Annotated in this window: 48 protein-coding genes (2 of these 48 running past the window's edge); 13 read left to right on the top strand and 35 right to left on the bottom strand. The window is 73.7% G+C overall.

All coding sequences use genetic code 11. The features are described 5' to 3' along the window. A protein-coding gene (locus tag IE241_RS00695) for an MFS transporter (protein ID WP_190019576.1) crosses the window boundary here: on the top strand, positions 1–1,238 show its 3' portion. 178 nt of this gene lie to the left of the window's left edge; 1,238 of the gene's 1,416 nt are visible here — the last part of the coding sequence; its start codon lies off the left edge, out of view; the stop codon is at positions 1,236–1,238. Positions 1,239–1,880: 642 nt separating this feature from the next. Here the strand turns inward: IE241_RS00695 and IE241_RS00690 are convergent. The 3 genes from IE241_RS00690 to IE241_RS00680 all read right to left on the bottom strand — a co-directional run bounded on the left by IE241_RS00690 (position 1,881) and on the right by IE241_RS00680 (position 6,237). Next, the gene (locus IE241_RS00690) at positions 1,881–3,485 is read right to left on the bottom strand and encodes an FAD-dependent oxidoreductase (RefSeq protein WP_190019575.1); all 1,605 of its coding nucleotides are present in this window, start codon (positions 3,483–3,485) and stop codon (positions 1,881–1,883) included. After that, a complete protein-coding gene (locus tag IE241_RS00685) occupies positions 3,482–5,128 on the bottom strand; it encodes a class I adenylate-forming enzyme family protein (RefSeq protein ID WP_190020376.1) in 1,647 nt (548 codons plus the stop codon). The genes IE241_RS00690 and IE241_RS00685 overlap by 4 nt, the downstream gene beginning before the upstream one ends. Before the next feature lie 68 nt (positions 5,129–5,196). Continuing rightward, positions 5,197–6,237, bottom strand: coding sequence for an arylamine N-acetyltransferase family protein (locus IE241_RS00680; RefSeq protein ID WP_190019574.1), 1,041 nt, complete (start codon positions 6,235–6,237; stop codon positions 5,197–5,199). A gap of 398 nt (positions 6,238–6,635) precedes the next feature. Between IE241_RS00680 and IE241_RS00675 the strand changes: the two genes are divergently transcribed. Continuing rightward, on the top strand, positions 6,636–7,289 hold the full coding sequence (locus tag IE241_RS00675; protein ID WP_190019573.1) for an NADPH-dependent FMN reductase: 654 nt from the start codon (positions 6,636–6,638) through the stop codon (positions 7,287–7,289). Here the strand turns inward: IE241_RS00675 and IE241_RS00670 are convergent. Genes IE241_RS00670 through IE241_RS00650 form a run of 5 tightly spaced genes read right to left on the bottom strand, consistent with a single transcriptional unit; the run spans position 7,238 to position 12,817 of the window. Further along, positions 7,238–8,437, bottom strand: a complete 1,200-nt coding sequence (locus IE241_RS00670; protein WP_190019572.1) for a transaldolase family protein — start codon at positions 8,435–8,437, stop codon at positions 7,238–7,240. The genes IE241_RS00675 and IE241_RS00670 overlap by 52 nt on opposite strands. A gap of 44 nt (positions 8,438–8,481) precedes the next feature. Further along, on the bottom strand, positions 8,482–8,997 hold the full coding sequence (locus tag IE241_RS00665) for a transketolase-like TK C-terminal-containing protein (RefSeq protein WP_190019571.1): 516 nt from the start codon (positions 8,995–8,997) through the stop codon (positions 8,482–8,484). Further along, positions 8,994–10,898, bottom strand: coding sequence for an anthranilate synthase family protein (locus tag IE241_RS00660; RefSeq protein ID WP_190020375.1), 1,905 nt, complete (start codon positions 10,896–10,898; stop codon positions 8,994–8,996). The genes IE241_RS00665 and IE241_RS00660 overlap by 4 nt, the downstream gene beginning before the upstream one ends. A gap of 59 nt (positions 10,899–10,957) precedes the next feature. Continuing rightward, a complete protein-coding gene (locus IE241_RS00655; RefSeq protein WP_190019570.1) occupies positions 10,958–11,638 on the bottom strand; it encodes an isochorismatase family protein in 681 nt (226 codons plus the stop codon). Between the two features lie 6 nt (positions 11,639–11,644). Next, complete coding sequence (locus IE241_RS00650) at positions 11,645–12,817, bottom strand: 3-deoxy-7-phosphoheptulonate synthase (protein WP_190019569.1); 1,173 nt, start codon at positions 12,815–12,817, stop codon at positions 11,645–11,647. A gap of 383 nt (positions 12,818–13,200) precedes the next feature. On the opposite strand from IE241_RS00650, the gene IE241_RS00645 reads away from it, so the two are divergent. Then, positions 13,201–14,346 carry a transaldolase family protein gene (locus IE241_RS00645; protein WP_190019568.1) on the top strand — a complete coding sequence of 382 codons (1,146 nt, stop codon included), beginning with the start codon at positions 13,201–13,203 and terminating at the stop codon, positions 14,344–14,346. Positions 14,347–14,387: 41 nt separating this feature from the next. Here the strand turns inward: IE241_RS00645 and pabB are convergent, their stop codons facing one another. After that, positions 14,388–16,514, bottom strand: coding sequence for an aminodeoxychorismate synthase component I (gene pabB / locus IE241_RS00640; RefSeq protein ID WP_190019567.1), 2,127 nt, complete (start codon positions 16,512–16,514; stop codon positions 14,388–14,390). Between the two features lie 18 nt (positions 16,515–16,532). Next, positions 16,533–17,309: a methyltransferase domain-containing protein gene (locus IE241_RS00635; protein WP_190019566.1), complete on the bottom strand. Its 777-nt coding sequence runs from the start codon at positions 17,307–17,309 to the stop codon at positions 16,533–16,535. Positions 17,310–17,588: 279 nt separating this feature from the next. Here IE241_RS00635 and IE241_RS00630 point away from each other — a divergent pair, with 279 nt between their 5' ends. Then, complete coding sequence (locus tag IE241_RS00630; protein WP_308433599.1) at positions 17,589–19,625, top strand: helix-turn-helix domain-containing protein; 2,037 nt, start codon at positions 17,589–17,591, stop codon at positions 19,623–19,625. Here the strand turns inward: IE241_RS00630 and IE241_RS00625 are convergent. Beyond that, on the bottom strand, positions 19,613–20,842 hold the full coding sequence (locus IE241_RS00625; RefSeq protein ID WP_229898652.1) for an IS701 family transposase: 1,230 nt from the start codon (positions 20,840–20,842) through the stop codon (positions 19,613–19,615). The genes IE241_RS00630 and IE241_RS00625 overlap by 13 nt on opposite strands. Before the next feature lie 401 nt (positions 20,843–21,243). On the opposite strand from IE241_RS00625, the gene IE241_RS00620 reads away from it, so the two are divergent. Both IE241_RS00620 and IE241_RS00615 read left to right on the top strand, forming a co-directional pair. Next, positions 21,244–21,912 carry a potassium channel family protein gene (locus IE241_RS00620; RefSeq protein ID WP_190019565.1) on the top strand — a complete coding sequence of 223 codons (669 nt, stop codon included), beginning with the start codon at positions 21,244–21,246 and terminating at the stop codon, positions 21,910–21,912. Beyond that, entirely contained in the window at positions 21,909–22,580 is a 672-nt protein-coding gene (locus IE241_RS00615; RefSeq protein ID WP_190019564.1) for a potassium channel family protein, read from the top strand. The genes IE241_RS00620 and IE241_RS00615 overlap by 4 nt, the downstream gene beginning before the upstream one ends. Positions 22,581–22,657: 77 nt before the next feature. Here IE241_RS00615 and IE241_RS00610 read toward each other — a convergent pair whose 3' ends face one another. From IE241_RS00610 to IE241_RS00595, 4 genes are all read right to left on the bottom strand, one after another. Next, positions 22,658–23,389, bottom strand: a complete 732-nt coding sequence (locus IE241_RS00610; protein WP_190019563.1) for a DUF3159 domain-containing protein — start codon at positions 23,387–23,389, stop codon at positions 22,658–22,660. A 3-nt stretch (positions 23,390–23,392) separates the two neighbouring features. Then, a complete protein-coding gene (locus IE241_RS00605) occupies positions 23,393–23,791 on the bottom strand; it encodes an OB-fold nucleic acid binding domain-containing protein (protein ID WP_079110128.1) in 399 nt (132 codons plus the stop codon). A 59-nt stretch (positions 23,792–23,850) separates the two neighbouring features. After that, positions 23,851–24,540: a response regulator gene (locus IE241_RS00600; RefSeq protein ID WP_190019562.1), complete on the bottom strand. Its 690-nt coding sequence runs from the start codon at positions 24,538–24,540 to the stop codon at positions 23,851–23,853. An 85-nt stretch (positions 24,541–24,625) separates the two neighbouring features. Continuing rightward, positions 24,626–27,178, bottom strand: a complete 2,553-nt coding sequence (locus IE241_RS00595) for a DUF4118 domain-containing protein (RefSeq protein ID WP_190019561.1) — start codon at positions 27,176–27,178, stop codon at positions 24,626–24,628. Between the two features lie 228 nt (positions 27,179–27,406). On the opposite strand from IE241_RS00595, the gene IE241_RS00590 reads away from it, so the two are divergent. Next, positions 27,407–27,943, top strand: a complete 537-nt coding sequence (locus IE241_RS00590; RefSeq protein ID WP_190019560.1) for a GNAT family N-acetyltransferase — start codon at positions 27,407–27,409, stop codon at positions 27,941–27,943. Positions 27,944–28,018: 75 nt separating this feature from the next. Here the strand turns inward: IE241_RS00590 and IE241_RS00585 are convergent, their stop codons facing one another. The 8 genes from IE241_RS00585 to IE241_RS00550 form a co-directional block, all read right to left on the bottom strand. Further along, positions 28,019–29,881, bottom strand: coding sequence for an NAD-binding protein (locus IE241_RS00585; protein WP_190020372.1), 1,863 nt, complete (start codon positions 29,879–29,881; stop codon positions 28,019–28,021). Between the two features lie 180 nt (positions 29,882–30,061). After that, positions 30,062–30,709, bottom strand: coding sequence for a potassium-transporting ATPase subunit KdpC (gene kdpC / locus IE241_RS00580; RefSeq protein ID WP_190019559.1), 648 nt, complete (start codon positions 30,707–30,709; stop codon positions 30,062–30,064). A gap of 7 nt (positions 30,710–30,716) precedes the next feature. Then, the gene (gene kdpB, locus IE241_RS00575; protein WP_190019558.1) at positions 30,717–32,819 is read right to left on the bottom strand and encodes a potassium-transporting ATPase subunit KdpB; all 2,103 of its coding nucleotides are present in this window, start codon (positions 32,817–32,819) and stop codon (positions 30,717–30,719) included. Continuing rightward, positions 32,816–34,507 carry a potassium-transporting ATPase subunit KdpA gene (gene kdpA / locus IE241_RS00570; RefSeq protein WP_190019557.1) on the bottom strand — a complete coding sequence of 564 codons (1,692 nt, stop codon included), beginning with the start codon at positions 34,505–34,507 and terminating at the stop codon, positions 32,816–32,818. The genes kdpB and kdpA overlap by 4 nt, the downstream gene beginning before the upstream one ends. An 8-nt stretch (positions 34,508–34,515) precedes the next feature. Continuing rightward, the gene (gene kdpF, locus IE241_RS00565) at positions 34,516–34,605 is read right to left on the bottom strand and encodes a K(+)-transporting ATPase subunit F (protein ID WP_043188605.1); all 90 of its coding nucleotides are present in this window, start codon (positions 34,603–34,605) and stop codon (positions 34,516–34,518) included. Between the two features lie 327 nt (positions 34,606–34,932). Then, positions 34,933–35,715: a DUF3710 domain-containing protein gene (locus IE241_RS00560; protein WP_190019556.1), complete on the bottom strand. Its 783-nt coding sequence runs from the start codon at positions 35,713–35,715 to the stop codon at positions 34,933–34,935. A gap of 1 nt (position 35,716) precedes the next feature. Further along, positions 35,717–36,217, bottom strand: a complete 501-nt coding sequence (gene dut / locus IE241_RS00555; RefSeq protein ID WP_190019555.1) for a dUTP diphosphatase — start codon at positions 36,215–36,217, stop codon at positions 35,717–35,719. Next, a complete protein-coding gene (locus IE241_RS00550) occupies positions 36,214–36,798 on the bottom strand; it encodes a PaaI family thioesterase (RefSeq protein WP_190019554.1) in 585 nt (194 codons plus the stop codon). The genes dut and IE241_RS00550 overlap by 4 nt, the downstream gene beginning before the upstream one ends. 59 nt (positions 36,799–36,857) lie before the next feature. On the opposite strand from IE241_RS00550, the gene IE241_RS00545 reads away from it, so the two are divergent. After that, positions 36,858–37,304, top strand: coding sequence for a DUF3093 domain-containing protein (locus IE241_RS00545; protein WP_190019553.1), 447 nt, complete (start codon positions 36,858–36,860; stop codon positions 37,302–37,304). Between the two features lie 71 nt (positions 37,305–37,375). On the opposite strand, the gene IE241_RS00540 is transcribed toward IE241_RS00545, so the two are convergent. The 4 genes from IE241_RS00540 to IE241_RS00525 all read right to left on the bottom strand — a co-directional run bounded on the left by IE241_RS00540 (position 37,376) and on the right by IE241_RS00525 (position 40,821). Next, entirely contained in the window at positions 37,376–38,191 is an 816-nt protein-coding gene (locus IE241_RS00540; protein ID WP_190019552.1) for a hypothetical protein, read from the bottom strand. Positions 38,192–38,205: 14 nt separating this feature from the next. Beyond that, a complete protein-coding gene (locus IE241_RS00535; protein WP_030366107.1) occupies positions 38,206–38,502 on the bottom strand; it encodes a DUF4193 domain-containing protein in 297 nt (98 codons plus the stop codon). A gap of 398 nt (positions 38,503–38,900) precedes the next feature. Then, complete coding sequence (locus tag IE241_RS00530) at positions 38,901–40,160, bottom strand: sensor histidine kinase (RefSeq protein WP_190019551.1); 1,260 nt, start codon at positions 40,158–40,160, stop codon at positions 38,901–38,903. A 7-nt stretch (positions 40,161–40,167) separates the two neighbouring features. Continuing rightward, positions 40,168–40,821: a response regulator transcription factor gene (locus IE241_RS00525; protein ID WP_030368611.1), complete on the bottom strand. Its 654-nt coding sequence runs from the start codon at positions 40,819–40,821 to the stop codon at positions 40,168–40,170. A 361-nt stretch (positions 40,822–41,182) separates the two neighbouring features. On the opposite strand from IE241_RS00525, the gene IE241_RS00520 reads away from it, so the two are divergent. Then, positions 41,183–41,350, top strand: a complete 168-nt coding sequence (locus IE241_RS00520) for a hypothetical protein (protein ID WP_190019550.1) — start codon at positions 41,183–41,185, stop codon at positions 41,348–41,350. Positions 41,351–41,493: 143 nt separating this feature from the next. On the opposite strand, the gene IE241_RS00515 is transcribed toward IE241_RS00520, so the two are convergent. Both IE241_RS00515 and IE241_RS00510 read right to left on the bottom strand, forming a co-directional pair. Further along, positions 41,494–42,294, bottom strand: a complete 801-nt coding sequence (locus IE241_RS00515) for an inositol monophosphatase family protein (protein ID WP_190019549.1) — start codon at positions 42,292–42,294, stop codon at positions 41,494–41,496. 14 nt (positions 42,295–42,308) lie between these two features. Then, positions 42,309–43,436 carry a ferrochelatase gene (locus IE241_RS00510; RefSeq protein WP_190019548.1) on the bottom strand — a complete coding sequence of 376 codons (1,128 nt, stop codon included), beginning with the start codon at positions 43,434–43,436 and terminating at the stop codon, positions 42,309–42,311. Positions 43,437–43,580: 144 nt separating this feature from the next. Here IE241_RS00510 and IE241_RS00505 point away from each other — a divergent pair, with 144 nt between their 5' ends. Together IE241_RS00505 and IE241_RS00500 are read left to right on the top strand one after the other, a co-directional pair. Further along, positions 43,581–44,861, top strand: a complete 1,281-nt coding sequence (locus IE241_RS00505) for an MFS transporter (protein WP_190019547.1) — start codon at positions 43,581–43,583, stop codon at positions 44,859–44,861. Continuing rightward, positions 44,812–46,167 (top strand): D-arabinono-1,4-lactone oxidase, encoded by a 1,356-nt coding sequence (locus IE241_RS00500; protein WP_190019546.1) that lies wholly within the window; start codon positions 44,812–44,814, stop codon positions 46,165–46,167. The genes IE241_RS00505 and IE241_RS00500 overlap by 50 nt, the downstream gene beginning before the upstream one ends. A 183-nt stretch (positions 46,168–46,350) precedes the next feature. Here the strand turns inward: IE241_RS00500 and IE241_RS00495 are convergent, their stop codons facing one another. After that, entirely contained in the window at positions 46,351–47,457 is a 1,107-nt protein-coding gene (locus IE241_RS00495) for a hypothetical protein (RefSeq protein WP_190019545.1), read from the bottom strand. Between the two features lie 348 nt (positions 47,458–47,805). Here IE241_RS00495 and sepH point away from each other — a divergent pair, with 348 nt between their 5' ends. Further along, a complete protein-coding gene (sepH, locus tag IE241_RS00490; protein WP_190019544.1) occupies positions 47,806–48,891 on the top strand; it encodes a septation protein SepH in 1,086 nt (361 codons plus the stop codon). Positions 48,892–49,142: 251 nt separating this feature from the next. Here the strand turns inward: sepH and IE241_RS00485 are convergent, their stop codons facing one another. After that, complete coding sequence (locus tag IE241_RS00485; protein ID WP_190019543.1) at positions 49,143–49,979, bottom strand: sulfurtransferase; 837 nt, start codon at positions 49,977–49,979, stop codon at positions 49,143–49,145. 293 nt (positions 49,980–50,272) lie between these two features. Here IE241_RS00485 and IE241_RS00480 point away from each other — a divergent pair, with 293 nt between their 5' ends. Next, positions 50,273–51,130, top strand: coding sequence for a VOC family protein (locus IE241_RS00480; protein WP_190019542.1), 858 nt, complete (start codon positions 50,273–50,275; stop codon positions 51,128–51,130). Here the strand turns inward: IE241_RS00480 and IE241_RS00475 are convergent. The 4 genes from IE241_RS00475 to IE241_RS00460 form a co-directional block, all read right to left on the bottom strand. Beyond that, complete coding sequence (locus tag IE241_RS00475) at positions 51,105–51,782, bottom strand: thymidine kinase (RefSeq protein ID WP_190019541.1); 678 nt, start codon at positions 51,780–51,782, stop codon at positions 51,105–51,107. The genes IE241_RS00480 and IE241_RS00475 overlap by 26 nt on opposite strands. Before the next feature lie 112 nt (positions 51,783–51,894). Continuing rightward, the gene (locus IE241_RS00470; protein WP_190019540.1) at positions 51,895–53,103 is read right to left on the bottom strand and encodes an alkaline phosphatase family protein; all 1,209 of its coding nucleotides are present in this window, start codon (positions 53,101–53,103) and stop codon (positions 51,895–51,897) included. After that, a complete protein-coding gene (locus IE241_RS00465; protein ID WP_190019539.1) occupies positions 53,103–53,717 on the bottom strand; it encodes a DUF5998 family protein in 615 nt (204 codons plus the stop codon). The genes IE241_RS00470 and IE241_RS00465 overlap by 1 nt, the downstream gene beginning before the upstream one ends. Positions 53,718–54,204: 487 nt before the next feature. After that, positions 54,205–57,003 carry the 3' portion of a bifunctional acetate--CoA ligase family protein/GNAT family N-acetyltransferase gene (locus tag IE241_RS00460; protein WP_190019538.1) on the bottom strand. 21 nt of this gene lie beyond the right edge of the window, so 2,799 of the gene's 2,820 nt are visible here — the last part of the coding sequence; its start codon lies off the right edge, out of view — the gene reads right to left on this strand; its stop codon occupies positions 54,205–54,207.

Below are 57,003 nucleotides of genomic sequence, written 5' to 3'. Positions count from 1 at the left end.
CCGCGGGCAGCGGGGCGGCGCCCGGGCCCGGTGAGAAGTTCCTGCTGCTCGTCACCCCCGTGGTCGCCGGGGCGGCGCTGCGCCCGGCCGCCGCGCGTGCCCTCGCCCGGCTGGGCGGCCGGGACCACACTGCCGTCACCACGGCCGCCCTGGCCCTGCCCGGGCTCGCCGCCGTGTACGCCCTGCAGCGGCCCGGCGCGCCGCTGTGGCTGCTGCTGGCCGCCGCCGCGACCGCCGGTGCGGGCGACGCCGCCGCGGCCTCCCCGGCCGGGGCCGCCGCCTCCTTCCCCCGGCACGGCCGGGCGCGGGCCCTCGCCCTCGCCACCGTCGGAGGGGACCTCGGGCTCGCCTCCGCCCAGCTCGTCGGATTGCTGGCCGCCACGACCGCGGGCGGCTCCTCCCCCGCCCGGATCGCGGCCGTCCACATTCCGCTGACTCTGCTGGCGGCGCTGGTGGTCGCGCTGCGGATGGACAACTTGCCGGGTGAGGTTGGGGTTGAGGTTACGGAGGCGGAAGCGCGGAGCTGGGCGGGGGCGGGTACAGGGGCGGGGACGGATCCGCACCTGGCGTGGCTGTCGCTGCTGTCCCTCGCCACCGCCGGCTCGTTCACCGGCTACGGGCTCGCCTTCGGGCTGGTGCTGCGGCACGGGTTCGGCGCCTCCGCGCTCGTGGCCCTCGCGTGCGCGCTGCCGGCGACGCTGCTCGGTGCGGCCGCCCGGCCCTGCGGCGGGTGGCTGGCCGGGCGGTGGGGCGGGGCGCGGGTCACGCTGGGGAGCCTGACGGGCATGGCGGTGGGCACGGCCGTGCTCGCCGCGGCGTCGTCGCGGGGGGTCGTGGGGGTGTTCGCCGCCGCGTTCACGGTGCTGATCGTGCTCGGCGGCATCGGTGCCGGGGCCGTCGCCACGGTCGCCCCGGCGGTGTTCGCCGCGCGGGCGGGCGAGGCGATCCTCTCCGGCCAGGACGCGAGGACCGCCTTCGCGGCCGCCCGCCGGCGCACCGTCTTCGCCTCCGGCCTCACCGGCCCGGCCGGCGCGCTCGGGGCTGCCGCGATCGGCTTGTCCCTGGGCGCCGCCTACGACGCGGGCTCGCCGGCCCCCGCCCTGTGGGGCCTCCTCGGCCTCTACGCCTTGTGCGCGGTGGTTACGTGGGCGGTGTACGCCCGCCGCGAGACGGTGCCCGAGGCCCGTCTACTACGCCACCCTGGCCGCGGCCCGGCGATCCCGGACGGGCTCGGATGAGCCACTCCGCCACGACGGCGATCCGGCGACCCCGGTGCGGGCGGCGACGGCGGTCGACCACCACGGTGCGGGTCGGCGGTGCCGGACGGACTGCGGTGGGCTCGGCACCGCCGAACACCGACACGGTGGCTGATCACCACTGCGGCGGAATGAAGAGGCCACAAGCCCCTTCAACCCCCGGCCCCCGCCCGGCGGCCAAGGACACGACCACCGCCCTCCACCCCCGGCCACAGCCGGACCACCAACGGCACCCGCGCCCAAGAAACCGCCGCGACGGCAGCCAACCACCACGGTGCAAACCGGCGGTGCCAGACGGGCCCAGGTGGGCTCGGCACCGCCGAACACCGACACGGTGGCTGATCACCACTGCGGCGGAATGAAGAGGCCACAAGCCCCTTCAACCCCCGGCCCCCGCCCGGCGGCCAAGGCACGACCAACACCCGTCCCACCCGGGGGCGGGCGCCCACGCCCAAGAAACCGCCGCGACGGCGATCAACCACCACGGTCCAGACCGGCGGTGCCGGACGGGCCCAGGAGGGCTCGGCACCGCCGGACAGCGACATCGTGGCTGATCACCGACGCGGCGCATTGAAGAGACCGCCGCCGCGGCGATCAGCCGCCGCCGGCCGGGTCGGCGGTGCCCTACAGGCCAGGTGGGGGCGGGGCGGCAGGCGCCGGCTGTGTTGTCGTGGCGCGGGACAGTTCCGCTTTCAGGTGGGGTACGTCGCGCGCATGGCCGTGCGCTGCCACGTGGCCGTCCGGGCGGATCAGGTAGAAGCCCGGGCGGGGGCAGCGGGTTGCCGGGGTCGTGGGGGCCAAGGGGAGGTGGACCACGCGGACCCGGCGGTGGGCGGCGGCCCACCGGGTCGCCTTCGCCGACCACTCCGGGGGCGTTCCCCCGCACAGGACCAGGACAAGGACCAGTGTCCACGCCGAAGGGTCCGCCTCCGGGCCGCCGATGCCGTAAGTCCGCGCGAGCCCGCGCGGGAACAAGGCCCCCGCCCGTACCCCGCCCGGCAGGCGGCACGCCGCCGGCCGGCCGGGCTCCTGCGTGGCGCGCTGCGGGCGGTACGCGAGGCGGTGGCCGGCCATGACGGGGGCGTAGAAACGCGTGACCGCCCCCGTCCGCTCCAGGAGCCGGAACGCGGTGTCGCGCGCCGCGACGCGCACCCGGCCGTCCGCCATCCAGGCCCGCGTCTGCAGGTCCGTGTCGCACACGATGCGCCGGGTGGCCTCGGCGCGCTCGGGGCCGTAGTCGGCGAGGAGGGAGGCCGGGGAGTCACCGTGGAGCACCGCGGCCAGTTTCCAGGCGAGGTTGTGCGCGTCCTGGAGGCCGTTGTTCATGCCCTGCCCGCCGGCGGGGCTGTGGATGTGCGCGGCGTCGCCGAGGAGGAAGACCCGGCCACGCCGCAGGGCGGTGGCCCGGCGGGCGTGGACACGGAAGACGGCCTGGTGGACGGGCTCGGTGATGCGCACGCCGCCCGGCCCGTACACGCCGCCCGGCCCGCGCGCGTCGAGCAGGGCCTGCACGGCGCGGACGTCGGGGGCGGGCGCCCCAGCGGGCAGGGCAGGCAGGGCGGTCAGGACGCGGAAGACGCCGCCGGGCAGGGGCACGATCACGAGCGTGCCGGACGGCGCCTGGTAGTAGTGGATCTCGCCGGGCGGCAGGGGCCCTTCGACGCGGGTGTCGAGGACGGCGAAGGACATCGGGTACGTGGTGCCTTCGAAGGCCGTCCCGAGCCGGCCGCGAACGGTGCTGCTCGCGCCGTCGGCGCCCAGGAGATAGGGCGTGCGGACGGATTCCCCGCGCCCGTCGGCGTGGCGCAGGAACGCCCGTACGGTGCCCGCCTCCAGGGAGAAGTCCTCCAGCCGCACGCCCCGTTCGACCGTGCCGCCGAGTTCGTGCAGCCGCCGGGTGAGCAGCCGCTCCGTCTCGTGCTGCGGAAGGTTGCGCGCCGCGCAGCCGGCGGGGAAGGCGAAGGCGGCGAGGGGCCGGCCACCGGTGAAGTAGCGGTAGGCGTCGATGCGTACGGACGCGGCGCGCACGTCGCCGCCGATGCCGAGGTCGTCGAGGATGTCGAGCGCGCGGGGCCACAGGGACAGCGCCCTCGGGGTGCACGCGGGGCGCGGGGCGCAGTCGACCAGGCGCACGGGCACGCCGCGGCGCAGGAGTTCGCAGGCGGCGAGGAGCCCGGTGGGACCGGCGCCGGTGACGAGCACGGCGGCGCCGGGTCCCGGGCGGGTCACGGTGTCCGCTCCGCGCTCGCGCCGCCCAGGCTCCGGGCGAGTTCGAGGCGGCGCACCTTCATGGTGGCGGTGCGCGGCAGCGCGGACAGGGGAAGCTGCACGGGCCCGGCGAGCTGCGGCCACTCGGCGGCGGCGGACGCCCAGCGGGCGGGGTCGAGGGGCACGTCGCCCCGGGTGCACACGACGGGGACGGGCTCCTTGCGGGGCCCGGGCACGAGGACGACTTCGGCGAGTTCGGGCAGCCGTTCCATCAGCCGGTCCTCGACCTCGAGGGTGGAGCCGACGGCGGGGAGGACGTCCACTTCGCGGTCGAGCAGGTGCAGGCAGCCGAACCGGGTGCGGTAGCCGACGTCGCCGGTGCGCCACCAGCCGTCGTGCAGCTGGCGCGCGAAGCGCTCGGGTTCGGCGAAGTATCCGGTGGCCCGGCCCGCTGCCCGTACCTCGATGGCGCCGGGTCGCTCGCGCGTGGGGCGCCGCCCGCCGGGGGCGGCCAGGCGCACACGGACGCCGGGCAGGGGCAGGCCCAGGCAGCGGCCGTCGGCCCGGTGGACGGTGCGCGGGGTGTACCAGCGGCCGGAGAGCGGTCCGCACTCACTCTGCCCGTAGAACTGGAAGAACCGCGGGGAGGCGCGGCGGGAGGCGAGCAGCAGCCGGCGCATGGTGGGCGGGTGGAGGGCGTCGAAGGTGGAGCTGAAGTACCGGACGGTGGCGAGGGGTTCGCGCGGGTCGTCCGCCAGCTCCTCCCACGCCATGAAGGAGTTGGGGTGGGTCTCGACGAAGCCGGGGCGGGTGCGGGCGAAGAGGTCCGCGACGTGCGCCGGGTCGGGGTCGCCCACGACGACGAGGGGCATGCCCTTGGGCAGGGCGACGGCGAGCGCCAGGTACATCCGCGAGTGGACGGGGCTGAGGTGTGCCGCGTAGGTCTCGGGCGTACGGATCAGGGCGGCGAGCGTGCGCTGCGGTGCGTACCGGCCGTAGAGGCCGGCCGCCGTGTGCACCACCAGCTTGGGGAGGCCGGTGGTGCCGGAGGTGTGGGTCATCAGCGCGGGGCGATCCGCGGGCAGCAGCACGGGATCGCGGCGCGGCGCACCGGCCAGGGCCGCGAGCGGGGTGCAGCCGGGACGGGCAGGGCCGGTGGTGAGCACCTTGGCGGCGACGTCGGACAGGTCGAGCGGCGCGAGGCACGTACGCAGCTTGTCGTCGTCGGTGAGCAGGTGCGGGCGTTGGGGGCGATGCGGGTGGTGAGGGTGGTTCGGGTGGTTCGGGTGGTTCGGGTGGTGCAGCCGACGCAGCAGGGCGCCGGCCGTGGCGCCGTCGAGCGCCGGGGAGAGCAGGACGGGGACGGCGCCGATGCGGGCGGCGGCGCAGGCCAGCAGGTAGATGTCGAAGTTCGCCGCCTTGTGGACCACGAGGTGCTCGGTGGGGCGTACGCCGGCCGCCCACAGCCGGGCCGCCAAGTCGTCCACGTGCTCGGCGAGCCCGGCGTAGGTCAGCCGGCGGCCCGTGCCGGGCAGAGCGTCGAGGTCGTGGTCGAGCGTGACCGTCACATGGCCGTGCGCGGCGGCCGCCCGTTCCGGGATCAGCCCGAGGCGGAGGCCGCCCTTCACGGAGTTGTTCTCAAGACCGTTCACGAAGCTGTTCATGGCACCGCTCACGAGGCTGTTCACGACGCCGTTCACGAGACCGTTCACACGGCCGTTCATACGGCCGTTCACGAGGTCGTCCATGAGGCGGCGTGCCCCTGCAGCAGGACGGACTCCTCGGCGGTGAGGGTGATGCCGAAGGTGCCGCGCAGGACGGGGCCGACCTCGTCGGGGGCGAGTTCGGTGCGCAGGAGGCGGCCGTCGGCGTAACGGGCGGCGAGGGTGCGGTCGGTGAGCGTGTGACGGAAGTGGTCGTCGCCGCGCTGGGCGATGAGGCGGCCGGTGAAGGGCGAGCGGGGGTGGTGGGAGGTCCAGTAGTGGGCGGCCTCGAAGTCGTCGGGGGCGTGGTGCTCCAAGCGCAGGGAGTAGACGTCGAACCAGCCGTCGGGGTGCAGGGAGCGCAGCACCCACTGCTCCGGGGTGCGGCCGTCCGCCGGTTCGAGGTCCAGGCGCCAGGTCCAGTCGCCGGTGGTCACGGTGGCGCCGGGGGCCAGGGGTACGGGTACGAGGGGGCCTTCGTCGCCGAAGCCGGCGTCGCAGAGCCAGGGGCGGCCGTCCGCCTCGACGACGAGGGTCGCGTGGGAGCGGCGGCGCACGCGGGTGCTGCCGCGGCGGACGCGGGCGAGGTGGCGGACGACGGGGAACCCGAGGCGTTCGAGCACGGCGGCGAAGAGCAGGTTCTGCTCGAAGCAGTAGCCGCCGCGCCCCGCGCCGACCAGCTTGCGCTGGAGCGCGTCGGTGTCGAGCGGCATGTCCCGGCCGAGGAGGACGTCGAGGTTCTCGAAGCTGACGGCGGCGGTGTGGGCGCGCTGGAGGGTGCGGAGCGTCGCGGCGGTCGGCGGAAGGCGGAGGCCGGCGCGACCGGTGGGACCGGTGGGATCGAGGCGATCAGTGAGACCGAGGCGCTCGGTGAGATCGGGGCGCTCGGTGAGATCGGGGCGCTCGGTGAGGCCGGTCCTGGCCAGGTAGGCGTCCAGGTCGAGGGAGGCGGTCTCCCACGCGGGCTCGCCTGCTGCGGGCGGCCGGACAGGGGTGCCCTCGGGGCGCGCCCGTCCGGCGGCGGGGTCGGCGGGCCCTGCGGGGCCCCGGACGACGGCGGTGTTCGGCATGGGCCGCCTGCTCCCTTCTCCCGTGCGGTGTGGTGCGGCGGGTGTCCCGCCTGGCGCATTGCCCTGCGGGACACCGGGCGCCGGACGTTGGATGTCGGACGTTGGCCCTCGGGCCGCGGGGCCGTTCCGGGGGTCTCCCCACGGCCCGGGTGGCTGTCATCCTGGGCGGTCCGCACGGCCGTGCCAACGCGCGGCGCCCGAGTGCGTCAGCCCGCCCGTCAGTGCGTCAGGTCCGCTCCGTGCGGGGCCGGGTGACCTGACAGACGGGCCCCGGGGCGGCGGCGGGCGTCCGTTGGCCGACCTACCCTCGGACCGTCCGGCAGGTCCGGAGGGCCGCCGTTCGCCGCGGCCCGCGCCGGCGTCGCGCCGGGGCCTCCGACGGAGAAGCGGGGACCGACATGACCAAGGTGGTACTGATCTCGGGCAGTCTGCGCGCCGCATCGGTGAACTCGGCGGCGCTCAGGGCCGTACGCCGCATCATCACGCAGACCCGTCCGGCCGCCTCGGTGGTCTCGCTGCCGATCGGCCGGCTGCCGTTCTACAACGGGGACGCGGAAGGCGCGGGGACGACCCCGGCCGTGGCCGCCGCCCGCGCGCTGGTCGCGGGCGCCGACGCCCTGGTGATCGGCACGCCCTGCTACAACGGCGCGGTGCCCGGCGTGCTGAAGAACGCCCTCGACTGGCTCTCCCGCCCGGACGGCGCGAGCCCGCTCACCGGGAGGGTGGCCGCCGTCCTGAGCGCCTCGCCGGGCGGGCGCGGAGGCATCGACGCCCAGCCGGCGCTGCTGGACCTCCTGGACAGCTGCGAGGCGATCACGGTCGAGCACCCTCCCGTGGCCATCCGTTGGGCGCACCAACGGCTCGACGGTGCGGGCGAGATGACCGACGGGGAAGCGGTACGGGCGCTGCGCGAGCTGGTCGACGCCACGTTCGAGGCGGTGGCCATCATGGCGGAACAGCGCAGGCCGACGCGCACCCCGTACGGGGCCGCGCCGCCGCCTCACCCCCTCGACGCCCCGTCGAGAGCCAGCGTCACCTCGTCCAGGAGCTGATGCCAGGCGTCGTTGAGCTCCTTGAGCGCCTCGGACTCCAGGCGCAGGGCGAGTTCACAGTGGTCGATGCCGAACCACTCCAGGTGCCCGAGCAGCCGCCCGGCGGCCGCGTACGCACCGGCACCGACACCGACACCGACACCGACACCGACACCGACACCGACACCAGCATCGCGTGCTTCACCGGACGGCACCGTGTCCAGTTCCTCCAGCAGCTCCTCCGGGACGGCCGTCACCGTGCCGCGGGTCAGCAGCGGGGCGGCGTAGCGCGTGGGCAGGAGCCCGGGGCCGGGGGCGGCCGTCGCGGTCCACAGCAGCCGCTGGGGGCGGGCCCCGCGGGCCGCCAGGGCGTGCCACCGGGGTGCGTTCAGCATCCGCTCGTGCTGTGCGTGGAGCCGCCGGGCGGCCGCGACGGCGGTGGCGCCCCGCATGGCCCTGGCCTCCAAGGTGCCCTCGCGTTCGAGCAGAGCGTCGACGGCGGTGTCGATGCGGCTGACGGGGAAGGAGGCGACCGACGCGAGCGCGGGGAGATGGCGTCCCGCGGCGTGCGCCCGTTCCAGCCCCTCCAGGTAGGCCTCGCCGACCCGGAGGTGGCGGGATGCGGACAGGACGAGGGTGGCGTTGACGTTGATGCCCTCGGCGAGGCAGGCACTCAGGGCCGTGAGGCCGGCGGGGGTGGCGGGGATGCCGAGCATGGCGTTGCGGCGGTCGACGGCGTGCCACAGGGTGCGGGCCTCGGCGAGGGTGGCCTCGCCGTCGTGGGCGAGCCGGGGGTCGAGGCTTACGGAGACGAGCCCGTCGACGCCGGCGGTCGCCTCGTGAACGGGTCGCAGGATGTCGCAGGCCCACCGGATGTCGTGGACGGCCAGGGCCTTGAGGGCCCGCTCGGCGGGGATGCCGCGTTCGGCGAGGTCGCCGAGCTGGCCCGAGTAGTAGGGCCCGCGGGTCAGGGACCGGGCGAGGAACGCCGGGTCGGAGGTGACGCCGGCGATGCGCCCCTGCCGGGCCAGGGCGGCGAGCCTCCCGCTCGCGAGCGGCTGCCGCGCGAGCCCGTCGAGCCACACGGAGACACCGGTCCCGGCCGGCCCGGGTACGGGGTGCGCCGGGGCGGCCACCGCCGTACGGGCGCCCCGGTCCCCGCCTCTCACGGCCTGCCTCTTCCCGCCCCTCGCGGCCTGCCTCTTCCCTCCCTTCACGACCTGCCTCTTCCCGTAGCGCACGACCTGCCGCTTCCCCTGGCGCGGGACAGGCTCGCCCGGGCCGCGGCCGCCACCCGCTCCGGGTTGAGGCCGTGGGGTCCGTAGAGTCCGTACAGGCCGTCGCCCGGGGTACCGGTGCCGAAGTGGTCCAGGCACACGTTCTCGCCGGCGCCGCCCAGGAGCTGGTACCGGCCCACCTCCGCGCCCGCCCCGACCGAGACGGTGGCGGGCGCGCCGGGCGGCAGGACGGCGTCGCGGTAGGCGCTGCTCTGCCGGTGGAACCACGCTGCGCAGGGCATCGACACCACCCGGGTGGCTATGCCCTCGCGCTGCAGGATGCGGCGGGCGTCCAGCGCGGTCGGCACCTCGCCGCCGGAGGCGACGAGGACGACGTCGGGGGCCGCGGCGGCCAGGTCGGCGTCGTGGGCCTCGGCGAGGACGTAGCCGCCGCGGGCGGCCCCGTCGCCGCCCGCGGCGACGGGGACTTCGGTGATCTGGGCGGGGTTCATGCGACGGGCACCTCCGGAGCGAGAGCGGCGAGCAGGCTGCCCACAATGCGGGGTCCTCCTTGAGTAAGGACGGATTCCGCATGGAACTGCATGGAGGCGAAGCGGGGCCCGCGCAGCGCGTGCACCTCTCCGGTGTGCGGATCGCGGCTGACGCCGACCGTGCCGATGCCCTCCACGTCCACGCAGTCGCGGTCGCTGCGGGCGGCGAAGGTGTTGTAGAAGCCGACGCGCTCCCGGTTGCCGAAGAGGTCGATCTCGCGCTGGACGCCCTGGTTGGGGACGTCCCGGCGGACGAGCTCGAAGCCGAGGGCGAGGGAGAGCACCTGGTGGCTGAGGCAGACGGCAAGGAACGGCCGCCGCTCGTCCAGGAGGGCGCGGACGGCGCCCCGCAGGTGGGCGATCTTGGGGTGGCGGCCGTCGCGCGGATCGCCGGGGCCGGGCCCCATCACGACGAGGTCGTGCCCGTCGAAGACGTACGGCTCGTCGAAGCGCCGGACCGTCACCGTCAGCCCCATGGCGCGCAGCTGATGCCCGATCATGGAGGTGAAGGTGTCCTCCGCGTCGACGACGAGGACGCGCCGCCCGGCCAGGCCGGGCGCGGTGAGCTCCCGGTCGGCCTCCTGGGCGAGCCAGAAGCCGGCGATGCTGTCGTTGCGCTGTTCCAGGGCGGCGCGGACGCTCGGGTGGCCGCCGAACCGGGCGGCGCCGCCGGACTCCAGGGCGGAGATCAGCCCGGCGGCCTTGGCGCGGGTCTCGGCGACCTCGGAGGCGGGGTCGGAGTGGCGCACGAGGGTGGCCCCCACCCCGATCCGTACGCCCCCGGTGCGGTCGATGTCCGCGGTGCGGATGAGGATCGAGGAGTCCAGGGTGCGCTCGCCGCGCGCGTCGCGCCCGACGAGGGCGAGGATGCCGCTGTAGTAGCCGCGGCCCCGGGGCTCGTAGCGGTCGATGACGCGGCAGGCGCTCTCCAGCGGGCTGCCGGTGACGGTCGGCGCGAACATCGTCTCGCGCAGGATCTCGCGCGGATCGCGGTCGGTGGTGCCCTCGATGAAGTACTCGGTGTGGGCGAGGCGCGCCATCTCCTTGAGGTAGGGGCCCACGACGCGGCCGCCGCCCGCGCAGATGCGGGCCATCATCTTCAGCTCCTCGTCGACGACCATGTACAGCTCGTCGGCCTCCTTGCGGTCGGCGAGGAAGTCCATGACCTCGGGCAGGCTGGGACCGGCGGCGGGGTAGCGGTATGTGCCGCTGATGGGGTTCATCACGGCGGTGCCGCCGTGGACGCTGATGTGGCGCTCGGGCGTGGCGCCCACGAACGTGCGCTCGCCCGTGTGCACGACGAAGGTCCAGTAGGCGCCGGACTCGCGCTCCAGCAGGCGGCGGAAGAAGGTCAGGGCGTGGGCGGGCGTGTAGCCGTCGATGCCGGCGAGGAAGAAGCGCTTGATGACGAAGTTCGCGCCCTCGCCCTCGCCGATCTCGTCGGCGACGACCCGGCGGACCGTGTCCGCGTACGCCTCGTCGTCCATGTCGAAGTGCCCGCCGGACAGGGTGATCGGCGTCTCGGGGATCCGGGCGAGGAGCTCGGCGAGGGGCAGGACGGCCTGGTCGGTGACGGTCATGGCCAGCAGCGGCGCGCCGTCGTCGGCGCCGCGGAAGCCTCGTTCGGCGATCTGGCGGTACGGGACGATCGCCAGGACGTCGTGCGAGGCGCCGCGGGGCGCCGTCCCGGTGGGCGCGTCCTCCAGCGGGATCGCCGCCAGGGACTCCGGCCGGGAGATCTCGCCGAGGAGGAGTTCGACGGCGCCCGGTCCGGTGGACTCGGGGCGGTGGAGGAGGGCGAAGGCGGGCGGCCGGGGGCCCAGCACCCGGGCGAGCAGGTCGCCGGCGGCGTTCGCGGTCATGTCGTCGGTCGTGTTCGCAGTGGCATTCACGGTCGGGTCCGGTCCTTTCCGGTCGGTGTTCATACCGCCGCTCCCCGCACCGCGAGGGTGTCCGCCGGGCGGTCCCCGCCCTGCAGCCGGCCCAGCATGTCCTTGGTGGTGGTGACCACGGCGCAACGCGCCGCCGCGTACTCCAGGGCGAGGCGGTGGTACGCGGCGGAGAAGTCGGCTACGGCGTCCGCGACCAGGAACGGGCGGATGTCGTTGGTGAACGCGTCGACGGCGCTCATCAGCACGCCGACGTGTGCGTACACCCCGCAGACGATCAGCTGGTCGCGGCCGTTGGCACGCATCCGCCCGAGCAGGTCGGAGCGGAAGAAGGCGCTGTAGCGCCACTTGGTGAAGACCCAGTCCCCCGGGGCCGGGGAGAGCGGCTCGACGACGCGCCGGTCGGCGGGGTCGACGCGCATCCCCGGGCCCCAGAAGTCCTTGAGCAGGCCGCGCTGTTCGTCGTCCATGCCGCCGGGCTGGGCCGTGTAGGCGACGGGGATGCCGAGTGCGGCCGCGGTCTCGCGCAGCAGGGCCGCGTTGGCGACCAGTTCCTCGCGCAGTTGCTCCGGCAGGGGACCGAGGAAGTAGCGCTGCATGTCGTGGATCAGCAGCACGGCACGGGCCGGGTCGGCGCCCCAGCGGGCGGTGTTCTCGGGCAGGTCGCCCGCGGCCGGCATCGGGTAGGGCTCGATGGGGGGAATTCCTGCCATGGCGGATCAGCCCTCCCAGGCCGAGACGACGGAGATGGCCTGCTGCGGATTGAGCCGGGGGTCGCAGAAGCTCGTGTACTTGTCGCCCACGTGGTCGAGTTCGGACTCGTTGCGGACGCACTCGGTGACGTGCTCGGGCGTGGTCTCCAGGTGCAGGCCGCCCGCGACGCCGCCGGAGCGGCGCACCGCGCACTGGAAGTCCCGGACCTCGCGGATCACCGTGTCCAGCAGGCGGGTCTTGAGGCCGTCGGGCGCGGTGAGCGTGTTGCCGTGCATGGGGTCGCTCAGCCAGATGACGGGGTGCCCGGCGTCGCGCACGGCCGCCACGAGCGGGGGCAGCTTCTCGCCGACCTTGTCGGCGCCCATGCGGGCGATGAGGGTCAGCCGCCCGTGCTCGCGCCCGGGGTCGAGGAGCTCGCACAGGGCCAGGATCTCGTCCGTGGTCGTCGAGGGACCGACCTTGCAGGCCACGGGGTTGGCGACGGCCGCCAGCAGGGCCACGTGCGCGCCGTCCGCGCGGCGGGTCCGCTCGCCGATCCAGGGCCAGTGCGTGGAGGTGAGCAGGGGACGGCCGTCCTCGCCCGGACGGACCATGGGCAGTTCGTAGTCGAGCAGGAGCGCCTCGTGGCTGGTCCACACCGGCGGGCAGACGCCCGAGCGGCGGGACGGGTCCAGCCAGCCGAGGTGCGTCATGGCCTCGCCGGCCGCGAGGTAGCCGGAGAGCAGGCGCTGCGGGTCGGGGCGGCGGCGCTCCGGGTGGGGCTCGGGGGTGTTGACCATGTGACCGCGGTAGACGGGCAGTTCGGCTCCTGCGACGCACTCGGTGGCGCTGGAGCGCGGCTTGGCGAACTGCCCGGCCATACGGCCCGCGCGGACCACCGGCTTGTGGGCGACCATCTTCAGGACCCCGGCCAGGACGTCCAGGAGGCCGGCCTTGCGGGCGACGTAGCCCGAGGTGCACTCCGCGGGGTCCTCGGCGCAGTCGCCCGCCTGGATCACCTGGGCGGCGCCGCGGGCCACCTCGGCGAGGTGGTGGCGCAGGGTCCGTGCGTCGTCGGCGCGGACGAGCGCCGGGCGGCGGGACAGCTCCTCGCGGACCCGGCGCACCTGGGGGGCGTCGCCCCAGTCGGGCTGCTGGAGGGCCGGTTTGTCCTGGACGTCGAGCAGAGCGTCGGTCATGGGTGTCTCCAAAAAACACTTAAGTGACTGCTCTTGAGAACAAGCAAGCAAGCGAGCGAGCAAGCAGGGCAAAGCAACGGTCGTGCCGGGATCGGGTGGTGGCGGCTCCCTGGGTGGCTGGTGCAGGTGGGCCGGCGGCGGGCCGCTTCGGCGCAGAGCACGGTACGGTTCTCGATCGTCCGCGGCGCCCTCCGTTCCGCCAACGCCGCCCCGCTCACTCCGTCAGATGGGGTCCGACTCCATCAGATGGCTGTCAAGTCTTCGTTCGCGCCAAGTTGACGGAGTACCGGCGGACTGCTCGGCAGCGCCCCCGGACCGGACTTACGGTCGTTACCTCTGCCCTATGCATGTCCGCGGCCATCCGGAGAGGGGGCGACCCTGCCATGGGAGAGGGCACGGTGACGTCTGGTGGTGAGGTCCTGCGGGAACTCCTCGCCGAAGGGGTCTCCCCCTGGCTCGACGGCCTGCGCCGCTCGCTCCTCGCCTCCGGTGCGCTCGCCCGGCTCGTCGCCGCGGGCGAGGTGCGGGGGGCCACGTCCGACCCCGGGGCGCTCGCGGCCGAGGTCGCGAGGGGCACCGCCTACGGGCAGCAGCTTTCCCATCTCGCGTGCCGGTCCGTTCCTCCGGCCACGGCCGTTCAGGCGCTGTGTGCCTACGACCTGCGGGCCGCTTGCGACGAGCTGCGGCCGGTTTTCGCCTCCACGCAAGGACTCGACGGACACGTGTCCATGGGGCTGGACCCCCGGCCGGCCGGTGCCGCGCGGGTCACGGCCGCCACCTTCGCCGACGCCGCGGCCGCCTTGCACCGGGCCGCCTGCCGCCCCAACGCGCTCGTGAAGATCCCCGCCACCGACGAGGGACTCGCCGCGGCCCGCGCGTGCCTGGCCCGCGGGATCGGCGTGCACGTCACGGACGTCTTCTCCCTGCGCCGCTACGAACAGGTCGTGGACGTGTGGTTCGACGGCCTGGAGCGGGCCCGGGCCGCCGGCCTGGACCTGTCGGCGATCCCGTCGCTCGCGTCGCTGCCCGTGGCCCGGATCGACGCCGCCGTCGACGCCCTGCTGCGGGCGGGGGGCGCGGCGATGCCGGGGATACGGGGCACCGCCGCCCTCGCCCTCGCCCGGCTCGTGTACCGGCGCTACGAGGAGGGGCTGGGCAGCGCGCGCTGGCGGGTCCTCGCCGCGGCCGGGGCCCGGCCGCAGCGGGTGATGTGGTCCGTCGGCTCCCCCGTGGAGGCGGTGCCGCGCGGTGTGCCGTACGTGGAGTCGCTCGTGGCCTGGGGCACCGTCAGCGCGATGTCCGAGGCCACGCTGGCTGCGGCGGGGCGGCGGGGGCGGCTGCGGGGGGACACGCTGACGGGGCAGGAGAGGGCGGCGCGGGAGGCCGTGGTGCGGCTGGAGGGGCTGGGGGTGTCGTTCGACGAGGTGGCGGGGAGGCTGGAGGCGGAGAGCGGGGAGCGGGTGGGGGGTTCTTGGCGGGCGCTGCGGGGGGCGGTGACCGAGCGGTTGCTCGGAGGGCCGGGAGGGTGAGCGGGCCCGCCCCTCCCGTCCGTCCGCCCCTCGTCGCTTTGTCAGATACTCACCCTGTCCCTCGTCCCGTGCCGGTCCGGGAAGTCCGTTCCCGTCAGGGCCGTGAGGGGGGCCGCCTTCACCGCCGTCTCCTCGTATTCCTCCTCCGGGTCGGAGAGGGCGATGATCGCGCCGCCCACCCCGTACCGCACCCGGTCCACCGTGACCACGGCCGTGCGGATGACCACGCTCAGGTCCACCGCGCCGCTGAGCGAGAAGTAGCCGATCGCGCCGGAGTAGACGCCGCGCGGGCCCTGCTCCAGGCGTTCGATGATCTGCATCGTGCGGATCTTGGGCGCGCCCGTCATCGAGCCCGGCGGGAAGGCCGCCCGGACGCAGTCCACCGGCGAGCGGTCCGGGCGCAGCGTGGCCCGTACGGTGCTGACCAGTTGGTGGGCCTTGGCGTAGCTCTCGACGCGGAAGACGTCCTTCGCCTCGACGGAGCCGACCTGCGCGCAGCGGCCGAGGTCGTTGCGGACCAGGTCCACGATCATCAGGTTCTCCGCCCGGTCCTTCTCGCTGGCGGCCAGGTCCGCGGCCAGCAGCGCGTCCTGCTGCGGGGTCGCGCCGCGCGGGCGGGTGCCCTTGATCGGACTCGACTCGGCCCGGCCCTCCCGGTCGATGCGCAGGAACCGCTCGGGTGAGGTGCTGAGGACCGAGAGGCCGTCGAAGGACAGGAGGGCGCCGAAGGGGGCGGGGCTGGTGCGGCGCAGGAAGCGGTAGCCCGCCCAGGGGTCCAGGGTGCCGGTGGCCTCGGCCATGTTGGTCAGGCAGACCTCGTAGGTCTCCCCTGCCGCGATCTGTTCCCGGCACGCGTTGATGAGTCGGAGGTAGGCGTCGCGGTCGTGGCGCAGGTGCAGTGCGCCCAGGGCGCCGGGGCGGCCTGCGGGAAAGGGCCGCAGTCCGGCGAGGGCAGAGAGCTTGCGGGCGGTGGCGTCGAGCCACGAGCGGGCCGCGGACTCGTCGCCGTCCTCGGTGAGTGCGAGGAGGTGGGTGGTGCCGGTCGCGTGGTCGAGGACCAGGGCCCGGTCGGCGAAGACCATGGTGGCGTCCGGCTCGTCGGATCGGTGGCCCGGCTCGCCGCCGCATTCGGCCTTCAGCCCGTAGCCGAGGTAGCCCACCCAGCCGAGTGCGAAACCGCAGGGCAGGGCGGGGGTTTCGGTGCGGGTGGCGCACAGGTCGCGGGCGAGCCAGTCCAGGAACCCTCCCGTGACGACCTCGGTGGCGTGCCGGGAGCGGACGATGACGGTGCTGCTGTCGACGTCGGCGCAGGCGATCCGGGCGAGCGGCCCGGAGGCGTCCCCCATGACGGAGAACCTGCCGTTGCTCCCGTCGCGCCTGCTGCTGTCGAGCCAGTAGGCGTGCGGGCCCCGGCGGAAGAGGCGGTCGAAGACGACCTCGTCGTCCCAGTGCGTCGGCAGGGCCGCGGTGAGGACCTGCAGGGTGCGCCGGGGCGACTGCTCTTCGGGCGTGGCTTCGGACGTCTCTCCGGGCGTTGCCTCGGGCGTCCTCACCGTTGTGGCGAAGGGCCTCGTGTGCTTGCGCCGTACGCCGTGACGCTCCGACATCCGGCGGAAATTGTCCAGAATGCGGTGCCCGTAGGCGCTGCCGACCGACTCGGGATGGAACTGCACCCCCCACAGCGGCAGTTCACGGTGGCGCAAGCCCATGATCGTGCCGTCGGCGGTGCGGGCCGTCACCTCCAGGGACGCGGGCGGGCGGCCGACGGCCAGCGAGTGGTAGCGCACGGCCGTCAAAGGGGACGGCAGTCCCTCGAAGAGGCCGGTGCCTCCGTGGAGGACGGGCGAGACCCGGCCGTGGCGCGGCTCCGGCGCCCGGCAGACTTCGCCTCCGTACACCACGGCGATGCCCTGGTGGCCCAGGCAGACGCCCAGGGTGGGCAGGGTGCCGTGGCGCAGGATATCGGCGCAGATTCCGAAATCCGCCTCGCGTTCCGGGGTGCCGGGTCCGGGCGAGAGGACGACATTGCCGAATTCCGCGAGCCGGCCGGTTTTCCAGAAAGGGTCGTCGTTGGTGACGACTTCCGGTTCCCGGCCGTTGACTTCGGCCAGATAGTGGAACAGGTTGTAAGTGAACGAGTCGTAGTTGTCGACCAATAACGTACGCACGAATCCCCCGTCTCGGCGTTATCTGACGACTTCCGGGCAGCGGGCGGAATCGCCCGCCGGGATCACCTCCAGCAGCATGTGCTCGACTTCGTGTTCGCCTTCCCTTACGACGGTGCGGCGCACCACGTCCAGCCGGCGGCCGCAGCGGCCGGCGATGCGGTGCAGGGCGGGCACGTCCCCCCGGCTGCTGAAGTGCAGCAAGACCGTGCCGCCCGGGGCGAGCAGGCCGGGCGCTCCTTCCAGGAAGCGGCGGTGCGCCGCATAGCCGGGGTCGACGTAGGCCCGCTCGTGCATGGTCCGGGGCTGGTACTCCACCGGTGCCAGCACGTAATTGGAGGACCAGAAGACCGTGTCGAACCTCTCTCCCGGATCCAGCTGGTCGAAGAGGTCGCTGTGGAATGCGCGGACCCTGCCGGACACGCCGTGCCGGGCCGCGTTCATCGAGGTGTTCAGCACCGCGGCGGGATTGATGTCGGCGGCGACCACCCGGGCACAGCCCGACAGGGCGGCGGCGACCGCCACGACACCGGTGCCGCTGCCCATCTCCAGCAGCGACCCCGGGCGCAGGGCGCCCGGCGCTCCGGAATACCCCCGGGGGCCCGCCTCTCCGGACGTCTCGGCGAGGCCGAGGAAGTCCAGCGCTATTCCCGTCGCCGGAGAGTAAATCGGAGCGAATACCTCCGGTAGGAGGTCCCACTCACGGCCGCACATCGTGAAAACAGCCGGCCGGTCCTCCCGCACGAGCGCCTGACGACTGCGCTCGAGCGAGAGCCTGTAGTCGCGTACCCCCGTCATACCGAGCCCCCTGAGTCGGCGACAACTCCCGGCTGCGTGCCGGGCGTTCATCAACCTTCACCTATAAGGGCACTTAACAGGAAGGTGATCCAGTAACACACCGTCGGGATTCGGCGGTGGTCCGGACACCATCGCACGCCCCCGCCGGGCCTCCGGGCGCCGTTGCCGCCCGGCTTGATCAGCTGTAGTTGACGCACCACTGCCCGTGTGCATAGCTTCCCCGCATACCGTGCCGCGGCTCTATCCGTGCGGCAGAGCGCACCGGACCCGGGGGGCACCGTGTCGCAAGACATGTCCGAGGACGGCGTATTAGCCGTGCTGGAGCTATTGGCCGCCGGGGCACCGGCCCAGGAATACGAAGTCCTCGCCGAACGCGTCCGCAGCGCCGGAGCGGGGCCCGAACATCTCGACCGGCTCGGCAGTGCGATCCAGCTCGGCCTGTCCATCAGGACGTGGACGGAGCGTCAGAAGCAGCGCGAGGCCGGCATGTCCGCTCTCGTCGACACCGCGCGCGACCTCGCGACCCCGCACGACCTCGACACCCTCCTGAAGGTCATCCTCCGGCGGGCCCGGCTCCTCCTCGCCGTCGACATGTCGTACATCGGGCTGTACGACGAAGGGGAACGGTACGTCAGCATCCGGGCCGCCGACGGCCACACCACCGCGCTCAACGTGGGCCTGCGGCTGCCCGGCGGCACCGGGCTCGGCTCCGCCGTCATGGCCAACCCCTCTCCGTTCTGGACCCCGGACTACCTCGCCGACGAGCGCATCCAGCACAGCGGCGAGATCGACTACGTCGTCAAGGCCGAGGGACTGCAGGCCATCCTCGCCGTCCCGCTGAGCCGCGGCGCAAGCCCCTTCGGCACCCTCTACGTGGCCGAGCGCAAGGTCCGGCACTTCACCACCGACGAGATAGCGCTCCTGAGCTCCCTCAGCGACCTGGCCAGCGTGGCCATCGAGAAGGCCGAGCTGCTGGACCGGACCACCGCCCTCGTGGCAGAGCTGGAGCAGCACTCGACCCGCGTCGAGGCCGGGCTGCGCAGCGCCCAGGAGCTGAGCGACGCCCAGCACCGGCTGATCCAGCTGGTCCTCGGCGACTGCGACCTGGACACCCTCGCCCGCGCCTCCGCCACCGAGCTCGGCGCCGCGGTGCAGGTGTGCGCGGCCAACGGCACCGTCCTCACCTCGGCGGGGCTTCTCCGGCCGGCCGGAGAAGGCGCGGGGGGCGCGGAGGAAGCCGCGTGCGCCGGGGGCGCGGACGGCGACAGGGCCCCCGACCCGATCGAGTCGCTGCTGGTCCCCGCCGCCATGGACGCCCACGCCGCCCGCGAGCCCGTGGCCCTCGCCGGAGGCCTGTGGGCCGTCCCCATCTCCGCGGGCACCGGCAGCAACCTGGGCACCCTGCTGCTGCGCCCCGACCGGCCCGACGCGGTGCAGGACGAGCGGCTGCTGCGGCTGGTGGCCCAGGTCATGGCCGTACAGCTGCTGGTGGAGAGCAGCCGGACGGCGATCGCCGAGGGGCAGGTCCGCGACGACTTCCTCGCCGACCTGCTGGCGAGCCCGCAGCGGCCTCCGCACCAGCTCGAACAGCACGCGCGGCGCCTCGGCATCAACCTGGGCAAGCCGCACGTCGTGGTCGTGGCGCGACCCGAAGGCGACGCCCGCGGCAAGATGGCGATCTGGGCGTCCTCCTACGCGCACCGGCTCAGCGGGCTGAAGAGCATGCACAACGGCTGCGCGGTGCTGCTGCTGCCGGGCTCGGACGCGGGCTGCGCGGGCCGCGCCGTCTCCGCCGAGCTGTCGCCGCTCCTGGGCCACCCGGTGACGGTGAGCTCGGCGGGCCCGGTCGCGGGCCCGGCCTCGGTCCACCACGGCTTCCAGGAGGCGCTGCGCTGTCTGGACGCAATGACCTCGCTGGGCGTCATCGGCCGCTCGGCCTCGGTGCGCGAGCTGGGGTTCCTCGGGGTGCTGCTCTCCGACAACCACGACGTCGAGGGGTTCGTCGACTCGGTCATCGGCCCGGTGATCGATTACGACCAGCAGCGGTTCACCGACCTGACGCGCACGCTGGAGACGTACTTCGAGGCGGGCGGCAGCCCGACGAATGCGGCGAAGAAGCTTCATGTTCACCCCAATACCGTGGCTCGTCGCCTGGAGCGGATCAGTGAACTGCTGGGGCCGCAGTGGCAGCAGCCCGAGCGCGCCCTGGAGGTGCAGCTGGCCCTGCGGGTCTTCCGGGTGCGGCACAGCCTGCGGATGCGCGACCGCGCCGGGCCCGGCGCCGACGGGGGCGCCCCCAAGGCTCAGGAGACATAGCCGAGCCTGAGGTGCTCCTGCGGCCCGCCGGTGAGCGCGGCGACGGCGTGGGCCGCGGAGGCGAGCGTGACGTGCCGGTGCCAGCCGCTGAACGAGCGGCCCGCGAAGTCCCGGACGCCGACCTCGTCGGCGATCTCCTTGAAGTCCCGGTCGACCCGGTCCATGAGCTTGCCGAGCCGTACGAGGGCGGCGGGCGGGGCGTTCACGAGGTCCGTCAGCCACAGCTCGGCCGGCCAGCGGTGGCCGTTCTCGCCCACCCCCAGCAGGAGCAACTCCCTGCGGCGCACCGGCCCGGGCACGGCGGCCGTGCGCAGCGCGGGCAGACCCACGCGGACCGCCGCGGTCAGCGAGGTCCGCACGACCCGCGAGGGACCGTGGTCGCGCCACATCACCGGGCGCCGCATATCGCGGGCCGCGCCGAGGATCTGGTGGGCCGGCAGCGCCTCGGAGCCGCGGCCGGGCACGGCCGGGTCGGCCACGGTCAGCCGCAGCGAGTTGCTGATGCGGACCAGGGCCGGCACACCGGAGGCGCGCAGCCGCAGCAGGGCCGCGGGGGCGTCCATGTCGCGGGCGTCCAGCACCAGCGGGCGCAGCGGCAGCCCCCAGTCGCGCATCATCCCGGCGTACGCCTCCACCGTGCACTCCCCCAGGGTCTCGGGGCGGACGGAGTCGGGGATGCAGGCCTGGCCGCGCCGCAGACCGTCCTGGAGCCAGGAGTCGGAGAGGTGCAGCCGCCAGTTGACGGGGGTGCTGCGCTCGGCGGAGGCGGCCCAGACGCCCACCGCCTGCTGCGCGTTGAGCACCTGGCCGACGGCCGGGCAGAAGCGCCGGTCGACGCCCACGGAGTTGTCCCCGGCCTTGGGGATGATCATCGGCCGCACGACCCACGCGTGCGGCGGCGCGACGCGGGCCAGGTAGTGGGCGAGGGCGCGGCGCACCGGGGCCCAGTCCCAGGTGGAGCTGGAGATGAAGTGGTGCAGGCTCTGCTCGGCGGCCTGGCCGCCGATGAGCGCCGCGATGTTGCGGATGGACTTGCGCCCCTGCGTTCCCAGTAAGCCGCGCACGTACGCCTCGCCGCGCCGGCGCTGGTCGCTGCGCGGCAGCGAGGCGAAGAGCGCGGAGCACAGCTCGGCCAGGACGGCGTCCTGGGTCCCGGGGCAGTCCGGGGCGGGCGCCTCCTGCCGGGCGGTCCGCGGATAGAGAGCAACACCACTCATCGGAATCCCCCATCTCGGCTGCTGGTGACACTTCAACGGTGCGCGTGCGCACCCCCCGGCGCCCAGGTGTCAAGGGCACCCCCGTGGCCCCTCGATTGGTGGTCCCACCACCACCCGGGCCCCTCCGGGCGCCCCGCCTGCGGCCCGGAGGGGCCGCAAGGTGTGCCCGGACCACCACCCCGGAGGCGGGTCGGGGGGCCAGTCGGCGGACGGGGTCGAAGCCGCGCGGGGCGTTGCGGATACGGTGGTCCCATGCACCGGCGCGGACGGCCCTCGGAGGGACGCCCGCGCCGATACCGCGGGCAGCATTGGGCCGCGCGGGCGCAGCACACCGGAAAGGAACACGTGAGCAGGTTGTTGGTGCAGGTCAGCGCGGTAGTCCGGAGCGTGGGGTAAGCGTCGTGCACATTGTGATCATGGGCTGCGGGCGGGTCGGCTCGGCCCTCGCCCAGACCCTTGAGCAGCAGGGTCACACGGTGGCCGTGATCGACCAGGACCCGACGGCCTTCCGCCGCCTGGGCTCCGGGTTCGGCGGGCGCCGCGTGACCGGCGTCGGCTTCGACCAGGACACCCTGCGCGAGGCGGGCATCGAGGAGGCGGGCGCCTTCGCGGCCGTCAGCAGCGGTGACAACTCCAACATCATCGCGGCCCGCGTGGCCCGCGAGATGTTCGGCGTCGAGAACGTCGCCGCCCGCATCTACGACCCCCGGCGCGCCGAGGTCTACCAGCGCCTGGGCATCCCGACCGTGGCCACCGTGCGGTGGACGGCCGACCAGATGCTGCGGCGGCTGCTGCCGTCCGGCGCGGAGCCGCTGTGGCGCGACCCCAGCGGCGGCGTCCAGCTGGCCGAGGTGCCCGCCTCGGACGCCTGGGTGGGCCACAAGATCAGCAAGCTCCAGGAGGAGACCGGCGTACGGGTGGCGTTCCTCACCCGGCTGGGCGAGGCGATGCTGCCGACGTCCTCGACGGTGTTGCAGGAAGGCGATCTGGTGCACGTGATGATGCGCGCCGATGAGGTCGAGCAGGTGGAAGCCGCGTTCGCGCAGGGTCCCGAGGAGGCGCACTCATGAGGGTCGCCATCGCCGGTGCCGGTGCCGTCGGCCGCTCCATCGCGGGCGAGCTGCTGGAGAACGGGCACGAGGTGCTGCTCGTCGACAAGGCCCCGACCGCCATCTCGGTGGAGCGCGTGCCGCTCGCGGAGTGGCTGCTGGCCGACGCGTGCGAGATCACCTCGCTCGACGAGGCCGCGCTGCAGCGCTGCAACGTGGTCATCGCCGCCACGGGTGACGACAAGGTCAACCTCGTCGTCTCCCTGCTGGCCAAGACCGAGTACGGGGTGCCCCGGGTCGTGGCCCGGGTGAACAACCCGAAGAACGAGTGGCTGTTCAACGAGTCCTGGGGCGTCGACGTGGCCGTGTCCACGCCGCGCCTGATGTCGGCGCTGGTCGAGGAGGCCGTGAGCGTCGGCGACCTGGTGCGCCTGATGCGGTTCAGCCAGGGCGACGCCAACCTCGTGGAGCTCACGCTGCCGCCGGAGTCGGCGCTGGCCGGCACCCGCGTCGGGGACGTGGACTGGCCGGACGACACCTCGCTCGTCACGATCATCCGCGGCAACCGGGTGCTCACCCCCAGCCGCGACGACGCCCTGGAGGCCGGTGACGAGCTGCTGTTCGTTGCGGCGCCGGCGCGCGAGGAGCAGCTGGAAGACCTGCTGTCGGCGACGCGGGACGCCGAGTAGCACACGCGCATACGAACGCCGGGCGGGCTCGAATCCTCGAGCCCGCCCGGCGTTCGTTTCGTATGCGAGGGGGGAGATCAGCTCAGGGCTTTGCTGCTCTCCGCCTTCTCCGCGCGTTCGGCTTCTTCCATCTCCGCGATCACGTCGATCGGCGGCGGCGCCTTGGCCAGGAAGATCCAGGTCAGGTAGACCGAGAGCAGCATCGGCGGGATGCCGAGGGCCACCTTCACCCAGCCGAGCTGGGTGGCGTCGCCCCACCAGTACAGCGGGAAGAGGATCGCCGACTTGGCCAGCAGGATCAGGCCCCAGGCCCAGCTCGCCTTGGTGTAGGCGAGCTTGCGGCCGGGGTTGCGGGTGCGCCAGGAGAGGTTCTCCTTGAACACCGGGCCGAGGATCAGGCCGAGCAGCGGATAACCCACCAGGGACGTGACGATGTACGCCACGGCCAGGCCCAGGGTGTAGAGCATGCCCGGCAGGTGGAAGTTCTTGGCGTCGCCGGTCATCATCGCGAAGACCGCGCCGATGGCGACCCCGAAGACGCCGCTGAAGGCGTGCTTGACGGTGTCCTTGCGCAGCAGCCGGGCGATGCCCATCAGCAGGGACAGGCCCAGCGCGGCGATGGCCGCGGTGTGGATGTCCCGCTTGACGGTGAAGATCGCCACGAAGACCAGGCCCGGCACGGTCGTCTCGACCATGCCCCGCACCCCGCCGAAGGCCTCGAACAGGGCGGCCTTGGTCGCCGCCGATGCGTCGGCGGCGTCACCCCCCGTCCCCTGCTGGTCCACGGTCGGCTTGTCGAGAGACGTCACCCGCTACTCCTGTCCGAGCGGTCGGAGCTCGTACTTGGGATTGAACAGCACCCGGCGGCCACGGCTCATCGAGATCCGGCCGGAGGCGATCAGCTTACGGCCGGGCTCTATGCCGACGATGGAACGGCGGCCGAGCCACACGACATCGAGCGCGGCCGAGCCGTCGAACAGCTCGGCCTCCAGCGCGGGCACACCGGCACGGGGGCGGAGCGTTACCGTCCGCAAGGTGCCGGTGACCTTGACTATCTGCCGGTCGTCGCAGTCGCATATCCGCGTGCAGCCCGTGGCCTCCGCGTCCTGCTGCAGCTCTGCGTGGTGCAGCTCCTCCTGCGAGGTGGACAGCCGGTCGAGCATCCGGCGGAAACGGCCGGTCGGCTTCTCGGAACGGGGTACGGCACTCATGAACCCAGCGTACCGGGCGCCCTCCGGGCGGGTTCCTGCCCCGCGGGCCCCGCCCCGGGTCACATCTCGAACCGGTACCCCATCCCCGGCTCAGTAATGAAGTGCTTCGGGTGCGAAGGGTCACGCTCCAGCTTGCGCCGGAGCTGGGCCATGTACACCCGCAGGTAGTTCGTCTCCGTGCCGTAGGACGGGCCCCAGACCTCCTGGAGCAGCTGCTTCTGGCTGACGAGACGGCCCGTATTGCGTACGAGCACCTCCAGCAGGTGCCACTCGGTCGGCGTCAGCCGCACGTCGCGGCCCTCGCGGTTGACCTTCTTCGCCGCGAGGTCGACGGTGAAGACCTCGGTCTCGACGATGGCGTCGTCCCCCGCGGCGGCCGCCCCCGTGGGCTCGGCGCGCCGCACGGCGGCCCGCAGGCGCGCCAGCAGCTCGTCCATGCCGAACGGCTTGGTGACGTAGTCGTCCGCTCCGGCGTCCAGCGCCTCGACCTTCTCGTCGGAGGTCTGTCGGGCGGAGAGGACCAGGATCGGCACCCGGGTCCAGCCCCGCAGCCCCTTGATCACCTCGACGCCGTCCATGTCGGGCAGGCCGAGGTCGAGGATGACCACGTCGGGGTGGCGGGCGGCGGCGAGCTGGAGGGCGGTCGCGCCGTCGGGCGCGGCGTCGACCTCGTACTTCCGCGCCTTGAGGTTGATCACGAGGGCGCGGACGATCTGCGGCTCGTCATCCACCACGAGCACCCGGTTCATCGGTAACCACCTCTGCTGTTCGTGCGGGCCCACCCGCGGGGCCCGGGATCGGGGACTGCTGGAGTGTCGGTACGCGGGGGGCGGCTCACGAGGTGGCCTGCGCCGGGAGGTCCGGGCGGACGGGCGCGACGCCGTCGGCGGCCCGCAGGGTGAGCACCATGGTCATGCCCCCGCCGGGGGTGTCCTCTGCGGCGAGGGTGCCGCCCATGGCCTCGGCGAAGCCCCGGGCGACGGCGAGGCCGAGGCCCACGCCGGCCCCGCGCGGCGCGTCCCCGTAGCGCTGGAAGGGCTCGAAGATGCGGTCCTTGGCGCTGTCGGGGACGCCGGGGCCGCGGTCGGCCACCCGTACCTCCACGCGGTCGCCCAGGGCGCTGGCGGCCACCAGGACGGGCGTCCCGCCGGGGCTGTGCTTGACGGCGTTCTCGACGACGTTGGCGACGCTGCGCTCCAGCAGGCCGGGGTCGACGGCGACCATCGGCAGCGTCTCGGGGATGTCGAGGGTGACGCTGCCCTCGGGGACGCCGCCCAGGGCCATCGGCACCACCTCGTCCAGATCGATCTCGCGGATCAGCGGGGTGACGGTGCCGGTCTGCAGCCGCGACATGTCGAGGAGGTTGCCGACGAGGTGGTCCAGGCGGTCGGCGCCGTCCTCGATGCCGGCCAGCAGCTCGGCCTCGTCCTCCTCGGACCAGGCGACGTCGTCCGAGCGCAGGGAGGTCACGGCGGCCTTGATCGCGGCGAGCGGGGTGCGCAGGTCGTGGCTGACGGCGGCGAGCAGGGCGACGCGGATGCGGTTGCCCTCGTCCAGGCGGCGGGCCCGCTCGGCCTCGCCGACCAGCCGCTGCCGGTCCAGGACGACCGCGGCCTGCGCGGCGAAGGCGGCGAGCACGCGGCGGTCCTCGGCGGGCAGGACGCGCCCGGAGAGGGCGAGCGCCATGTTGTCGCCGACGGGCATGTCGACGTCGGCGTCCTCGGGCCGCAGCAGGGGCTTGCCCGAGTTGGTCACGACACTGGCCGCGCAGGTCCACGGGTCGACCTCGCTGGTGCGCTCCAGCAGCGCCACGGACTCCATGGCGAAGGTCTCCCGGACCCGCTCCAGGAGGGCCTCCAGGCTGCTGTCGCCGCGCAGCACGCTGCCGGCGAGGAAGGAGAGGATCTCGGACTCGGCGCGCAGCCGGGCCGCCTGGTGGGTGCGGCGCGCGGCCAGGTCCACCACGGACGCCACGGAGACCGCGACGAAGACGAAGATCGTGATGGCGACGATGTTCTTCGGGTCGGTGATCGTCCACTGGTGGAGGGGCTCGACGAAGAAGTAGTTCAGCAGCAGCGAGCCGAAGGCCGCGGAGGCGAGGGCCGGCAGGAGGCCGCCGAGCAGGGCCGCCGCGACCGTCATGCACAGGAACAGCAGCATGTCGTTGGCGAGGCCGAGGTCCGGGCCGATGTGCGTCAGCAGCAGGCTGAGCAGGGCCGGGCCGACGAGGCCGACGAGCCAGCCGGCCACGATGCGGCCCCGGCCGAGGCGGGCGCCGCGCGCCACGGGCAGGCCGCGGCCCTTGGCGACCTCCTCGTGGGTGACGATGTGGACGTCCAGGTCGGGACCGGAGTCGCGGGCCACGGTCTGGCCCACGCCGGGGCCGAAGATGTACTGCCAGGTCTTGCGGCGGCTGGAGCCGAGCACGATCTGGGTGGCGTTGACTCCGCGGGCGAACTCCAGCAGCGAGGCGGGCACGTCGTCCCCGATCACATGGTGGAAGGTGCCGCCGAGGTCCTCGACCAGGGTGCGCTGGACGGCGAGCTCCTTCGGCGAGGCCGAGGTGAGCCCGTCGCTGCGGGCGATGTAGACGGCGAGGATCTCGCTGCCGGAGCCCTTGGCGGCCATGCGCGCCGCGCGGCGGATCAGGGTGCGGCCCTCGGGGCCGCCGGTGAGGCCGACGACGATGCGCTCGCGGGCCTGCCAGATGGTGGAGACGCTGTGCTCGGTGCGGTACTGCCGCAGGTACTCGTCGACGCGGTCGGCGGTCCACAGCAGCGCGAGCTCGCGCAGCGCGGTCAGGTTGCCGGGCCGGAAGTAGTTGGAGAGGGCGGCGTCGACCTTGTCGGGCTTGTATATGTTCCCGTGGGCCATGCGGCGCCGCAGCGCCTGGGGCGACATGTCGACCAGCTCGATCTGGTCGGCGCGGCGCACGACCTCGTCGGGCACGGTCTCCTGCTGCCGGACGCCGGTGATCGACTCGACGACGTCGCCGAGCGACTCCAGGTGCTGGATGTTGACGGTGGAGACGACGTCGACGCCCGCCTGGAGCAGCTCCTCGACGTCCTGCCAGCGCTTGGTGTTGCGCGAGCCGGGCACGTTGGTGTGGGCGAGCTCGTCGACGAGGACGACGGCGGGGCGGCGGGCGAGGACCGCGTCGATGTCCATCTCGGTGAAGACGGCGCCGCGGTAGGTGATCTCCCGGCGGGGCACCTCCTCCAGCCCGTGGAGCATGACCTCGGTGCGCGGCCGGTTGTGGTGCTCGACGAAGCCGACCACGGCGTCCGTGCCGCGCTCCACGCGGCGGTGGGCCTCCGAGAGCATCGCGTACGTCTTGCCGACGCCCGGTGCCGCGCCGAGGTAGATCCGAAGCTTGCCGCGTCCCATGGCCCCATTGTCTTTCACGTCACGCGGCGGTGTCCGGGCGGTCGCGCCGGCCGGATGTGCTGATGTGCTCGCACTGCCGCGTACGGTCGACCTTACGGCCAAAGTTCTGGACATATGGGGCGCCCGGGGGTGGTGGGCGCGGTATTGACGCAGCTCTGACGCCGTGCGCCGTGACCTTTGCGCGCCCGGTCCGGTCCGGCCCGGGAGGCGGGCTGGCAGCATGACGGTATGACTGACGTACGTACGGCGCACACGTCCGGGCTGACCGATGCGGAACTCGCCGCGGTCCGCACCCTCGTGGACGACGCGTTCGAGGGGGACTTCTCCGACGAGGACTGGGACCACTCGGTGGGCGGCATGCACGCCCTCGCGTGGGAGGGCGGCGAGCTGATCGGCCACGGCTCGCTCGTACAGCGCCGGATGCTGCACGGCGGGCAGGCGCTGCGCACCGGCTACGTGGAGGCCGTGGCCGTCCGCGAGGACCGGCGCCGGCAGGGCGTGGCCTCGGCCGTGATGGAGGCGCTGGAGGGCGTCCTGCGCCGCGGCGGCTACGAGCTGGGGGCGCTGGGCGCGGCGGACGAGGCCGTGCCGCTCTACGCCGGCCGCGGCTGGCGGCTGTGGCGCGGCCCCTCCTCGGTCCTCTCCCCCACGGGCCTGCGGCGCACCGCGGAGGAGGACGGCTGCATCTACGTGATGCCGCTGACGGCGAAGCTGGACCTGGACGGGGAGCTGGCGTGCGACTGGCGGCCGGGGGACGTCTGGTGACGGGCGGCCCGGCCCCGGCCGGGCGCGTACAGGGCCCGGGGACCCGGCGGCCTCCGCCGCGGCCGGGGCCCGGCTTCAGCGCGGCCGGGGCACGGGCCTGCGGCCCAGGAGGTCGGCCAGCCCCTGCCGGGTGGCCGCGACGATGACGCGGTCCTGGCCGCCCAGGCGGTAACCGCCGGGCAGGTCCTGCATCAGGCGGGTCTCCTCCCGGCCGGAGGCCTCCAGGCGCCTGGTGGTCACCGCGAGCGCCCGCCAGGCGCCGGGGACGAACGCGTCGCCGGCGGGCTGGCCGTTCAGCTCGGGGCGGCCCTCCACCTCCAGCGCCGCGATGAGGACGACCTGCCGCTCGACGGGGACCGCGCCCAGGATCTGACGCCCTATCATCGCGCCCGCGAAGGCCGGGGCGACGAGGAAGGAGACGCTGCGGCTGCGCGTCCACGCCCGGGGGTGGGAGGCGCGCAGGGTGCGGTAGACGGCCTTGGCGAAGCGGTCGTCGTACAGCCGCATGACCACCCGCACCTCGGGGTTGACGGCGCGCGCGTACAGGACGGCTTCCAGGTTGGTGATGTCACTGCTCGTCAGCGCCAGGAGCGTGCCGCTGTGCCCGACCTTGGCGGCGTCCAGCACGCCCTCCTCGGTGACGTCGCCGATGATCGTGGGGACGCGCAGCGAGCGGGCGAGCGCGACGCCGCGGGCCTGCGGGTCGCGCTCGACGCACACGACGGGGATGCCGAGCTCGCGCAGCCGGGCCAGCACGCGGGTGCCGATCTTGCCCAGACCCAGCAGCACGACGTGGCCGGACAGGCCGCGCCGCGGGCGGCGCAGCGCGGAGGCGGAGCGGAAGGTCCCGAGCCCTTCCAGGGCGGCGGCCACCAGCAGCGGGAGCAGCAGCAGGCCCGTCAGGCCGGAGAGCAGCTGGAGGACCTGCCGGCCGTGGCCCTCCCGGATCGCCGGTTCGTTGATGGCGAAGAGGTCGAGCAGCGAGAGGTAGACCGCGTGCGTCGGGTTGTCGCTGGTGACGCTCCAGGACGCGACGGCCAGGGCGCAGACGGCGGCGGTCAGCAGGCCGAGCGCCCAGCGCAGCCGTCTGGAGAAGAAGGACCCGAGGGGCAGGCCGCGGACGGTCGGGCGGACGGGCGCGGGCTGCAGGGCGAAGGGGACCGCTTCCAGGACGACTTCCGCGCGCCCGCCGGTGCCCGGTGGCCGGCGGTCGCCCGGCAGCAGCAGCGGGCCGTCGCCGTCGGGGCCCGCCGCGCTCCCCGGCTGCAGCGCGGGCGAGAGCAGGGCGAGGGTGCACAGCTCCCGGCCCTGCCCGCGTCCGGCGGCCGCCTGGGAGCGCTCGGCGGCCCGCAGCATCAGGCCGCCCGCCTCGATGACCTTGTTGTGCCCGGAGACGGCGGCGGTGACGAGGACGGGGGCGGCGGTGTCGGCGTCCGACAGGACGGTGGTGGTGGCGTCCGTGTCGGTGACGGGGGTGCCGTCCACGGCCGCGGTCAGCTGGGCGGCCTGGTCGAGGAGCTTCGCCAGGTGCTCGCCGAGCCTTCGGTTGTAGAGGCGGATGACGAGCCGGACGTGGGGGTTGAGGCGGCGGGCGAGGAGGGCGGCCTGGACGTTGGTCTCGTCGTCGTCGTAGACGAGGGCGAGGGCGGTGGCGTGGACCACCCCCGCGTCGGTGAACGCCTCCTCGCCGGGCTCCGCCGCCTCCAGCACCCGGACGAGGCCGCTGCCCGGCGCGGCGCCGTTCCGGTCGGGCGCGCCCGCGCGGCCGACGACTCCGGTGACGCGCCCGAAGAGCGCCGCGGCGCGGCCGAGCGCGGGCGCGGGGCGCTGCCGGGCCTCGCGCGCCGGCGGCAGGACGACGGTGACGCGCTCGCCGTAGACGCCGGAGAGCTCGGCGGCGAGCCGGTGTACGAGCCCGTCGTCCCCGCACACCACCATGTGCGGTGCGGCTGGGGCGACATGGGGCTGCGGGTTCAAAGTGGCCACGTTCCCCAGGGTGCCCTGCACTGGTCGAACATTCACCGGATTTCCCACCCCCGGATGTAAGGGGTGGTACACAAAGACGGACGGGGCCGCCGGTCCGGCCGGCAGGCCCCGTCCGCGCTCCCGCGGGACGCGCTACTTCTTCGCGAGTTCCTGCAGCGCGATGTTGAGCTTCAGGACGTTGACGCGCTCCTCGCCCATGAAGCCGAGGATGCGGCCGTCCACGTGCTCCTCGACCAGCTTGCCGACCTTGTCCGCCGGCAGGCCGTTGGCCTCGGCGACCCGCTTGGCCTGCAGCCGCGCGTACGCCGGGGAGATGTCCGGGTCGAGGCCCGAGGCGGAGGCCGTCAGGGCGTCCACGGGCACGGCCGAGGGGGCGACGTGGTTGAACGCGGCGACGTCCGTCCGGCGCTGCTTGACGCTGTCGAGCAGCGTCTTGCTGTCGGCGGCGAGGTTCGAGGCACCGGAGACGACCAGCTTGTACTGGGTGTTCTCTGCGTTCGGGCCGGCCGCCGAGGGGCGCGGCTGGAAGAACTTCGGGTCCGGCAGCGGGTTGCCGTCCTTGTCCTTCTTGTCGAGGGTGTAGCTCTGGCCGAGCCGCTCGGAGCCCACGGACCTGCCGCCGGCCTTCACCTCGGAGCCGTTGGCCTTGTCGTGGAAGGCCGCCTGCGCGATGCCGGTGACGACCAGCGGGTAGATCACCCCGCAGACCACCGTGAGGACGAGCAGGGCCCTCAGGCCCGCGCCCAGCAGGCGGGCCGTGCTGTGTACGGAAGTGTTCATGGTGACGTCACCCGATGCCAGGGATGAGGGAGATGAGCATGTCGATGATCTTGATGCCGATGAACGGGGAGATCAGGCCGCCCAGTCCGTAGATCAAGAGGTTGCGGCGGAGCATGGCGTCCGCGCTCATGGGGCGGTAGCGCACGCCCTTGAGGGCGAGCGGCACCAGAGCCACGATGATCAGCGCGTTGAAGATGACGGCCGAGAGGATGGCCGACTCGGGCGAGGTCAGGCTCATGATGTTGAGCTTGTCCAGGCCGGGGTAGGCCACCGCGAACATCGCCGGGATGATGGCGAAGTACTTGGCGACGTCGTTGGCGATCGAGAAGGTCGTCAGGGCGCCGCGCGTGATGAGCAGCTGCTTGCCGATCTCCACGATCTCGATGAGCTTGGTGGGGTTGGAGTCCAGGTCCACCATGTTCCCGGCCTCCTTGGCGGCCGAGGTGCCCGTGTTCATCGCCACGCCGACGTCCGCCTGCGCGAGCGCGGGGGCGTCGTTGGTGCCGTCGCCCGTCATGGCGACGAGCTTGCCGCCGGCCTGCTCGCGCTTGATGAGCGCCATCTTGTCCTCGGGCGTGGCCTCGGCGAGGAAGTCGTCGACGCCGGCCTCCTCCGCGATGGCCTTGGCCGTCAGCGGGTTGTCACCCGTGATCATGACGGTCTTGATGCCCATGGCGCGCAGCTCGTCGAACCGCTCGCGCATGCCCTCCTTGACGACGTCCTTGAGGTGGATGACGCCCAGGACGCGCGCGCCCTTGTCGTCCTCCAGGGCGACGAGGAGCGGGGTGCCGCCCGCCTGCGAGATGTCGTCGGTGAGCTTGCGGGCGTCCTCGGCGACCGTGCCACCCTGCTCCTCGACCCAGGCGATGACCGAACCGGTCGCGCCCTTGCGGACCTTGCGGCCCTCCACGTCGACGCCCGACATGCGGGTCTGCGCCGTGAACGGCACCCACTCGGCGCCCACGAGCTCACCCTCGTGGCGCTCGCGCAGGCCGTACTTCTCCTTGGCGAGGACGACGATCGAGCGGCCCTCGGGCGTCTCGTCGGCGAGCGAGGAGAGCTGGGCGGCGTCGGCGACCTCGGCGGCCGTGGTGCCCTTGACCGGCACGAACTCCGCCGCCTGGCGGTTGCCGTAGGTGATGGTGCCGGTCTTGTCGAGCAGCAGCGTCGAGACGTCGCCCGCGGCCTCCACCGCGCGCCCGGACATCGCCAGGACGTTGCGCTGCACGAGGCGGTCCATGCCCGCGATGCCGATCGCGGAGAGCAGCGCGCCGATGGTCGTCGGGATGAGGCAGACCAGCAGGGCCGCCAGGATGATCATCGACTGCTCGGCGCCCGCGTAGATCGCGAAGGGCTGGAGCGTGATGACGGCCAGCAGGAAGACGATCGTCAGCGAGGCGAGCAGGATGTTCAGCGCGATCTCGTTGGGCGTCTTCTGCCGGGCCGCGCCCTCGACCAGGTTGATCATCCGGTCGATGAAGGTCTCGCCGGGCTTCGTCGTGATCTTGATGACGATGCGGTCGGAGAGGACCTTGGTGCCGCCGGTGACCGCCGAGCGGTCGCCGCCGGACTCGCGGATGACCGGGGCCGACTCGCCGGTGATGGCCGACTCGTCGACCGAGGCCACACCCTCCACGACGTCGCCGTCGCCCGGGATGATGTCGCCGGCCTCGCAGACGACCAGGTCGCCCACGCGCAGCTCGGTGCCGGGCACCGACTCCTCGGCGTCGCCGGCGAGGCGCCGGGCCACCGTGTCGGTCTTGGCCTTGCGCAGGGTGTCGGCCTGGGCCTTGCCGCGGCCCTCGGCCACGGCCTCGGCGAGGTTGGCGAACAGGACGGTCAGCCACAGCCAGACGGTGATCGCCCAGCCGAACCAGTCGCCCGGGTCCTTGACCGCCAGCGCGGTGGTGACCACCGAGCCGATCAGGACCACGAACATCACCGGGGACTTGACCATCACCCGGGGGTCGAGCTTGCGGAAGGCGTCCGGCAGCGACTTCATCAGCTGCGCCGGATCGAAGAGGCCGCCGGAGACCCGGCCGGGCTCCGGGGAGCCCTGCGGGTGGGTCTCCTCCTCGGACGGCGTACGGACTGGGGTGGTCGTGCTCATGAGAGTCCCTCCGCCATCGGGCCAAGGGCCAGGGCCGGGAAGTAGGTCAAGCCGGTGATGATGAGGATCGCGCCGACGAGCAGGCCCGCGAAGAGCGGCTTCTCGGTGCGCAGCGTGCCGGCGGTCTCGGGGACGGGCTTCTGCTCGGCGAGCGAGCCGGCCAGGGCCAGCACGAAGACCATCGGAAGGAAGCGGCCGAGCAGCATGGCGAGGCCGATCGTCGTGTTGTACCAGGGCGTGTTGGCGTTGAGGCCCGCGAAGGCCGAGCCGTTGTTGTTGGCGCCCGACGTGAACGCGTAGAGGACCTCGGAGAAGCCGTGCGCGCCGCTGCCGTCCACCGAGTTGCCCTTGACGTTCAGGATCGACTCGGGCGGCGAGGACAGCGCCATGGACAGGGCCGTGAAGCCGAGCACCAGGGTCGGGGTGATGAGGATGTAGCACGCGGCGAGCTTGATCTCGCGGGTGCCGATCTTCTTGCCGAGGTACTCGGGCGTGCGGCCGACCATCAGGCCCGCGATGAAGACCGCGATGATCGCCATGACGAGCATGCCGTAGAGGCCGGAGCCGACGCCGCCGGGCGCGATCTCGCCGAGCATCATGCTCAGCAGCGTGATGCCGCCGCCCAGGCCCGTGAAGGAGGAGTGGAAGGAGTCCACCGCGCCCGTGGAGGTCAGCGTCGTCGTGGTCGCGAAGATCGCGGAGGCGCCGATGCCGAAGCGCTGTTCCTTGCCCTCCCACGCGCCGCCCGCCTCCTGCAGCGCCGCGCCGTGACCCGCGTACTCGGTCCACATCATCAGCGCGGTGAAGCCGAGCCAGATCACGCCCATGGCCGCGAGGATCGCGTAGCCCTGCCTGACGTTGCCGACGAGCTTGCCGAAGGTGCGGGTCAGCGCGAAGGGTATGACGAGGATCAGGAAGATCTCGAAGAGGTTGGAGAAGGCGTTGGGGTTCTCGAAGGGGTGGGCGGAGTTGGCGTTGAAGTAGCCGCCGCCGTTGGTGCCGAGCTCCTTGATGACCTCCTGCGAGGCCACGGCGCCGCCGCCCACCTGCTGGGTGCCGCCCGTGAGCTGCCCGATCTCGTGGATGCCCGCGAAGTTCTGGATGGCGCCGCAGGCGACCAGCACCAGCGCGCCGATCACCGAGATCGGGATCAGGATGCGGACGGTGCCGCGCACCAGGTCGGCCCAGAAGTTGCCGAGCTCGCCGGTGCGCGAGCGCGCGAAGCCGCGGACGAGCGCGACGGCCACGGCGATGCCGACGGCGGCGGAGACGAAGTTCTGCACGGCGAGGCCGAGCGTCTGGACGGCGTGGCCCATGGCCTGCTCGCCCGAGTACGACTGCCAGTTGGTGTTGGCGACGAACGAGGCGGCGGTGTTGAACGCCTGGTCCGGGCTGATCGCGGTGAAGCCCAGCGACAGCGAGTCGGGCAGGACGCCCTGGATCCGCTGCAGCAGGTACAGGAAGAGGACGCCGACGGCCGAGAAGGCAAGGACGCCGCGCAGGTACGCGGGCCAGCGCATCTGCGCGTCCGGGTCGGCGCCGATCGTGCGGTAGAGCAGCTTCTCCACGCGCAGGTGCTTCTCGGAGCTGTAGACGCGGGCCATGTAGTCGCCCAGCGGGCGGTAGACCAGCGCAAGCGCCGCGATGAGCGCGGTGAGCTGAAGGACTCCGGAGAGAACGGGGCTCATATCTGTGCTCAGAACCTCTCCGGGAAAACGAGGGCGAGGATCAGGTAGCCCAGCAGGGCGACGGCCACGACCAGGCCGACGATGTTCTCGGCGGTCACAGCTTCGTCACCCCCTTGGCGACGAGAGCCACCAGCGCGAAGACCGCGATCGTGGTGACGACGAAGGCCACGTCGGCCATCGTGTGCTCCTAGAGAGGGTTCGGATATGAACGGACCATCACAGGAAACCGTTCCCGGGCCCTCCCGGGCGCTCCGTTGACGCGCTCTATACGGCCATTAGCGCCCCCTTGACGCAATCCATACGGGCACCTCTTTGACCTGCAAAAACGCCGCTGGGCCGCAACCCCGGATCGGGGTTGCGGCCCAGCGGAACGCAGCAATCCAGCCGTCGGCGGACGACGGCGGACCGGTCTTCGGCAGCTGCCGTCAGCGCACTTCGGTGATCTCCGGACCACGCTCCAGGCGGTCCACGCCGCCCGCGAAGCGCGAGCGGTCGTCGTCCGGCTGCTGCAGGCCCTCGGCGACCATCTGGGCGTCCTCCGGCAGCTTCAGCACGATCGGGTCGCGCGGGGCCATCGGGGACTCGCCGCGCACGACGACGGTGTCCCGGAAGATCTGCTCCAGCAGGCCGGCGGTCTGCGGCTGCACCGCGCCCTGGCCCGAGATCACACCGCGCAGGAACCAGCGCGGCCCGTCACAGCCGATGAAGCGCACCATCTGCACGCCCTGCGTGCCGTCCGGCAGCGCCACCGGCACCTGGGCCCGCAGCTCCCAGCCCAGCGGGCCCTCGACCTCGTCCACGACACCGCCCTGCTGGGTGATGCCGGAGGCGATCTCCTCGCGGACCTCGACCCAGATGCCCTCGCGCTTGGGGGCGGCGAAGCCCTGCAGCTGCACGGCGCTGTCGCGCAGCACCACGGTGGCGGCGACGATCGCGTCACCCGCGACCTCGACCCGCAGCTCCATGCCCTCGACGCCGGGCACGAACAGACCGCCCAGGTCGACCCGGCCCTCGGCGGGGTCACGGACCTCGGAGAGGTCCCACGGCCCGTCGGGGCGGGGCTCCGGCTCCAGCCGGACGCGGCTCTCGGCCGCGGAGTCCTGCGCGTCCGACGCTGAGTCCTCAGCCAACTCCTCGGAGGTCACGTCGTCGAGGTGGCCGGCATCCCCGACTACGTCCTCACTGCGCTTGCGGCGACGACCGAACACGTCACTGTCCTTCCCGGTCGCTGGCGACCGAAGCGAATCCATACCCCACGGCAGCGTGGCCACCGGTGGACCCGAAGCCCCCTTCGGCCCGTGCCGAGCCCGGAAGCTCCGCGACCTCGTGGAAGCGGACCTTCTCTACCTGCTGGACGACCAACTGGGCGATGCGGTCGAACCTGTCGAACCGGACGGTCTCCCGCGGGTCCAGATTGACCACAATCACCTTGATCTCTCCACGGTACCCGGCATCGATGGTCCCCGGGGCATTCACCATGGAGACTCCGCACCGGGCGGCGAGACCCGAACGCGGGTGCACGAAGGCGGCATAGCCGTCGGGCAGCGCGATGGACACCCCCGTCGGCAGCACCATCCGCTCCCCCGGGGCCAGCTCGGCGGCCTCGGTGGTCACGAGGTCGCAGCCGGCGTCACCGGGGTGACCGTAGGAGGGGAGGGGCACCTCGGGGTCCACACGGCGGATGAGGACGTCCAAGGGTTGACGCGTCACGGGTTCACCTCGAAAGCTCGCGCGACCTTCACCTGGTCGGGGTTGGCCAGCGTGGCCTGGATCTCTGCGGGACGGCCGTTCTCGATGAAGTGGTCGACCTTGACCTCGACGAACACCGCATCGGCGCGGAGTGCGAGCGGGCCCTCGGGCCCGCCGATCCGGCCGGTGGCCGCGGCGTAGATCTTACGTCCGTGCACGGCCTTCACCTCGGCGTGCAGGTGGAGCACGGTGTCCACGGGCACGGGCAGCAGGAAGTCGGTCTCCAGCCGGCCGGTCACCGCGATCACCCGCAGCATCCAGCCCAGCGAGCCCAGCGTCTCGTCCAGCGCCGTGGCCAGCACCCCGCCGTGAGCGAGGCCCGGGGCGCCCTGGTGCGCCTCCTTGACCCGGAACTCCGCGGAGACGCACACGCCGTCGCCCGCCCGCACCTCGACGTGCAGCCCGTGCGGGACGCCGGGGCCGCAGCCGAAGCAGTACTCGTAGTGCGACCCGATGGTCTCTCCGGGCGCGGGCGCGTCGGGGTGCCGCACCGGGGGCAGAGCCCCCTCCGGCGGCGTCAGCGCTGTCGTTCGTCCACTCACAGGGGCTGACCTTACCCGCGACGGCCGGGCCCGGTCCCGCTCGTGTCAAGCTTGGGCCCATGCAGGCTTACGAAGAACGTCTCACCGCGCCCCGTTCCTGGTGGTTCATCGCGGTTCTGACCGGGGTCGCGATGGCACTGATCCTGCTGCCCCTGGGGACGGTTCCCATGCTCGGCGGGCTGGTGGGCGGCGGGGCCCTCGCAGCGGTCGCCGTCAGCTCCTACGGCTCCGTGCGCATCCGCGTGGTGGGCGGCGCGCTGCTGGCGGGCGACGCCCGCATCCCGGTCGAGGCGCTGGGGACACCGCAGGTGCTGGATGCGGAGGAGGCCCGCGCCTGGCGCACGCACAAGGCGGACACCCGCGCCTTCATGCTGCTGCGCGGCTACGTACCGACCGCGGTCCGGATCGAGATCACGGACCCGGCCGACCCCACTCCGTACGTCTATCTCTCCACGCGCTCTCCCGAGCGGCTGGCCGAAGCCCTCGCGGCGGTACGGGCGTCCTGACGCCGCGGACGGCCTGAGGGGCGGTGCGGGTGCCTGACGGGCACCCGGGCCCTTAGGGGGCCCGGACGGGCTCAGGGCAGCCGAGGAGGGCCTTCAGGGGCCTCCGGAAGCGCCTCCCACGGCACCTGCCGGGCGCGCAGGTCGATGCGGACCTTCGCCGCGAGCCTTCTGGTGTCACGGCGGTTCATCACCGCGCCCACCGTCGCGCCGATCATGAACGGGGCGATGTTGGGGAGATTGCGGAACGTGCGCTTGAGGATCTGCTGGCGCAGTTCGCGCCTCAGCTGGCCACCCAGGGCCGCATTGACGGTGGTGGGGGCCGTGACGTCGATTCCGCGCTCGTCGGCCCAGGCGGCCAGATAGGCCAGGGAGCGCTGGTGCAGCGCGCCGGGGGCCCGCAGGCCGTACACCTCGTGGAGCTCGGCGATCAGCTTGAACTCCACCGCGGCCACGCCGGCGATCTCGGCGGCCAGTTCCGCGGGCATCGCGGGCGGCACCGGCATCATCGCCGCGGCGCCGACTCCGGCGCCCACGGCGGAGGTGGCGTTGACCGCACCCGTCACCAGCTTGTCGGCGAGCTCCTCCGGGCCGAGGCCCGGGAACTGGGCCCGCAGGGTCGCGAGGTCGCGCACGGGGATGCGCGGGGCGTTCGCGATGATCCGGTCGACGAGGGCGGTGAGACCCGCCCGCGCTCCCCGGCCGCCCTTGGTGGCGCCACGGCCGACAGCAGCGGCGAGGGAGGCCGTACGGCCTCGCTCGACCTGGGTGCCGACCGTGTCACCAGGGGCAGGGGCGTCTGCGCCCTGCCGTGCGGCCTCCTGATCAGGCCCGGTGGTCAGCTCGGGCCGCCGGGAGCGCCGCTTCCGGAACGGGATCGAGCCTGCCATCGCAGACCCGTTCCTCAGTCGCAGTCGCGGCAGATCGGCTGGCCGTTCTTCTCGCGCGCCAGCTGGCTGCGGTGGTGCACGAGGAAGCAGCTCATGCAGGTGAACTCGTCGGCCTGCTTGGGCAGGACCCGGACGGCCAGCTCCTCGTTGGAGAGGTCCGCGCCGGGCAGCTCCATGCCCTCCGCGGCCTCGAAGTCGTCCACGTCGACGGTCGACGCCGACTTGTCGTTCCGGCGTGCCTTGAGCTCTTCAAGGCTGTCCGAGTCGACGTCGTCGTCGGTCTTGCGTGGGGTGTCGTAGTCCGTTGCCATGTCGCTCTCCCCCTCTGGGTGTCTGCGGTGTCTCCAGCGCACGTAACGCGTGAGAGGCCGGACTTGTGCCCGACCCGAGGCGGAGATTTTGCCTCACATCAAGGTCTGTTACTCAATCGACACCCAACCGCACACCTGAAGAGGTGATGGGGTTGGATGGCGAACCGGACCGTACACGGTCCGAATGCCGCATGCGGATGCGCCATCACGTGTACTTCCCGTGATCAGGACCAGCGGAAACCCCCATTTTTCCGGCGTTCCGGCGGGGCCATTGATCACGGAGAGTGGATGGCCGGAAGTTTGCCTGTGTGAGCGATTACACACACTCACAGCAAGGGTCGGAACGTGAAAATTCCGCCCAAAGCGAACCTACGGCCGCCCTATTCTCGCAGAAATTTTCAGGTGGGCAGGACCACTCTCATGATCAACCCGCCTCCCTCGCGCGGCTCCGCGGTGATCCGCCCGCCGTGCGCGCGGGCCACCGAGCGCACGATCGACAGCCCCAGGCCGACGCCCTTGTCGCTGCCCGTGCGCTCCGTACGCAGGCGGCGGAACGGCTCGAAGATGTTGTCCAGCTCGTAGGCCGGGACCACGGGGCCGGTGTTCTCCACCACCAGCACCGCCTGGCCCGGCCGTGCCTCCGTGGTGACCTCGACCCAGCCGTCCGGGGCGTTGTACCGCACGGCGTTCTGGAGCAGGTTCAGCGCGATCCGCTCCAGCAGCACACCGTTGCCCTGGACGACCGCGGGCTGGCGCGTACCGCGCAGCTCCACGCCCTTGCCCTGGGCCTCCGAGCGCGTCTGGTCCAGCGCCCGCGAGGCCACCTCGGCGAGATCCACCGGCTTGCGGTCGACGATCTCGTTGTCGCTGCGCGCGAGCAGCAGCAGGCCCTCGACCAGCTGCTCGCTGCGCTCGTTCGTGGCCAGCAGCGTCTTGCCGAGCTGCTGGAGTTCCGGGGGCGCACCGGGGTCGGAGAGGGTGACCTCCAGCAGCGTGCGGTTGATCGCCAGCGGCGTGCGCAGCTCGTGCGAGGCGTTGGCCACGAACCGCTGCTGCGCGGTGAAGGCCCGCTCCAGCCGGTCGAGCATCTCGTCGAAGGTGTCCGAGAGCTCCTTCAACTCATCCTCCGGCCCACCCAGTTCGATCCGCCGGGACAGGTCGGTGGCGGCCACCCGGCGGGCGGTGCGCGTCATCCTGCCCAGCGGCGAGAGGACCCGGCCCGCCATGGCGTAGCCGAAGGCGAAGGCGATCACGGCGAGGCCGAGGAGGGCGAGCAGGGAGCGCTTGAGGAGGCCGTCGAGGGCCAGCGCCCGCTGGTGGTCGGTACAGGCGCGCAGGATGCGGTTCGCCTCGTCCGCGGGGAGGTTCGTGTTCTCCAGGGCCGGGCAGCGACCGCCGGTCACCTGCACCTGGCTGCCGCTGACGAGCCGGACGATCGGCTCGCTGCCGAGGTCCAGGGCCTGGGCGGCCAGCAGATAGATGATCGTCAGCAGCAGCACGCCGGCCATCAGGAACATCCCGCCGTACAGCAGGGTGAGCCGTATCCGGATCGTCGGGCGCAGCCAGGGGAACGGGCGCACGACGGGCTGGCGCGGGTCCCAGGTGGGTTTGGGAGGGGCCGTGGGGGGCGCGGGCGCGGGAGTGGGAGCGGAGGACATCAGCGGTTCAGATCCGGTATCCGGAGCCGGGCACGGTGACGATCACCGGGGGCTCGCCGAGCTTGCGGCGCAGGGTCATGACGGTGACCCGGACGACGTTGGTGAAGGGGTCGGTGTTCTCGTCCCAGGCCTTCTCCAGCAGCTGCTCGGCCGAGACGACCGCGCCCTCGCTGCGCATGAGGACCTCCAGGACGGCGAACTCCTTGGGCGCGAGCTGCACCTCGCGGCCGTCGCGGAAGACCTCGCGGCGGTTGGGGTCGAGCTTGATGCCGGCGCGCTCCAGGACGGGCGGCAGGGCGACCGTCGTACGGCGGCCGAGGGCCCGCACACGGGCGGTGAGCTCGCTGAAGGCGAAGGGCTTGGGGAGGTAGTCGTCGGCGCCGATCTCCAGGCCCTCCACGCGGTCGCTGACGTCGCCGGAGGCGGTGAGCATCAGGACGCGGGTGGGGATGCCGAGCTCGACGACCTTGCGGCAGACGTCGTCGCCGTGGACGAGCGGCAGGTCGCGGTCGAGGACGATCACGTCGTAGTCGTTGACGGCGATGCGCTCGAGGGCCGCGGCACCGTCGTACACGACGTCGACGGCCATGGCCTCCCGGCGCAGTCCGGTGGCGACGGCATCGGCGAGCAGCTGCTCGTCCTCGACGACGAGTACGCGCACGGCGTTGGTCCTTCCCTTTGGGCCCGGGCGGGCAGGCTGGAGATACCCCTGTGGGTGTCTCCATCCTGCCTCGAACGTCGGTAAACCGGCTGTAAGGGGCGCCGGGGCCGACCTGCCGGCAGGGCATTCCGGATCGCCGCCGGGGCGGGCTCCGGAGCGGTTTCCGGTCGGGTGGGGGGATTGGTTCCGGTCGGGAGGTTTCCCCGCGGACGGCGTTGGGGAAGACGTCTGCACACCCGCGATCACGCCCAGTGGCGGTATGCCACCACGGCCCGTCCCGCCCGCGCCGGGGCAGGGGCGTGATCGATTCGCCGTCGGCACACCCCCGTGCCATCGACCCACGACGAGGGGGCGCAGCACCATGGACGCGTTCACCGCTGGCATTCTGCAGCGCATAGAGAGCACCCGCAGCGAACGGGACCAGGCCCGCAGGCTCGGCGACGAGTACACGGCCGAGGTGGAGCAGTCCGCCCTGGACGACCTGCACCGTCTCGCCGCCGAACACGGCGTCGAGGTCACCGCGGCCTGAGCCGGATCCGACGGCAGTGCCCCGGCGCCGAGCGGCGCCGGGGCACTGTCATGTCCGGAGGTCCGGAAGCCCGGAGGTCCGGAAGCCCGGAGGTCCGGAGGTCCGGAAATCCGGAGGTCCCGGAAGGGGGCGGGCGGCGGGACTCAGCCCTGCCAGGCCCCCAGCTCCTCCAGGTGCCCCTGCAGCGTCTCGAAGAGCACGGGCGGGGCCGCCACGGTCAGCTCCGTGGAGGCGGGCTCGCCGGGGCGGCCGCCGGTCAGCGCCCCGGCCTCGCGGGCGATCAGCGCGCCGGCCGCGTAGTCCCAGGGGTTGAGCCCGCGCTCGTAGTAGCCGTCGAGCCGGCCGCAGGCCACGTCGCACAGGTCGATCGCCGCCGAGCCGCCGCGCCGGATGTCGCGCACCTGCGGCAGCAGGGAGCGCAGGACCTCGGCCTGGGAGGCGCGGCGCGCGGCGAGGTAGCCGAAGCCGGTGCCGATCAGGGCCTGGTCGAGGCCGGGGGCGGGGCGTACGGCCAGCCGCCGCTCCCCCTCGTAGGCGCCCTCGCCGAGCACGGCCCGGTAGGTCTCGCCCCGCATGGGTGCGGCCACGACGCCGACGACGGCCTGGCCGTCGAGCTCGGCCGCTATGGACACCGCCCAGGACGGAAGGCCGTAGAGGTAGTTCACGGTGCCGTCGATCGGGTCGATGACCCACCGCACGCCGCTGCTGCCCTCGCTGCTCGCGCCCTCCTCGCCCAGGACGCCGTCCTCGGGGCGCCGCTCGGCGAGGAAGCCGGTGATCAGCTTCTCGGCGGCGATGTCCATCTCGGTGACGACGTCGATGGAGCTGGTCTTGGTCGCGGCGACCCCGAGGTCCGCCGGGCGGCCGTCGCGGAGCAGGGCTCCGGCGCGGTCGGCGGCTTCTAGGGCCACGGCCAGGAGTTCTGCCTTCAGGGTGTCGCTCACGGTGCTGGTGCTCCTTACGCGTACGGGCTGTCGGCTCCGGCGGCGGCCGGGCGCGGGGCCCTGGCCGGGCAGCAGCCGACGGGACAGAGGTCGTGCGAGGGGCCGAGGGTGCCCAGGGCGCACCGCTCGGGACGCTCGCCGCGCTCGCTCGCGGCCCGCTCCAGGACCAGCTCGCGGACGGCGGCGGCGAAGCGGGGGTCGGCGCCGACGGTCGCGGCGCGGGCGACCGGCAGGCCGAGCTCCGCGGCCTTGGCGGCGGCCTCGGTGTCGAGGTCGTACTTGACCTCCATGTGGTCCGAGACGAAGCCGATGGGGACCATGACGACGGCGGGGACGCCCTCGCCGTGCGCGGCCTCCAGGTGGTCGCAGACGTCGGGCTCGAGCCAGGGGATGTGCGGGGCGCCGCTGCGGGACTGGTAGACGAGCCGCCACGGGTGCTCCGTGCCGGTCTCCTCGCGGACGGCCTCGGCGATGGTCCGGGCGACGTCGAGGTGCTGGGCGACGTAGGCACCGCCGTCGCCGTGGCCGTCCGCGGGGCCGGAGGCGTCCGCGGCCGAGGTGGGGATGGAGTGGGTGGTGAAGGCGAGGTGCGCGCCCTCGCGGACGTCCTCGGGCAGCTCGGCGAGGGCTGCGAGGACGGCGTCGGCCATGGGGCGGACGAAGCCGGGGTGGTTGAAGTAGTGCCGCAGCTTGTCGACGCGCGGCGGGGTGATGCCCTCGGCCTCCAGGGCGGCGAGCGCGTCGGCGAGGTTCTCGCGGTACTGCCGGCAGCCGGAGTACGAGGCGTAGGCGCTGGTGGCGAGGGTGAGCACGCGGCGCCGGCCGTCGGCGGCGATCTCGCGCAGGGTGTCGGTCAGGTACGGCGACCAGTTGCGGTTGCCCCAGTAGACCGGGAGGTCCAGGCCGTGCTCGGCGAACTCCTTGCGCAGGGCGCCGAGCAGCGCTCGGTTCTGGCCATTGATCGGGCTGACGCCGCCGAAGAGGAAGTAGTGCTGCCCGACCTCCTTGAGCCGTTCGCGGGGGATGCCGCGCCCGCGCGTGACGTTCTCCAGGAAGGGGACGACGTCGTCCGGGCCCTCGGGGCCGCCGAAGGAGAGCAACAGCAGGGCGTCGTAGGGGGCGTGCGCTGGCTGATCCGACATGTGTCCGATCCTGCCACCCTGCACGGACTGCCGGGAAATGACGGGTGCGCCGAACAAACGTACCCACGTAAGCTGTATCGGCCAGCTACATCCCTTACGGCACCCTCGTCCCGTCCCCCGCATCGACACCCACCGGGAGCCGTCTTGCCCAGTCCCTACCGCGAGATCTTCGCCGCCCCCGGCAGCAAGGGTTTCTCGGCGGCCGGCCTCCTCGGCCGGATGCCGCTGTCGATGCTGGGCATCGGCATCGTCACGATGATCTCCCAGATCACCGGCCGCTACGGGCTCGCGGGCGCCGTCTCCGCGGCCGGGGCCGTCTCCGCCGCCGTCCTCGGCCCGCAGATCTCCCGGCTGGTCGACCGGTACGGGCAGCGCCGGGTGCTGCGCCCGGCGACGCTGGTGGCCCTGGCCGCCGTCGCGGGGCTGCTGCTGAGCGCGCAGCAGCGCTGGCCCGACTGGACGCTGTTCGTCTTCGCGGCGTTCGGCGGCTGCGTGCCGAGCGTGGGGTCGATGGTGCGGGCCCGCTGGGCGGCGATCTACCGGGGCAGCGGGCACCTGCACACGGCCTACGCCTTCGAGTCCGTCCTGGACGAGGTGTGCTTCATCGTCGGCCCGATCCTCTCGATCGGCCTGTCCACGCGGTGGTTCCCCGAGGCGGGCCCGCTGCTGGCCGCCGTCTTCCTCGCGATCGGCGTCCTGTGGCTGACCGCGCAGCGCACCACCGAGCCGGAGCCGCACCCGCGCGGGCAGCAGGGCACCGGCCACGCGCTGCGCTCCCCCGGCCTGCAGGTGCTGGTGGCGACGTTCGTCGCCACGGGCATGATCTTCGGCACCTGTGACGTGGTGACCGTCGCCTACGCCGAGGCCGAGGGCCACAAGAGCATGGCGAGCCTGGTGCTCGCGGCCTACGCCCTGGGCTCCTGCCTGGCGGGGGTGGTTTTCGGACTGCTGCGCCTGAGCGGGGACATGGCCCGCCGCTGGCTCGTGGGCGTGTGTGCGATGGCCGTGAGTATGATCCCCCTCCAACTGGTCGGGAGCCTGCCGTTCCTGGCCGTGGCGCTCTTCGTCTCGGGGCTGTCGATCGCGCCGACCATGGTGACGACGATGGCCCTCGTCGAACAGCACGTACCGCGCGCGCAGCTGACCGAGGGCATGACCTGGACGAGCACGGGTCTCGCGGTCGGCGTGGCGCTGGGCTCGTCGGCCGCCGGCTGGGTGGTGGACGCCCGCGGCGCCGCCGCGGGGTACGCGGTGTCCGGGGTGGCGGGGGCGCTCGCGGCGGCGGTCGCGTTCCTGGGGTACCGCCGGCTCCGCAGGCCGGCGCCGCAGCGGCCGGGGGGACCTGTGCCGCAGGCAAGGGGAGGGTCTGACGCACATGACGGAGACGACCGGAACGACGACCTCAGCAAGGGCATCATCGCCTAGGGCGGCCGGGCGGCCCCGGTGGCGCAACTGGGCGGGCAACGTCACCGCTCACCCCGCGCGGACGGTGGCCCCGGCCTCCGCGGGCGAGGTCGCGGAGGCGGTCGTACGGGCCGCGGCGGACGGCCTGCGGGTGAAGGCCGCCGGCACCGGCCACTCCTTCACCGCCGCGGCCGCCACCGACGGCCTGCTGATACGCCCGGAGCACCTGGGGGGCCTGCACGCGATCGACCGCGCGGCCGGCACGGTGACGGTGGGGGCCGGCACCACGCTGCGGCACCTGAACGCGACGCTGTCGGCGCACGGCCTGTCGCTGGCCAACATGGGCGACATCATGGAGCAGACGGTCTCGGGGGCGGTCAGCACCGGCACCCACGGCACGGGCCGTGCCTCGGCGTCGCTCTCGGCGCAGGTCCGCGCCCTGGAGCTGGTCACCGCGGACGGCTCGGTGCTGAAGTGTTCCGCGGAGGAGAACCCGGAGGTCTTCGCCGCCGCCCGGCTGGGGCTGGGCGCGCTGGGCGTGATCACTGCGGTCACCTTCGCGGTGGAGCCGGAGTTCCTGCTGCGGGCGCGCGAGGAGCCGATGCCCCTCGACCGGGTCACCGGCGAATTCGAACAGCTGGTCGCCGAGAACGAGCACTTCGAGTTCTACTGGTTCCCGCACACCAGCAACTGCATCACCAAGCGCAACAACCGCAGCGCGGGTCCCGCGGACCCTCCCGGCCGCGTCGCCGCCTGGGTCGAGGACGAGCTGCTGTCGAACGGCCTCTTCGGCGCCCTGTGCACGGTGGGCCGCACCGTCCCCGCCGCCGTCCCCGGCATCGCCCGGCTCGCCGGCCGCGCCCTGTCGGCCCGCAGCTACACGGACGTGCCCTACCGCGTCTTCACCAGCCCCCGCCGGGTCCGCTTCCTGGAGATGGAGTACGCGCTGCCGCGGGAGGCCGCGATACCGGCGCTGCGCGAGCTGCGGGCCGCGATCGAGCGCTCGCGGCTGCGCGTGGCCTTCCCCGTCGAGGTCCGCACGGCCCCGGCCGACGACATACCGCTGTCCACGGCCCACGCCCGGGACACCGCCTACATCGCCGTACACATGTACCGGGGCGCTCCCTACCGGGCCTACTTCCGGGCCGCCGAGCAGATCATGACGGCGCACGGCGGGCGGCCCCACTGGGGGAAGCTCCACAGCCGCGACGCCGGACACCTCGCGGCGGCCTACCCGCGCTTCGCCGATTTCACGGCCCTGCGGGACCGGCTGGACCCGCAGCGCGTCTTCGGCAACGACTACCTGCGGCGCGTGCTGGGCGCGTAGGCCTGCGGCCCGGCGACCCGCCCTCCCGCCCGGCTTCCCACCGTCGCACCCGTGCCCCGTAAGGGGCGCGGGGCGGTATCGATCTGCGGCTCCGCCGCGCGGGCGCGACCAGCCACGTACGACCTGCAGCCGACCGACTACTCCCGGCGGGCCCGCTCGGGCCCGGCCGTACGGGGCGCGCGCCTACGAGACGACGCCCGCCGCAGGCGAACCCGCCCCGGCGGCCGCATTCTGCCCCTGCGTCGGCGGCTTGGGAGTCGTCCCGCCACCCGTGCCGCCCTGGCCGCTCGTGCCGCTGCCGCCCTTGTCGTCCCCGCCCGTGCCGCCGCCCGGCGAGGTGGAGGGGTTCGGCGTGGGGTCCGGCTTGGTGCTGGGCGTCGAGCCCCCGGAGGACGGGGACGTCGACGGGTCCGGCGACTGCTTGCCCGTGTCGCCGCCCTGGCGGGAGGCGTCCGGGCCGGGCGAGGAGCCGGACTCGCCGCCGGTGCCGCGTTCCTCGCCGCCGCCGTCGTGCGAGCGGCCCGGGTCCGGGGAGCGCTCGGGCGCCGGGTCCTGTTTCTTCTGCGACTTCCCGCCGTCGAAGATCTGGCTGACCGTGGTCCCCTTACCACCGTCCGCACTCGACCCCTTGACCAGTTCGACCGTGGTGACCGCGCCCATCGCGAGGACGAAGACCGCGCCGGCGGCGATGAGCGGGCGCTTCCAGCCGCGCGTCCGGGTGCCGTGTGTCGTGGCCGTGGTGTACGCGTCCGTGTACGCAATGGAGTGTTCGTCGGCGCGCGCATCAGGATGCGCGCCCGCGTATACGCCGCCGGGCTCCGGCGACCGGGACGCCGCGTGCAACAGCCGCGTCGCCTCGTCGCCGGCCTGCGGCAGCATCTGCGTGGCGTCGGCTCGGGGCAGCATCTGCGTGGGGTCCGCCTGCGGCAGCATCCGGGTCGCGTCGTCCTGCGCGGCGCGGCGCGCGGGGTCCTGCGCCACGGCCGCGGCACGGCCGACGGCCCGGCCGGCGTCCTGCACGGGCACCTGCCGCAGCTTCGGTGCCGCCGCCTGCGTGGTCGCCTCGCGGAGCTGCTCGCCGGTCCGCTTGAACAGGTGCTGGAAGATCGTGCCACCGGACGTGGCCACGACGCTCACGACGCCGGCGCCGATGACCGTGCCGTACACCCCGAGCTTGCCCGCGAGCAGTGCGGCGATCACCGCCGCGAGGGCGCTGCCGGCGACCTGCGCGAGGCTCAGCTCCAGACGCTTGCCGTTCTGTTTTGCCTCGCTTTCGCCTTTGTCGTCCATCTCCTGCCTCTGTGTAGCCCTTGGGTCCGTCTTGCAGATAGAAGAGACATTCGAGCGTAACGAACAGTTCCGATTCCGGCGATTGTGTGAACCTGGACACCCGCGCAACCGCCTTCGCGCGCGATAGGTACGATCAACTCCCTTCTCCCGCGTGAACTTCGATGGCGCGCCATTCCACCCCCAGTGGCCCGAATGGAGTACTGTGACGAGCCCTGGCCCCGGTGTCCCGTCCGGCTGCCTGGACCCAACGGGCGGGGCCCCACCGGCTCTCACCCCCGTCAACTCGGCAATGTTGTGGCAGGCTGCACCCGGGCAGGCCACACTCGACTAGCGGAAGCAGCGACGCACGTGACGTCGGCAGGCACCACCCGGGAGGTCCCCATGCCCGAACTGCGTGTCGTGGCCGTCTCCAACGACGGCACACGGCTGGTGCTCAAGGCTGCGGACAGCACGGAGTACACCCTTCCCATCGATGAACGGCTGCGCGCCGCCGTGCGCAACGACCGTGCTCGTCTGGGGCAGATCGAGATCGAGGTGGAGAGCCATCTCCGCCCCCGCGACATCCAGGCGCGTATACGTGCGGGAGCCTCCGCGGAGGAGGTGGCGCAGCTCGCGGGCATCCCCGTCGAGCGGGTGCGCCGGTTCGAGGGCCCGGTCCTGGCCGAGCGCGCGTTCATGGCCGAGCGCGCCCGCAAGACGGCGGTGCGCCGCCCCGGCGAGAACACCGGCCCGCTCCTCGGCGAGGCGGTGGCCGAGCGGCTCATGCTGCGCGGGGCCGAGAAGGACACCGCGCAGTGGGACTCCTGGCGCCGGGACGACGGCACGTGGGAGGTCCTGCTCGTCTACCGGGCGGCAGGTGAGCCCCGCGCGGCGAGCTGGTCGTACGACCCGCCGAGGCGGATCGTTCAAGCGATGGACGACGAGGCCCGCGCGCTCATCGGCGAGACCGACGACACGCCCGAGCCGAGCTTCCCCTTCGTGCCCCGGATCGCCCGTCTGCCGCGGGACAGGCCCCTGGACCGGTCGCTGGACCGGCAGCAGGCCGCGTCCTCCGGTCCGCCGTCCCCTCCCGAGCCGGACGCCGAGCCGTCCGGGGAGCCGCCCGGCAAGGAGCGGGATTCGCTGACGAGCCTGCTCGAAGCGGTCCCCAGCTTCCGGGGCGACATGGTCGTCCCGGAAACGCCCTCGGCCGCGCAGGCGGGTGACGAACCGTCCGACGATCCGGAGGCGGTGGAGCCCCCGGCTCCGGCGGCCAGCGCGGGCGCCGCGTACGCGGATGTCCTGATGCCGCGGTCCGTGGCCGGCCACCGCGACCGGCTGATCGGTACGACGGACCGTCAGGCCGAGGCCGACGGCGTCCGCCCCGGCCGCCGGGCGGCGGTCCCCAGCTGGGACGAGATCGTCTTCGGCACCCGCCGCAAGAAACAGGAGTAACCGCTACGGCAGTGACCACCCGTCAGGCCCCCGGCTCCGGCCGGGGGCGCCGACGGCAGCGCGCACGGGCCGAAGCCCGGCCGGAAGGCCGTTCATGCGGTCGGCTCGGCGCCGTCGATCGACCGGCCGTACGGATGCCGGCGCCCGGCGCCCCCTCCCCGCCGCAGCGGCGCCAAGCCACAACGGCCGTGCCCGGCGGTGCCGTGCTGCCTCTGACGCGGAATCACACGCCGGGCCGCCAGGCCGCCGGCTCAGCCCGGCTGGGGCCCCGTGGCGACAGGGCGCGACGGGTCGGACGACCACTCGCTCCACGACCCCACGTACAAGGCCGCCGGAACGCCCGCGACGGCCAGCGCGAGCAGCTGATGCGCGGCGGAGACGCCGGAGCCGCAGTAGACGCCCACCTCCGTGCCGTCCGTCGCGCCCAGGGCGCCGAAGCGGGCGGCCAGTTCGGCCGCGGGGCGCAGCCGCCCGTCCGCGGCCACGTTCTCCGTCGTCGGCGCGGAGACCGCACCCGGGATGTGCCCGGCCACGGCGTCGATCGGCTCCACCTCGCCCCGGTAGCGCTCCCCCGCGCGGGCGTCCAGCAGCAGCCCGCGGCGGGCCAGCGCCGCCGCACCGTCCGCGTCGAGCAGCGGCAGCGCCCCCGGCGCCGGTACGAAGTCGCCCTCGCGCGCGGGCGTCCGCTCGTCCGTGACCTCCCCGCCCTGCGCCCGCCACGCCGCGAGGCCCCCGTCCAGGACGCGCACGGACGGATGCCCGGCCCAGCGCAGCATCCACCAGGCGCGCGCGGCCGCCCAGCCCTGCCCCCCGTCGTAGACGACGACGTCCCCGCCGGAGCCGACGCCCGCCCTGCGCATCGCCGCGCCGAACGCGTCGAGGCCGGGCAGCGGATGCCGCCCCTGCCGGCCCGCCGGCCCGGCGAGCTCGCCTTCGAGGTCCACGTAGACCGCGCCGGGGATGTGCCCCGCCTCGTACTCCGGCCGGCCGGGCGGGCCGCCGAGCTGATAGCGGACGTCCAGCAGGACGGGCGGCTGCCCGCCGGCCGACGCGTCCATGAGTTCGACTGCGGAGATGATGGCATTCATGGCCCCCATCCTGACGTAGTCCGGCGTGCGTCGAACGGGCCTCTGGCGAGGTCGCGCACAACTGATCGATACTGGGCGCCGCCGTTCACCGAGGCGCGCTTAGGCGCCGGAACGGTACTGCCCCGCGATTCCGGGCATTCTCCTGCGGGAACCCGGGAATCCCGGCGCGGCCGGGGGGCGCGTGACGGCAGGTGGTGCAACCATCTGGTCGTGCCCCGTCCCGTACCACCCCCCGCGCGCCGCGGTCCGGCGCGGGACGCGCGGCCACCACGATGGTCCGAGGAGAGAGTGACATGACCGAGGTTTGGGGCTCCCCCCGGCCAGGAGCGGGGGAGGTCCGGCAGGCGCCGGGCAGCCCGTGCTGGACGAGTCTCCTGGCGCACGACCTGGAGTCGATCCAGGACTTCTACGGCGGTCTGTTCGGCTGGGCCTTCTACAGCCCCGGGCCGCGCCAGCTGGGCCCCTATGTGCGCGCCACGGTCGACGGGCGGGATGTGGCCGGCCTCGGGGAGCTCGCGCCCGGCCGCCGGCTGCCGACCGCCTGGACCACCTACCTCGCCAGTGACGACGCCGACGAGGCCGCGGAGTGGATCCGCTGCTCCGGCGGGACGGTGGGGGTGGGCCCGCTGTCCGCGGGGGATGCGGGGCGGCTGGTGCTCGCCTCCGACCCGGCGGGGGCGCCCTTCGGGGTGTGGCAGGGCCAGAAGCTGACCGGCGCCCAGCTGGCGGGGGTGCCCGGCACCCCCGCCTGGCACGAGCTGGTGACCCGCCGGGCGTCGGCGGTCGCCGGTTTCTACCGGGCTCTGTTCGGCTACGACGTCAAGCCGGCCGACGCCGCGCGCTCGGCGCACCCCACGGCGGATGCGCCGGCGCATTCCACGGCGGAGCCCGACCCCGGCGACTACCTCACGCTGCAGCTCGACGGCCGTCCGGTCGCCGCGATCCGGGGCGTCGGCGCGGCGCTGCCGCGCGAGCGGGGCCCGCACTGGATGACGTACTTCGAGGTCGCCGACACCGATGCCGCCGCCCTGCGGACGGTGGAGCTGGGCGGCCGGGTGCTGCGGCCGCCGCACGAGGCGCCGGCCGGGCGGGTGGCCACCGTCGCCGACCCCGAGGGCGCGGTCTTCACCCTTCTGCGGACGGCCCGTTGACGGGGGCGGGGTCGACGGGCAGCACGTCGGGAGAGAGCGCCGCGGCGCGGGCCGCGGCGGCCGTCAGCCGGCGGCGGTGGTGGCGCCGGCACAGCACCTCGTAACCGACCACGGTCTCGGGCTGGTTGACGTCGCCGACGACCACCTGGGCGCCCTCGACGACCATCTGGCCGCCCACCGTACGGGCGTTGTGCGTGGCCCGCGCACCGCACCAGCACAGCGCCTCGACCTGCAGCACCTCTATGCGGTCGGCGAGTTCGACCAGGCGCCGGGAGCCGGGGAAGAGCCTGGTGCGGAAGTCGGTGGTGATGCCGAAGGCGAAGACGTCGAGTTCGAGGTCGTCCACGATCCGGGCGAGCTGGTCGACCTGGGCGGGATCGAGGAACTGCGCCTCGTCGGCGATGACGTAGTCGGCGCGGCCGCCCGCGGAGAGGTGGGCGACGATGTGCGCGTAGAAGTCGAAGCCCTCGCCCGCCTCGACGGAGTCGGTGACCAGGCCGAGACGGGAGGAGAGCTTGCCCTCGCCGGCGCGGTCGTTGCGGGTGTAGATCATCCCTTGCAGGCCGCGGGCCGAGCGGTTGTGCTCGATCTGCAGAGCGAGGGTGCTCTTTCCGCAGTCCATGGTTCCGGAGAAGAACACCAGCTCGGGCATGGGGAAGCCAATGCCTTTCATAGGTCGGGACGTCGTGTGGGGGGGGCGCGGTCGTACGGGCTGCGGTGCGGGGCGGGTGCTGCGGCGGGTGTTGCGGGTGCAGGCTGTGGGGTCAGGCGCGCACTTCGAGGAGCGGCACCAGCTGCTCCACGGGCGTCATGGAGCCGTGCAGCCCCACCATTGCGGATTCGTTCGGCTCGGTCTCGGTGGCGACGATCGCGATGTCGTCGCGGGCGGCGGCGACCACGTCGCCGATCCGGCCGTGGACGCGGCCGTCCACGCCGTCGCCGGGGCGGCCGAACCAGCCCGCCTCGATCGCCTCGTCGCGGCTCGCGATCCACATCTGCTCGCCGAGCACCTCCCGCCACACCGCGAGGACGTCGGCGGCGGCGCCGGGCACGGCGTAGACGTGACGGGCACGGGCCTCGCCGCCGAGCAGGGCGACGCCTGCGCGCAGCTCCCAGTCCTCGTCGAAGTCGATACGCGACTCGGGGTCGAAGGGGATGTCGATCATGCCGTGGTCGGCGGTGACGTACAGCGCCGAGCGGGGCGGCAGCTGCTCGGCCAGGCGCTGGGCGAGGCGGTCGACGTACATCAACTGGCCGCGCCACTCGTCGGAGTCCACGCCGAAGCGGTGTCCCTTGCCGTCGACGTCGCTGTAGTAGGTGTAGACGAGCGAGCGGTCCGCGGCGCCGAGCCGGTCGGCGGCGAGATCCATCCGGTCCTCGCCGGAGAGCCGGCCGTGGAAGGTGCCGCCGCTGAGCGCGATCTTCGTCAGCGGGGTGTGCTGGAAGTCCGGGGCGGAGACCTGGCAGGTGTGCACGCCGGCCGCGTCCGCGAGCTGGAAGACGGTCGGGTAGGGCTGCCAGACGTGCGGGTCGGTCCAGGGCCGCCAGCGCAGCTGGTTCATCAGCTGCCCCGTGGCCGGGTCGGCGACGGTGTAGCCGGGCAGGCCGTGGGCGCCCGGGGGCAGCCCGGTGCCGACCGAGGCGAGGGAGGTCGCCGTGGTGGACGGGAAGCCGGCCGTCAGGGGCGAGCCCGTGCCGTTGTTCGAGCCGGCCATCAGCGAGTGCAGGAACGGCGCCTCGGCGGGGTGGGCGCGCAGCAGCTCCCAGCCCAGGCCGTCGATCAGGAAGACGCACACGCGGTCGGCGGGGGCCAGCTCCAGACCCGTGGAGAAACCGGGGACCTCCATGCCGGCCGCGACCGCGGGCAGCAGGTCGGCCAGCGAGCCCGTGCCGTAGCGGGGCAGCGGGGCGGAGCGGGGGTCGAGCGGGGCGGGCTCGTGCCAGGCGGAGCCCGCCGTCATGGGAGAGGACATCAGCGGGCGGTCGCCGCGCCGGCCGTGGTGGCTGCAGGGGCTGCGGTGGCCTCGGACAAGGCCTGGGCGAAGGCCAGGGTCTGCCGGACGGTGTCCGGCCCGTCGCCCGCCTCGCTGACGCGCAGGCTCAGGTCGTCGGCCGTGGAGGAGCCGGTGTAGCCGTGGTCCGCGTCGCAGTTGGGGTCGCCGCAGGCGGCGGGCTCCAGGTCGATCCGGGACACCGCGCCCCAGCCGATGTTCAGCACGACCTCGCGGGGCAGGGTGCCCGGGGTGTACGACTCGGGGTTGGCGACGACGCGGGTCAGCACGACCGAGGAGATCCGCTCCAGCTTCACGGACTCCGCGGCGGTGGTGGCGTACGGGGACGGCGAGGTGCCGTCGGCGGCCTGCTCGTCGGTGTGGCTGACGATGAACCGGGTGCCGGTCAGGACGAGGACCGTGACGTGGCGGCGCACCTCGTTGGAGTCGAACGTCGTCTCCTGGTGCACCAGGTACGACGCGACCGGCTCGCCGCCCACTGCGGCCTCCACCGCCTCGGCCACGAGGGCCGGGTAGTAGCCGCTGCGCTCGATCGCCGCGCGCAGCCCTTGGGTCGTCGTACCGGTCTTCGCCATAAGCCCATCCTAAGGGGCCCACGGGCCCCAACCGCCCGATCCGCCCACCCCGGCCCCGGCCGGGCCCGACGCGATGGGACGGGCGTCACACCCCACTGCCGCCCCGGCACGGCCCCGCTCACCGCCCGGGCACTCCGCTTCGCCACGGCGACGGACAGGTCCCCCGGCCCGGGCAAGGGCGACAGCCGCAAGAACGCCGCCACCTGGACATTCCACTCCACCGCGACGGACAAGAACTGCCCGTCCGCTCCGGAGCAGCCAAACAGAGGCCGCCATGACACAGCCCCACACCGCCCGACCGCTTCCACTCCGCCGCAACGGCGAGAAACCCCCACGGCGGGCACCGGCGGTGCCGAACCGGCCGCAACCCACGGTGGGGAACGCCACCTCGGCGGAGACCGGAGTCCCCGGATCGGGGCAGGGGCCGGCGGACCAGGTGGGGCCGCAGGCGGGTCGCGGCCGGGTGCGGCCCGGTGGGCTGTTGCTGTCAGACCGCCGGCAGGCTGCGCGGCCCCAGGTCCGTACGGGCCGGGGCCGGGGACAGGCGGATGGTGGCGCCCAGGACGTGCACCCCGTGGGGGGCGACGATCACCGGTTCCAGGTCGGCGCCCACGACCTCGGGGTGGTCGTCGACCAGCCGGGAGACGCGCAGCAGCAGCTCCTCCAGCGCCTTGGTGTCGACGGGCGTCGTGCCGCGCCAGCCGAAGAGCAGCGGTGCGGTGCGGATCGAGCGGATCTGCTCGGCGGCGTCGCGATCGGTGACGGGGACGAGCCGGTGCGCGGTGTCGCCGAGGAGCAGCGAGGGCGCGCCCGCCAGCCCGAAGGACAGAACCGCTCCCGCCGCCGGGTCGATCGCGGCCCGTACGACGGTGTCGACGCCGCGCGGCGCCATGGACTGCACGACGAGCCGGGTCTCCTCGGGCTTGCCGAGGAGCTCGGTCAACTCGGCGTACGCGCGGCGCAGTTCCGCCTCGCTGCCGAGGTCGAGCCGGACGCCGCCGAGGTCGGCTCGGTGGCGCAGGTGCGGGGCGGTGGGCTTGAGGGCGACGGGGAAGCCGAGCCGCCCCGCCGCCCGCACCGCACCGCCGGGGTCCGGCGCCGGCAGCGCGGGCAGCACGGCGATCCCGTACCGGGCGAGGAGCCGCTGGGTGTCGGGGGCGGAGAGGGTGACGGCCCGCGGCCCCTCGGGCGGCGGCGCGAGACCGGCCCCGTGGGCCTCCAGCAGCACCCCGATGTCGGCGGCGGCTCCCGCCTCGTCGATGTCGTCGTACTCGGGCACGCGCCCCGGCTCGGCGGCCTGCCGCCGCCAGCGCGCGTACCGCGCGGCCTCGGCGAGCGCCCGGACGGCCCGCTCGGCGGCGGGGTAGGCGGGTATCCGCACGGCCGGTGCGGGACTCTCCGCTCCCCCGGGGCCCTCCATTCCCCCGGCGCTCTCACCCGCCGGCTCCGCGAGCGCCTCGGCGAGCCCCGGGATCTCCAGGTGCACGACGGTCACCGGCTTGGCGGCGGGCGAGGCCGCGACCGCCTCCCTCAGCGCCCGGGCGAGATCCGCCGCGGAGGCGTCCCCGACCCACGGGATGGCGGTGACGACGACGGCGTCGCACTCCTCGTCGGCCAGGACCCCGGCCAGGGCCCTGCGGAAGTCGGCGGGCCGGGCGCCGGTGGTGAGGTCGTACGGGGGCTGGGGGCGCAGGCCGTCGGTGAGGCAGGCGTCGTAGGTGAGCAGGGCGAGGGACTCGGAGTTGCCGAGGATGGCGACGCGCGGCCCGGCCGGCAGCGGCTGGGAGGCGAGGAGCAGCCCGGTGTCGGCGAGCTCGGTGACGGTGTCGACGCGGATGACGCCGGCCTGCCGGAGCAGGTCGGAGACGGTGGCGTCGGGGATCCGGGTGGTGGGCACGGCGTGCCCGGTGGGCGCGGCCCCGCCGTGCCGGGCGCCCTTGACGACGACGACCGGCTTGCGGGCGGCGGTGCGCCGCGCGAGGCGGGTGAACTTGCGGGGGTTGCCGATGGACTCCAGGTACATGAGCACGAGGTCGGTGTCGGGGTCGTCGTGCCAGTACTGCAGGAAGTCGTTGCCGGAGACGTCCGCGCGGTTGCCGGCGGAGACGAAGGTGGAGATGCCGACGAGCCCGGCGGCGCGCCGGTGGAGCCCGGACAGCAGGGCGATGCCGATGGCCCCGGACTGGCTGAAGAGCCCTATGCGCCCGGCGGCGGGCAGCTCGGGCGACAGGGAGGCGTTGAGACGGACGCCGCCGGCGGTGTTGATGAGGCCGAAGGCGTTGGGTCCGATGATGCGCATCCCGTAGGAGCGGGCCTGGCGCACGAGCTCGCGCTGGCGCTCGCGCCCGTCGGCTCCGCTCTCGCCGTACCCGGCGGAGAGGACGAGGAGGCCCTGGACGCCGTGCTCGCCGCACTCGGCGACGACGGAGGGCACCTGCTCGGCGGGCACGGCCACGACCGCGAGGTCGACGGGCTCGGCGATGGCGCGGACGGAGCGGTGGGCCGGCACGCCCTCGGGGTCGAGCCGCGTGGTGCCCTCGGGGAAGGCGTGGTTGACGGCGTGGACCCGCCCGGTGAAGCCGCCCGCCAGCAGATTGCGCAGCACGGCCCGCCCCATGCCGCCCGGCGCGCGGCCGGTGCCGATGACGGCCACGGAGCCGGGGGCGAGCAGCCGCTGGACCGAGCGGGCCTCGGCGCGCTGCTCGCGGGCCCGCTGGACGGCGAGGGAGCGGTCGGTGGGCTCCAGGTCCAGCTCCAGGCGGACGACACCGTCCTCGAAGCTGCGCTTCTGGGTGTAGCCCGCGTCCGTGAACACCTTGATCATCTTGGTGTTGGCGGGCAGCACCTCGGCGGCGAAGCGCCGGATCGCCCGCTCGCGGGCCACGGCGGCGATGTGCTCCAGGAGGGCGGAGGCGACCCCGCGGCCCTGGTGGGCGTCCTGCACGAGGAAGGCGACCTCGGCCTCGTCGGCGGGCTCGGAGGCCGGCATCCCGCGGCCGTCGATGCGGTCGTAGCGGACGGTGGCGATGAACTCGCCGCCGACGGTGGCGGCGAGGCCGACCCTGTCGACGTAGTCGTGATGGGTGAAGCGGTGCACGTCCCGGTCGGAGAGGCGGGGGTAGGGGGCGAAGAAGCGGTAGTACTTCGACTCGTCCGAGACCTGCTCGTAGAAGCTCACCAGGCGCTGGGCGTCATCGGGGGTGATGGGGCGCAGGTGCGCGGTGCCGCCGTCGCGCAGCACGACGTCGGCTTCCCAGTGGGTGGGGTACGCGTGCTCGGGCCCGGA

The sequence above is a fragment of the Streptomyces hiroshimensis genome, from assembly GCF_014650335.1.
GTDB lineage: Bacteria > Actinomycetota > Actinomycetes > Streptomycetales > Streptomycetaceae > Streptomyces > Streptomyces hiroshimensis.
Note: the sequence above shows the minus strand (reverse complement) of the source record. Positions and strands in the feature narration are given on the sequence as shown.

Bases quoted from the DNA above. Each gene is read 5' to 3' on its own strand.
- IE241_RS00520 (WP_190019550.1), top strand. From the start codon at position 41,183: ATGGACGCGTTCACCGCTGGCATTCTGCAGCGCATAGAGAGCACCCGC.
- IE241_RS00680 (WP_190019574.1), bottom strand. From the start codon at position 6,237: ATGCCGAACACCGCCGTCGTCCGGGGCCCCGCAGGGCCCGCCGACCCC.
- IE241_RS00470 (WP_190019540.1), bottom strand. From the start codon at position 53,103: ATGTCCTCTCCCATGACGGCGGGCTCCGCCTGGCACGAGCCCGCCCCG.
- IE241_RS00615 (WP_190019564.1), top strand. From the start codon at position 21,909: ATGAGGGTCGCCATCGCCGGTGCCGGTGCCGTCGGCCGCTCCATCGCG.
- IE241_RS00475 (WP_190019541.1), bottom strand. From the start codon at position 51,782: ATGCCCGAGCTGGTGTTCTTCTCCGGAACCATGGACTGCGGAAAGAGC.
- kdpC (WP_190019559.1), bottom strand. From the start codon at position 30,709: ATGAACACTTCCGTACACAGCACGGCCCGCCTGCTGGGCGCGGGCCTG.
- IE241_RS00650 (WP_190019569.1), bottom strand. From the start codon at position 12,817: ATGACCGACGCTCTGCTCGACGTCCAGGACAAACCGGCCCTCCAGCAG.
- IE241_RS00600 (WP_190019562.1), bottom strand. From the start codon at position 24,540: ATGAACCGGGTGCTCGTGGTGGATGACGAGCCGCAGATCGTCCGCGCC.
- IE241_RS00510 (WP_190019548.1), bottom strand. From the start codon at position 43,436: ATGTCGGATCAGCCAGCGCACGCCCCCTACGACGCCCTGCTGTTGCTC.
- IE241_RS00685 (WP_190020376.1), bottom strand. From the start codon at position 5,128: ATGAACAGCTTCGTGAACGGTCTTGAGAACAACTCCGTGAAGGGCGGC.
- IE241_RS00480 (WP_190019542.1), top strand. From the start codon at position 50,273: ATGACCGAGGTTTGGGGCTCCCCCCGGCCAGGAGCGGGGGAGGTCCGG.
- IE241_RS00665 (WP_190019571.1), bottom strand. From the start codon at position 8,997: ATGAACCCCGCCCAGATCACCGAAGTCCCCGTCGCCGCGGGCGGCGAC.
- IE241_RS00675 (WP_190019573.1), top strand. From the start codon at position 6,636: ATGACCAAGGTGGTACTGATCTCGGGCAGTCTGCGCGCCGCATCGGTG.
- IE241_RS00485 (WP_190019543.1), bottom strand. From the start codon at position 49,979: ATGAATGCCATCATCTCCGCAGTCGAACTCATGGACGCGTCGGCCGGC.
- IE241_RS00635 (WP_190019566.1), bottom strand. From the start codon at position 17,309: ATGACGGGGGTACGCGACTACAGGCTCTCGCTCGAGCGCAGTCGTCAG.
- IE241_RS00500 (WP_190019546.1), top strand. From the start codon at position 44,812: ATGACGGAGACGACCGGAACGACGACCTCAGCAAGGGCATCATCGCCT.
- IE241_RS00585 (WP_190020372.1), bottom strand. From the start codon at position 29,881: ATGGTGGTGTGCGGGGACGACGGGCTCGTACACCGGCTCGCCGCCGAG.
- IE241_RS00595 (WP_190019561.1), bottom strand. From the start codon at position 27,178: ATGGGACGCGGCAAGCTTCGGATCTACCTCGGCGCGGCACCGGGCGTC.
- kdpB (WP_190019558.1), bottom strand. From the start codon at position 32,819: ATGAGCACGACCACCCCAGTCCGTACGCCGTCCGAGGAGGAGACCCAC.
- IE241_RS00645 (WP_190019568.1), top strand. From the start codon at position 13,201: ATGGGAGAGGGCACGGTGACGTCTGGTGGTGAGGTCCTGCGGGAACTC.
- IE241_RS00660 (WP_190020375.1), bottom strand. From the start codon at position 10,898: ATGACCGCGAACGCCGCCGGCGACCTGCTCGCCCGGGTGCTGGGCCCC.
- IE241_RS00590 (WP_190019560.1), top strand. From the start codon at position 27,407: ATGACTGACGTACGTACGGCGCACACGTCCGGGCTGACCGATGCGGAA.
- IE241_RS00530 (WP_190019551.1), bottom strand. From the start codon at position 40,160: ATGTCCTCCGCTCCCACTCCCGCGCCCGCGCCCCCCACGGCCCCTCCC.
- IE241_RS00655 (WP_190019570.1), bottom strand. From the start codon at position 11,638: ATGGCAGGAATTCCCCCCATCGAGCCCTACCCGATGCCGGCCGCGGGC.
- IE241_RS00605 (WP_079110128.1), bottom strand. From the start codon at position 23,791: ATGAGTGCCGTACCCCGTTCCGAGAAGCCGACCGGCCGTTTCCGCCGG.
- IE241_RS00465 (WP_190019539.1), bottom strand. From the start codon at position 53,717: ATGGCGAAGACCGGTACGACGACCCAAGGGCTGCGCGCGGCGATCGAG.
- IE241_RS00545 (WP_190019553.1), top strand. From the start codon at position 36,858: ATGCAGGCTTACGAAGAACGTCTCACCGCGCCCCGTTCCTGGTGGTTC.
- kdpA (WP_190019557.1), bottom strand. From the start codon at position 34,507: ATGAGCCCCGTTCTCTCCGGAGTCCTTCAGCTCACCGCGCTCATCGCG.
- IE241_RS00540 (WP_190019552.1), bottom strand. From the start codon at position 38,191: ATGGCAGGCTCGATCCCGTTCCGGAAGCGGCGCTCCCGGCGGCCCGAG.
- IE241_RS00625 (WP_229898652.1), bottom strand. From the start codon at position 20,842: ATGAGTGGTGTTGCTCTCTATCCGCGGACCGCCCGGCAGGAGGCGCCC.
- IE241_RS00495 (WP_190019545.1), bottom strand. From the start codon at position 47,457: ATGGACGACAAAGGCGAAAGCGAGGCAAAACAGAACGGCAAGCGTCTG.
- IE241_RS00535 (WP_030366107.1), bottom strand. From the start codon at position 38,502: ATGGCAACGGACTACGACACCCCACGCAAGACCGACGACGACGTCGAC.